We start from the raw sequence: 46,772 nt of genomic DNA, 5'->3' as shown, positions 1-46,772 counted from the left end.
CACATGAAACTGGTTCGCCGAAGCGCCAAGCGGTTGGGTTGGCGCGATGCTTCGGCGAACCCATCGTAAGGGGAAAACTGTTACCTATGTATCCGGTTCAAACTGTTACCCATCTATCGGCTGGACACCGGCAGGCAGGCGAGGGGCAGCGCCAACGCCGGTCATAACTAACCAAACTTTGTAACGGTTACATTTTTTCATTGGTGCGTCACATCTGTTTGCGGGCATCATGGAAAGACCCCTGTCCACTGGACCTTACATGACCGCCATAACCCCTCCCGGCATCGCCGACATCCACGCCGCCGCCGCGCGTCTCTCCGGCCTGATCGTTGAAACCCCGTTGATCGAATCGCAGGAGCTGAACAAGCGCTTCGGCGGCCGCATCCTGTTCAAGCCGGAGACGCTGCAGCGCACCGGCTCGTTCAAGTTCCGCGGCGCCTACAACAAGCTGTCATCGCTGAGCGAGGCTGAACGCAGCCGGGGCGTCGTTACCTTCTCGTCGGGCAATCATGCGCAGGGCGTCGCGGCGTCGGCGGCGATGTTCGGCGTCAAGGCGGTGATCGCCATGCCTTCGGACGCGCCGGCGATGAAGATCGCCAACGTCCGCAATATGGGGGCGGAGGTGGTGCCGTTCGACCGCTTTCGCGACGACCGCATGACCGTGGTTCGCCCTTACATGGAAAGAGGCATGGTGCTGGTGCCGCCTTTCGACGACCCGGCCATCATTGCCGGCCAGGGCACGATCGGCCTCGAATTGATGCGCCAGGCGAAAGCGCTTGGCGTCGACCTCGACGCGGTGATCGTCCCCTGTGGAGGCGGCGGCTTGTCGAGTGGCATCTCCGTTGCTGTCAAGGATGCCTCGCCGAACACGGCGGTCTGGGCGGTGGAGCCCGAGCATTTCGACGACACCCGCCGGTCGCTGGCCGCCGGTGCCAGGGTTTCGAACGAGCCCGGCCATAGCTCCATCTGCGACGCGCTGCTGACCGCCGAGCCCGGCCTGATCACCTTCGAGATCAACCGCAGGAACCTCACCGGTGGCATCGCCGTCTCGGACCAGGCGGCGGCGCAGGCGATGCGCGACGCCATGGCCTATCTCAAGCTGGTCGTCGAGCCCGGCGGCTGCGTGGCGTTGGCGGCACTGTCATCGGGCGAGATCGAACTGTCCGGCAAATGCATTGCAGTGGTGCTGTCCGGCGGCAATGTGGATTTCGGGACTTATGCCGGGATCATGGCGGCGGCTTGAAACGGCGATGTCCAAGGGGATCTGATATGGAGTATCTGGCGACACGTTCCGCCTTGGATCACTCCTCGCCCGGCGCCAAATCGTCGCCGCGCTGAGCATGGTTATCTACCGCCCGCTCACGCGTTCCGAGCTGCCCGACGATACGGCATCCCTTGCCCGCTACCTCGTTGGCAAACTCGTGGTGCGCGAACTGCCCGAAGGCATCGCCAGCGGCCGTATCGTCGAGACAGAGGCCTATGTCGTCGGTGATGCCGCCGGGCACGGCTACCGGGGTATGACCCCGCGCAACCGTTCGCTGTTTCTCGACGCTGGGCACGCCTATGTCTATCTCGCTTACGGCATCTCCTACATGCTCAATGTCTCGAGCGAGATGCCAGGGGTCGGAACCGGCGTGCTGATCAGGGCGCTTGAGCCGCTCGAGGGCATTGCGATCATGCGGCACAATCGCGGCATCGAGCGCCTGCGCGACCTGGCGCGAGGACCGGGAAGGCTGACCCAGGCGTTGCGGATCGATCGTTCGCTCGATGGGCTCGATCTTTGCCGCAAAGGCCCGCTATGGCTGGCAACCGATAGCCGCGAATCCGACGAAATGGGGGAGAGCGTCAGGATCGGCATTTCGAAAGATGCGGACCGCCTGCTGCGATTCTATGTCAAGGGAAGCGTGTTCGTCAGCGGTTCAAAATCACTGAACGGGTAGGCGGCTGATGGCTTCGGCCTAATCCAGCGTCCGCCTGAACCGCACCAATGCCACACCGGCAAACAAGGCCACGAACACCACCAGCCAGCCGATCTCGTCTGCCACTGCGGGCAGTTCAGCGCCCTTCAGCATCACGGCGCGGGTGATGCGCAGGAAATGCGTCAGCGGGAATATCTCGCCGAAGATTTGCGCCCAGTCCGGCATGCCGCGATAGGGGAACATAAAACCCGACAGCATGATCGACGGCAGGAAGAAGAAGAAGGTCAGCTGCAGGGCCTGCATCTGCGTGCGGGCGATGGTCGAAATCGTGTAGCCGAGCAGCACCAGCGCCAGCACGAAGATCAGCACGGCGGTCAACAGCAGCGACATCGACCCGGTGAAGGGGATGGCGAACAGCAGCTTCGCCGCCGCCAGCACCACCACCACCTGCACGCCGCCGACCGCCAGATAGGGCAGCACCTTGCCCATCATGATCTCGAGCGGGCTCGACGGCATCGCCAGAAGGTTTTCCATCGTGCCGCGTTCGGTCTCGCGGGTCAGCGCGATCGAGGTCATCATCACCATGGTCATCTGCAGGATGACGCCGAGCAGGCCGGGCACGATGTTGTATTGCGAGATGCCTTCGGGATTGTAGCGCCGGTGTACGACGACATCGAGCTGACCCTTGGCGGCCTCGGCGGCGGCTTCCTGCGTGCCTTGCGCCCTCAGCAGTGCCTGGCTGGCGACGGTGCCGAGCGTCGAGATGGCGCCGCTGGCCACCGCCGGGTCGGTGGCGTCCGCTTCGATAAGTATCTGCGGGTTGTTGCCGCTCTCCACCCTCCTGGCGAAATCGGCGGGGATGGTGACGACAAAGGCGACGTCGCCGCGCGATATCAGGAACTCGGCCTCGGCGGCACTTTGCGCGACATGGTCGAAACGATAGTAGCCGGTGGTCTGCAGCGCCGCGACAATGGCACGAGTGTAGGGATCGTTGCTCGTCGCCACGAGTGCCGCCGGCAGGCTTTTCGGGTCGTTGTTGATGGCGTAGCCGAAAAGCACCAATTGTATCAGCGGCACGCCCAGCATCATGGCGAAGGTGATGCGGTCGCGCCGCATCTGGATGAATTCCTTGGTCAGCAGCGCGCCAAGCCGGGCGAAGGAAAAGACGCTGTTCATGCCATGTTGTCCTTCGACCCGGACATGAACTGGATGAAGACGTCCTCGAGGCTGGTTTCGCCGGGCGAAACTTTCACGCCCTTATGCTCTTTCTCGACGTCGGCGAGTGCGGCTTCGAGCTTCTTCCTGTCCGAGCCGACGACATGCAGCGTCGCGCCGAACGGCGCCACCTGGTCGACGCCGGGGCGGCTCTGGAGCGCTTCGGCGACCTGGTCGAGCCGCGGACCCTGCAGCACAAACGTGGTCAGGCCGGCATTTTTCACCACCTCGGCGACCGTGCCGGTGGCCAGCATCTTGCCGTAGGAGATATAGCTGATGCGGTGGCAGCGCTCTGCCTCGTCCATGTAGTGGGTGGAGACCAGCACGGTCAGCCCGCCGCTGGCGAGGCGATGGATCTCGTCCCAGAACTCGCGCCGCGCCTTCGGGTCGACACCGGCCGTCGGTTCGTCGAGCAGCAGCAATTTCGGCTTGTGCATGATGCAGGCGGCCAGCGCCAGCCGCTGCTTCCAGCCGCCCGACAAGGTGCCGGCCAGCTGGTTGCGGCGCGACGCCAGGCCGAGGTCCTCCAATGTGCGCGCCACATGCTCCTCGACCGGCTTCAACCGGTAGAGCCGCGCCACGAATTCGAGATTCTCGCCGATCGTCAAATCCTCGTAGAACGAGAATTTCTGCGTCATGTAGCCGACTTCACGCTTGATGCGCAGGCTCTCGGTGCGGATGTTGAAGCCGAGCACCGTGCCTTCGCCTTCGTCCGGCGTCAGCAGGCCGCACATGATGCGGATGGTGGTGGTCTTGCCCGAACCGTTGGGCCCGAGAAAGCCGACGATCTCGCCCTCGGCGACCGACATCGTCACATGGTCGACGACGGTCTTGTCGCCAAAACGCTTGACCAAGCCATGGACGTCGATGGCGTTCATTTTGCACTGTCCGCGAGATCAACATCGACGATCTGGCCGGGCTGCAGCGGCCCGGCATCGCCCTCCGGCCGCGCTTCGACCAGATAGACCAGCTTCTGCCGGTTCTCGAGCGAATAGATCACCGGTGGCGTGAACTCGGGATCCGGCGAGACATAGCTGACGCGCGCCTTCACATCCGGGCCGCAGCCGTCGCAATGGACGCCGAGCAAGGTGCCGACCTTGACCGAGGAGAAAGCGTTCTCCGGGATGTAAACGCTGAGCTTGACCGCGCCGTCGGGCAGGATCGAGATGACAGGCGCCGTCGGACCTGATGTATCGCCCGGATTGCGGATGACATCGTTGACGCGGCCCGGCGAAGGCGCTGCCAGCACCCGCTTCGACAGCCGCCATTGCGCCTGCTCCAGGGCCGCCTGCGCCTGCTTGACCTGATTGTCGGCGGCCTTGATCGTTTCGGCCCGTGCCGGCAGGCCGCCGACGGCGAGATTGGCATTGGCCTGACCGACCTGCGCATTGGCCGTCTCGAGCGTGGCCGACGCGGTGTCGAAGTCGGCTTGCGTGCCGGCGCCGCGCTTGAACAGATCGGCGGCGCGGTCGTATTTGCGCTTGGCGTCGGCGGCCTGGGCGCTGGCCATGTCGACCTCGGCCTTCAGCACGGCGATCTCTTCCGGCCGCTTGCCGATCTGCAGGTCGGCCAATTGCGCCTGGGCCTGGGCAAGGCCGGCCTGCGCCTGCGCCACCGCGATTTTTGCGTCGGCACTTTCCAGCGTCACCACGGTCGTGCCGGGCACCACACGGTCGCCGCGCTTCACAGCGACGGTCTCGACCTGCGCCACCTCGATCGGTGCCAAAAGCACGTAGTCGCCTTCGACATAGCCGACGGCCAGCGGGGCTGCCGGGGCACAGGCACTGAAGAGCTGCGCGGCGAGCGGCAGCGAACACAGAAAGCTCATGGTCTTTGCCCCTTTGTCTTTGCACCTTTTCTGGCGGCCAATATGGCCTTGAGATTGCCCGAAGTGACCGCCACCACCTTGGCGGCCTCCGCGGCGCCGATATCGGTCCAGCCCATGCGGCGCATCACCGCCTCGCGGCCGATGCGGAAATAGATGACCTGGCCGATCAGCGTGAACACGGTGAGCCTTGTCGCCTCGCTTTCGGCCGGCTCGCCGGTCGCCTGTTCCCAGAGTTGGCACAGCCGGCGATGGCTCGGCTCGAAGACACCGTCATAGATACGATCGAGGGCTGCCGTTGGATGGGAAAGTTCGCGCAGGATGAACTGCACGATCTCGCCGGCTTGCGGACTGGCCACGACAAAGCCGACCATTCGCTCCAGCGCCGCGAAGAGCTGTGCTTGCGCCGCCTCCGGACCGCCTGGCATCGGCGCCTGCGCATTGCCGAGCGCCTGGCCGGCCACACCCTGGATGGTCTCGACGATAAAGTCTGCGGCAGCGGCACGAAGGCCCTCCTTGCCACCGAAATGATAGGCGATCGAGCCGATATTGGCTCGCGCCTCGGCGGCGATCTCGCGCGTCGAGGTGCCGTCGAAACCCTGACGCCCAAACAGTTTCAGCGCCGCGCGGACAAGCGCCGCACGCGTCATCTCGGCGGGAGATGCTTCGCGGCGAAGGATTTTGGCGTCAGGCTGCTTGATCATGTCGGGTATTTAATCAATCGATTGATTAAAGTCAATCCGTGAACGCCAAACTGTGTACGTCACCGTCTTGCCATGGGCGGCGGCAACCGCTTTAGTGCGCGGCCATGGGCAAGGAAGTCGAACGAAAATTCCTGGTCTCCAGCCCCGCGTGGCTAGAACTGGCCGAGGCGGATATCCGCATTCTCCAGTTCTATCTCGCTGCCGGCCCCGAGCGCACGGTGCGCATTCGCATCAGCGATGGCATTTCCGCCAGGCTGACGCTCAAATTCGGCAGCAAGGCGCGCGAACGCGACGAATTCGAATATTCGATTCCGCTGTCGGAGGCGGTGGAGATGCTGGACTTCGCCATCGGACGTGTCATCGAGAAGACACGTCACCATGTTAGGCACCGTGGCTATCTCTACGAAATCGATGTCTTTGGCGGTCCGCTTGCGGGACTTGTGATCGCCGAACTTGAGACGCCGGAGGACGTGCCGGACGAAATGCTGCCTGATTGGCTCGGCCGCGAAGTCACCGGCGAGTCAAAATTCTACAACGCGTCGCTCGCCCTTGGGGGGATACCGGAGATCGCCGCATGAGCTTTCGTATCGATCCGCGCCTGCCGCTGACCGGCGAGGTCAGGCGTATCCTTGCCGAGGAAATCGGCAAGGCGCTGCATCACCTTGACGCCGCACGGAGCCGGCCGGAACAGGCGCTGCACAAATGCCGCAAGCGGCTGAAGAGCACTCGTGCCTTGCTGCGGCTTGTTCGTTCCGGCAACGAAACGTTTTGCGAGACCGAGAACCAGTGCTATCGCAATGTGGCCGGCCTGCTTGCCGGTCCGCGCGAGGCGACTGCGCTGATCGAGACCATCGACCGGCTGGCGGCGAGCTTTCCCAAGGAGAGCGCCGACGATGGGCTTACTGCTGCGCGCGACAGGCTGATCGCGCGCCAGCATGAACTGCACGAAGGCAGCGGGCTCGAAGCGGCGATCGGCGCGGCGACCGCCGCTTGCGAGGATGGCCTCAAACGCATCGAAGCGCTGGCCTTGCCCGACCAGCCGGAACAGGCGGCCGACGTGCTTGCCGAAGGTGCCCGCGTCACGCTGCGCCGTGCCAGGAAGGCGCTCGACAAGGCCGGATCGCGGGGCGCGGCCGATGATTTCCACGATTTGCGCAAGGCGGCCAAGACCCACGGCATGCATCTGTCGCTGCTCGGCAGGCTGTGGCCGACACCGATCAAGGCCCGGCGCAAGGCGGTCGACGAACTGGGCGAGCGGCTGGGCGACCTGCACGATGTGCTGGTGATGCGCGCGCTGCTCGAGGCCGACGACCAGCCGCTCGGGCCGCCCGAGGACACGAAACTTCTGGGCAAGCTGTTGAAACGGTCGGAGAAGCAGCTGAAGAAGAGCTGCCTTGCCGAGGCGGCCGAACTGTTCGGCGACAGTCCCAAACGCTCGACACGCAAACTGGCCCGCAAGGCGCGCGACGATCTGGCTGCGCCGCCGGAAGAGGCCGCGGCGACGGCAAGTTGACTTGGCGCCTTTCCTCTCCCTCCGGAGGGGGGAGAGGTGGCGCTGCAAAGCAGCGACGGAGTGGGGGAAGCCATTCGTCAAACGCGCCGCCGCCTGCAAGACAGGCACAAACCCCGCGAGCAAGGTCGACCCCCACTCCGTCGAGCTTCGCTCGACACCTCTCCCCCGATCGACGGGGGAGAGGAAAAGCGCGCGTTCACCGGCTTCATTCCTCTGCCTTCAGCGGGGAGAAGGCGGCCGCAAAGCGGCCGGATGAGGGCCTGCGCCCTATCAGCAACCCTGTCGCTCCACCCGTGCGCTAGCCCTCATTACCCGCGGATGCTAATCGCCATGGAACATGACCGAGCCCGGCGACACGCTTCTGGATCGACTTGGCCGCTGGCTTGCCGGCCGGCTGCAGGAAGAATCGTCCGGCTACGAGCCCTACACACCGTCCGATGCCGAAACGCTGCGCCGCACGCTTGAGCCCGGCGACATCCTGCTGATCGAGGGCAACCAGAAGATCTCGGCGGCGATCAAATACCTGACCCAGTCGACCTGGTCGCATGCGGCCTTCCATGTCGGCGACGCCTTGCCAGAGCCGCAAGACGGCTCGGAGCGGCCGCGGCTGATCGAGGTCACGCTCGGCGAAGGCTGCGTCGCTGTGCCATTGTCGCGCTACCGCACCTACAACACCCGCATCTGCCGGGCGAGCGGGCTGGCGCCGGAGGATCGCGACAAGGTCGTCGCCTTCATGATCGGCAAGCTCGGCCTGAAATACGACCTCAAGAACATTTTCGACATGCTGCGTTTTTTCTTCCCGACACCGCCGGTGCCGGTGCGCTGGCGCCGCCGCATGCTGGCCTTCGGCTCCGGCGACCCGACACGGGCGATCTGCTCGACGCTGATCGCCGAGGCCTATAGCCAGATCCGCTATCCGATCCTGCCCGAGATCACCCGTGCGCCCGGCCGCGCCTCGGCGCAGTCGAATTACTCGCGCAAGGAAATCCTGCACATCCGCCACCACTCGCTCTACACGCCGCGCGATTTCGACCTGTCGCCCTATTTCCGCATCGTCAAACCGACGCTGGAATATGGTTTCGACTACCGGGCGGTGACCTGGGACGACAATCTTGCCGATCCCGGGACGAAGGCCGCCGAATAAACGCGATCAAATGAGTCCAACCGCGTGGACGGCCCGGGAGCGCGCCGGCCGGCGGCGCTTTGGCGTCAGTGCTTGCAAGCCGCGGCCCGCACGTCCGAGGGAGTAGCGTCATAACGCCGACGGAACGCCCGGTTGAAATAGGAAAGGTCGTTGAAGCCGGCCTCGTAGGCGATCGCGGTGATGCTGCGTCCGGCACGGCGTGGATCGCCGAGCATGCGATGGGCGCGCGCCAGCCGCTGGTTCATCATGAAATCAATTAAGGATGTGCCATCGCTCTCGAACAGCTTGCGGACGTAGCGGGCCGACAGTCCGTGGCGGGCGGCGACGTCCTGCGCCGACAGGTCGACATGGCCACCATGCGCGACGATATCGGCCTTGATGGCGCGCAAGCGGGCAACGCTGACGCCGCGGCCGCGCGCGATCTGGGCCGCATCCCTGGTCGCTCCCATGGCGAGTGCGGCAAGGTCGAAGACATGCGTCGCCGCAAGGTGGCAGGCCTCCGCGGTCAACTCGTCTCCGACCTCCTGGATCGAGCTGATATAGTCGAGCAACAGCCGCATCGCCCCGCTCTGGGTCGGCAAGGGCCGCATAAGGACCGCGGCCGGATCGCCGATCAGAGGCGAAAGCTGCTTGCGCGAAAAACTGAGATTGACGAAGCGGAACCCGCCGGCGCCGATCAGGTTGAGGCCAACCTCTTCACCGCTCATCATCAGCGCCTGGCCGTTGCCGACCGCCTCCTCGCGGCCGCGATGCTTCATCACACTGCCCCCGTCGAGGGCCGCCAGAAGAACGAAGTCGTCGTTGTCGATCAGCGACGACGTATGATGCACCCGGAATTCCGACGAGCTGCCGGTGGCGATGCCGAGGCCCGGCAACGCGCGCACCCGCATGTCGATCTGCGCCGGCGCCAGCGGATCGAGGTCCACCCTCAGAACGGTGCGGCCGTAAACCTCGCGCGTAATCTCGACGCGATCCCGCTCCGGAAACATCTCCGTCGCCAGCCTGAACGAAGCTGACGGCCCCATCGTCGCAGTCATCGACACCCCCATGCCCAAGAGCGCGGTCATATGCGCCGCGGCCTGCAAAACGTCAATCCCGGGCCGTTTTGGCCGCTTTCAGTGCCGTTCTGTCCAAGCTGACCCCCTTGGATGCCCCTAGTTTGCGGCGCGATTCCGAAACCGGAACCGCATTGGCGGCAATCCAAGGGGGCACGATGTTTCATTTGCAACTGTTCAAGACGCTGTCGGCACTGGCCGCGGCAGGCTTCAATCCGCGCGTCTATCTGCTGTCGATCGCCTTGGGCAACGCGGTGACCGATCATCGCGAGGCCAAGCTGCCGCCGCGCGCTGCCCGATGATGAGCAGCACCATGAAAAAGATCATTATCCTGGCCCTGACCATTGCCCTGGCGGGCTGCCAAACGGGCCAGGCCGACAACAAGCCGGCATCGATCGCGAGTGCGGCCGGCAGCAAGAAGGCCCAGAACGAACAGACGAAGGAAACGACCTGCGCCGATGCCGCCAAGAAGGCGGCGAAGGCGCAGACCAATGCGGCTCTGCTCGGCGGTGTCCTGTCGATGGCGGGGGGTCTTGGGGGTCTGGCTGGCAATGGTGGGGTCATTGCCGGCCAGGCCGCCTCGATCGGCGGCTCGGTTCTGCAGTCCCAGGCGACGAGCAGTGCCCGGGCCGGCATTGCGGAGGATTGTTATGGCTGAGCGGCGTTTCGCAGCCATGCGCCGGCTGGCCGGCGCGCTCGCACTTGCCGGCATGATCTTCGACAGCCCGCAGGCCTTGGCGCTGACAGCGCGGGATGCGTCGGCGGTCGTCGGCCTGATCGAGGCCTTGCAACCCGAATTCGGTCAGTTCGCCTATGACGAGGAGATCGTCGCCGACTGGTACGAGCGCGATGCCGCGGACAAGGGCTTGATTGACACAGCCGGTTTCACCGCCGACAGCTGGAAGATCGCGCTTGGCGAGACCATGCGCGGGTTCCTGGCGACGATGCCGGTCGCAGAACTCGATGCCATTTTCGCCAAGCTCAGGAATGCCATATCCGGCATGAAGGAGCTGACCGACGCACAGAAGACAGAGACCATCGCCGCCATCGACGAAGAGGTCGAAGGGTTGATGGCTTTGCGGGCCGAGGGCGACCCCTTCGCCGATGTCGTCAGGCCGCTGACGCCAAAAATCCGCAGCCTCATCCTCGGCCCGGCGATGGGGCGATAGGATGTTGGGCAACAGGAAACGAGTGGCGGGAAAAGCAACTCCGAGCGGCGGCATCGAGGCCGAACATCGCGGCATTTTTCCAACCACGGCACGTGTCAGGCGGGGCAGCCCGATCGCGATGCTTATCTGCCTGCTGGCGTCCAGCTGCAGCCAGACGGCCGCCAGCCCGCCGATCACGCCAGACCAGCATGCGCAATTGGCGGAGCTGGCGGCCGGCCCGGACTCGCCGGAGGGCCTTGGCGGGGCCCTGGCTGCAGTCGAGGCGACCAGGAAAATGCAGGACTGCAGGGCCAGCATGAACGAGACGGCCGGGCAGATGAAGACCATGGGCGCGGTCAATGGCGCGGTCGGCATCGCCGGCCGCATGGCAGGCCCAGGCGGCAAGACAGCGGCGAAAATGGTGGCGGTCGGCATCGCCAGGGCCGTGCGCGGCAAGCTCAGCCGCCAGATGCAATCGTGCTGAGACGATTGGCCGATCAGGCCGGCAGCGGCCGCCGTGTCTTGGCGGCCGGATCGGTTGCTCTCGCACCGGCATCGCGCGGATGCGGCCCGATCGGCATGATCGCCGGAAACGGCGTTGCACCAAAGGCAAACGTCCATTTGTAGCCGACCAGCCCGTCTTCCGGCGTCGTGTGCTGGTCGTGATGGGCCAGCAGTTTGGCGCGATCGGCGAGGTCCTGCGCCTCGCGTCGCACCATCTCCGCCGTCTCCGGCCGCATCCGCCTCGAGAAGCTGACGAAGGTCGCTTCGTTGTCGATATGGGTGATCGCCCAGCCGATGAAGTTCTTGTTGGTCATCTCGAACAGCGGCCTCAAGGGTCCTTCGAAATTCCATTGGATCGGTGTCTCGACAAGCAATCTCGCCGTGAGCCCGCGGCCGAGCGCGACCAGGCCGAGCTCCTCGAGATCGCGCAGATAGAGGAACATCGAGGCTTCGCTCAGGCCTTGCGAGCGCATGATGCCTTCGGGCGTGAATTTTTCCGACAGCATGACGAAAATGAACAACAGCGCCGGCCGGCCGGCGAGCTTGCGCTCGATCTCCGGCGCGATGTGGTTGACCGGACCTGGCCCCCGATTCATCGAGCCGAGCACGTTTTCCAGCTCGACGCCGGCGGCGGCGCAGATCTCCACCAGCCGGTCGAGCTTGCAGTTGCGCTCGTGGAAGATGCGCTTCACCGTCGGCTCGGAAACCCCCATGCGTTCGGCAAGCTCGCGATAGGTGACGCCCTTCGCCTTCAGCGTCCGCTTCAACGCGTCGAAGATAAGGCCGTTCATGGAATGCACCTCTTGCCGTGGGTTTCGTATCGACTTTCGATACTAGAGGTTATCGACCTTTCCGGAAAGTATCGAAAATCATAGCTCTCCGCCGTCATCACAGGAGAGCAGCCATGAACACCCTCGTCACATCAGCCTTTCTCGCCGTCATCGGCATCGCAGGCGCGCCTGCCGCCGAGGCTGGAGAACTCTGGCGCGCCACCGGCCTCGACAACCGGAATCGGCACTGTTCGACGCAGCCAACAATCGCCTTATCGTTTCCAATATCGTCGGCAATCCCGGCGACGCCGACGGCAACGGCTATCTCAGCGTGCTGTCCGTGGACGGCAGGACGGTCACCCGGCACTGGACCGACGGCATGGACGCGCCCAAGGGTATGGCGATAGCGGGCGGCAAGCTCTATGTCGCCGACATCACCAAGGTTCGCGTCGTCGACCTCGCCAGCGGCAAGCTCGTCGCCAGCATCACGGTACCGAACGCTGTTTTCCTGAACGACATGACATCCGACCAATCAGGCAACGTCTATGTCACGGACATGCTGGCCGACGCCATCTACCGCATCGACAGCGACCGGCCGGAACTGTTCGTCAGGGACCCGATGCTGGCTTCGCCCAACGGCGTCTTCGCCGATGGCGACAGGCTGATCGTCGCCTCCTGGGGCAAGGACATCAAGTCCGACTTCAGCACGGCGGAGCCGGGTGGGCTGCTGTCGGTCGACATCGCCAGCAAGGTGGTTTCGCCCTTGCCGGGCGCGCAGAAATTCGCCGATCTCGATGGCGTCATCGCCATCGGCGACACCATCTACGCCACCGCCTACATGACCGGCACGCTCCACCGCTATCAAGCCGGCGGCGCGCCGGAAGCGTTGGCGCACTTCAAACCGGGCAGCGCCGACATCGGCACCGACGGCAAGTCGATCCTCTATGTGCCGTTGATGAACGAAGGCGAGGTCGTGGCGCTGAAGCTCGACTGAGAGCCATGATCGGTGCCTCAGGGGCCGATCTCCGAGACGTTCGCCAACAGCCGATGGACTGTCGTTCATCGGCGAGGATTGCCAACTCGAACTCTTATTGTGGCTAGTAAACGACGTCGCCCGGATCGGCCCGCCAAGCGCCAATAGCGGACATTGCCGAGCAGATATTTTGATGTCGCCTTTGGGCCGGTAGCAGTCCGTCAGCTTTTAGTTGAGGCATCGAAAGCGGACATCGGGTTGCGGGCGTACCGACGGCTCAATTGGGGCCGGCAGCAGACTGGCTGGTATTGTCGGGCAGCCGACGGTGGCGACGAAGTAGGGAGGCCGGTGCGGGAGAGGGGAATCTGTGTTCTCAAACCAGCATCGACTGCTGGGCGGAGATACCCGCCGTCGCGCCTTGCGATATTGCCGTGGTGACCGAGGCCATGGCCGGGTTCGCAAGATCGCCGGCAGCATAGATGCCGGGCGTGCTGGTTTCGCGGCGCTCATCGACCTTGATGGCGATGCCGAGGGGCGTATTGACCGTGGCGAGGCCCACTAATTCATGCAGGCTTGCGGACGGCTTGTTGCGCGGATGCGCGAACAGGATGTCGACCGCGGCATTGCGGCCGCTCTCGAGATTAACGGTGGTGATATGGCCCCGATGATGGGCGATTTCGGCGATCCGGCCATCAACGACAGGTATGTTGCGGCGCGCCAGATCGGCCCGAACATCGGGTGAAATGTCGTGACCATCGGCGAAGACCGTCAACGTTTCGGTCCAGTCGTGGTACAGCCTGACATAATTGTGCGACGGCGGGCCGGACCAGACGAGACCCCAATGCTGGTCGGCGACTTCAAAGCCATCGCAATAGGGGCAGGGCACGATGGATGTGCCCCAGCTTTCGGCAAAGCCCGGAACATCAGGCATCTGGTCGGCGACGCCATAACTCAGGATCAGGCGGCGCGCCCCAAGGCGTTCGCCATCGCCAGTGAGGACGGAGAAATCGTCGATGGTGCCGGAGATGCTGTCGGCCCGGGCATTGACCAGCCTGATCGTGGGATAACGCGCCAGTTGCTGCCGCGCTTCGGCCAGGATGTCCAGCGGTGGCTTGTGATCGTGGCCGAGCAGACCATGCGAATGGCCGGCGAAGCGGTTGCGCGGCAGGCCGGTATCGAGAACGGTGACCTTGCGACGGGCACGTCCGAGCTGCAGGGCGGCGGCGAGACCGGCAAAGCTGCCGCCGATGATGATGACGTCATCCATGGTGATGGGCTCCGTGTGTGGATGAGGGGCTGGCTGGGCTTGGCTTGCACATTTTTGACACTGCGTGGTATCGTAATTCAAGAATTATGATACTGTCAAGGACTGGAATTGTCGTGACCGAAAACAGCCAGGGCCGGCGCGGCCGGCCCGCCAATGAGGCGCTTGGCCAAACGATAGTCGACGCCGCGTGCGAACTCTTTGAGGAATTGGGTTTTCATGCGACCACATTGGACAAGGTCGCCCAGAGAGCGAAGATATCCAAGCTCAGCATCTATCGGCACTTCGAGAACAAGGAGGCGCTGTTCAGCGCGGCCATCGCGGCCCGCTGCCATCAGTTTGCACCGCAGGCCCTTTTTGAAGGCGTCGACGGTTCGGCCGAAGATCAGCTGATGGCGGTGGGATCATCCCTGCTTCGCACGCTGTTGAACCCGGACGTCCGCAGTGTCGAAGCCATGATCATGGCCGACAAGACGAATCAAAAGTCGTTAAGCAAGCTCCATTACGAAGCCGGCCCCGCCCATGTCATCGCCCAAATCGAGGCCCTGTTGCGTCAGTTGCACGCGAAGGCGGTTCTGAACGTGACCGATCCTCTCCGGTCCGCCCGCCTGTTTGCCGCGCTTATCAAAGGATCCGATCTCCTGATTATCGCACGCTTCGATGAGGCGAGAGCAGAGGACGACAACGAAATCGAATCCTATTGCCGGTCGGCCGTCGCCATGTTCATCGCCGCGCACGGTGGCACGACCACCCGGGCGGATAGCCTAGGAGTACTTGCATGATATTTGGGGCTCGCATTGACATCAACGCGACTATTATCGTTGGGCAGCGGGCTGACCGGCGGCGTAACCTGCTACCACCCCATTCGAGGCCTTAGTGCTGGCTTAGCAGACCGTCAGCTTTCGGGAATCTGCAACGGTGGTCTGAATGGCGGAAACGAGGGCGCAAAGCGGCCGTTCACGTCGCGCCGTGCGTGAGTCAAACCAGGGCCAAAACGTTTGCGTTCAACCGGCGGACACCTGTGTGGCCCGCCGACCGGCAAATCCCGATTTCTACTCTGCCTCCAGCTTCCCTTTCAGCTGCGCCCGCGCATCCTTGATCGAGGCGGCATAGGTCACCAGCGGGCGCTTGACGCCGTGGTTGATCAGCATACGCCGGATCTGCGGCGCGGCACCTGATATGATGAAGCGGACGCCGGCGCGTTTCGCCTTGTGGGCGGCGCCCTCGATGACGTTGGCCGCCGTCGAATCGAAGAACGGTACGGCCGAGCAATCGAGGATGAAGTTTTTGCGCTGGTCGGCGATGCGGTCGAGCACGGTGCCGACGGTCGACGCGGCGCCGAAGAAGAAGGCGCCCGAGATGCGGTAGACGACGGTGTCGGCGTCGGTCGCCTCGCTGGCATCGTAGGCGTTGGTGCTGTCGGCGACATCCTCCTGCACCAGCGGCTGATCGGCCTCGACCGCAATCGACTTGGCCATGCGGTCGATGAACAGGATCGACCCCAGCACGAAGCCGACGACGATGCCTTCGGTGAGATCGCGGAAGATGACGAGCAGGAAGGTCGCCATCAGCACCAGCGCATCGCCGCGCGAGGCACGCAGCAAGGTGGCGAAGGCCTGTTTCTCGAACATGTTCCAGCACACGACGGCCAGCACGCCGGCAAGGGCGGCGAGCGGGATGTAGCTGGCGAGCGGCGCCGCCACCAGCATCAAAGCGAGCAGGATGGCTGAGTGGACGATGCCCGAAACCGGTCCGTGGGCGCCGGCCCGCACATTGGTCGCCGTGCGGGCGATGGTGCCTGTGGCGCAGATGCCGCCGAACAGGGCAGACGCGATGTTGGCGAAGCCTTGCGCCACCAGTTCGCAGTTGGAACGGTGACGCCGGCCCGTCATGCCGTCGGCGACCACGGCCGACAGCAGCGATTCGATGGCGCCCAGCAAGGCGAAGGCGATGGCATCCGGCAGCACGTCAATAATCCTGTCCAGGCTGACCGGTGGCAGAGCGGGCATTTGCAGGCTGCGCGGGATGCCGCCAAAGCGGGTGCCGATCGTCTCCGCCGGCAACGAGAGAAGCGCCACGACCAGCGATGCCAGCCCGATGGCGATGAGCATTGCGGGCCATGTCGGCCGCCAGCGCTTCAGGCCGGCGATGGTGACGATGGTCAACACCGCCACCAAGGTCGCCGCCGGGTTGATGGTGCCGGCCGCCTCGGCGACCGCGATCAGCTTCGGCACCAGCGGTCCGGGCTCCTTGCCGGCAAGCGTCAGCCCGAACAGTTCGACGATCTGTCCCGAAAAGATGATGACGGCGATGCCGGCGGTGAAGCCGACCGTCACCGGATAGGGAATGAACTTGATGTAGGTGCCGAGACGGAGATAGCCGATGGCGAGCAGGAAGACCCCTGCCATCATCGTTGCCAAAAGCAGCCCATCGATGCCGACACGGGCAACCGTCGCTGCCACCAGCACAATGAAGGCGCCGGCCGGACCGCCGATCTGGAAGCGGCTGCCGCCGAGCGCCGAAATGATGAAGCCGCCGACGATCGAGGTGTAGAGGCCGCGCTCGGGAGCCACGCCCGAGGCGATCGCGATCGCCATCGACAAGGGCAGCGCGACGATGGCGACCGTCAGCCCGGCAATGGCGTCTGCCTTGAAGTCGGCGACCGTGTAGCCCTCGCGCCAGACCGTCACCAGCTTCGGTGTGAACAATTCGGAAAATGTCGGCTTTACCGACCTGTGGGCCGGTTCATGCACTGCCCGCTGCGTCTGATCCATGGACTGCCTTTCGCACCCTGAAAGGCGGCGGGATCGTCGGCAGGGCTGTCGGCGGTCGCCGTCGCGACTTTATGCCGGCTCAGCCTTGGGACCCCGCGGCACGGCAGGCTTGAGGCGCACGCCCCGGCCGCCGCGCTCGCTGGTCTGGTTCTCGCCGATCAGCTCCACCCCGGCCTCGTCGAGAGCCTGGATGACCTTCATCAGCGTGTCGACCACGCCCCTGACCACGCCATCGCTCGCCTCCATGCGCTGGATGGTCGGAAGCGAAACGCCGGCGCGCTCGGCGAGCGTCTTCTGATCGATGCCGGCCAGCGCCCTTGCGGCACGCATCTGCGCGGCAGTGATCATCGGCTGGAATCCCCGTCTGAGTCTGCAAAAATGAGGTATAATATCATTATTGTGATGTTTCAAGCGTTAGTATGAACGTCTGGGGCGTAAGGCGCGGCGCATTGACTGACCATTTTTTCAGATACTTTCCCGGGCTGATCAGCCGGCTGATCTAGTCTCCAGTCTCGCCGTCCGGATGCTGCCCACGCCATCGCTGCCACGCCCGGGCAGCGAGCCAGCAAAGCATCGCCCAGACGAAGCCCGCGCACCAGCCGGCAAGCACGTCCGATGGCCAGTGGACGCCAAGATAGATGCGGCTGATGCCAACCAGCAGCGTCGTCAGCACCGCCAGCGACAGCACATAGATCTTCGTCGTTCGACCGGGCAGGAAGCGTGCCGCCAGCGCGCCGAGCGTCAGATAGGTCACCGCCGACAGCATGGCGTGGCCGCTCGGAAAAGACAGCGTCGTTTCGTTGACGAGATGCGAGACGAGTTCGGGGCGCGGCCGGTCGATGCCGGCTTTCAGCAGGCTCGACAGCACCTGACCGCCGGCCACCGCCACGAAGATGAAAAGGGCGGTCGCCGGCCTGCGGATAAGCAGGAGATAGACGATTACCGCCGTCACGATCAGCACCAGCACGCTGCCGCTGCCAAGGCTGGTGATGTCGCGCATCGCCCCTTGCAGCCACAGCGGGCCGATCGGGCTGTCAGGGCGGCCCGCCTGGCGGAAGGCGAGCAGGATCTCGGTGTCGAAGCTATGTGGCGTGGCGGCGCGCGCCACCTCCATCAGCTCCTCGAATCCCCACAGGCCGGCGGCGATGACCAGGCCGGCCAGCAGCACCGGGAATTCAACCCGGTTGAGCAAAGCGTTCGCGGCGTTCTTCATCGGCAATTCGCCCGTTACAGCCGGCCTTGCAGATAGGGTCCGAGCGTGATCAGCGCCACTGCGGCGATCGCCAGCATGATGCCGGTCGCCTGCAGCGCATTGACGCGCTCGCCGAAGAAGACCAGCGCCACGACGTTCACCGAGACCAGCTGGATGACGGCAGACAGGCTGAACGATACCGACATGCCGAATTCGCGGATCAGCCGCAGCATGATCAGATTGCCCAGCGAATAGAGCGCCAGCGTCAGCGCGATCTTGCCAAGGCTCGGCGCCAGGCCCCATTGCTTGGCGGCTGTCGCCGCCAGCAGGAAAATGACCGTCGAAAAGCCGAGCTGCAGCAATCCCGAAAAACTCAACGTTTCGTCCCCTCTCGAAGCGGCTCCCGCCGCGTGTGTCGCGGACGTTGTTTCCCAAGCGCGCCGGGACGTCAAGCGACCTTGACCAAACGAAGCTCTTGGCAATGGCAAGCCGGAAGCTCAAAGTACTACCATCGCCCAATCTGTCGGTTCGAAGGGCGGTCAGGGGCTCATGATTCGCAGTTTTCAAAACCTGGTGCGGCGCTGGAGCGAGCTTTCCCTTGCCCTGCAATTCGTCGTTGCCGGCGGCTTTGGCCTGCTGGCCGTCATGTTGGTGGTCGGCACCTGGGTGACGGCGCAGATCCGGGACGGCGTCATCCGCAATTCGGCCGCCACGACGGCGCTCTATGTCGACAGCGTGATCGCGCCGCTGCTTCCCGACTTGCGCAAGGAGCAGGAGCTCAGCGAATCCGTCAAGCAGGCGCTGGACGAGACGCTTGGCCAGGGCGCGCTTGGCAAGCGCCTCGAATCGTTCGTGCTCTGGCGCCGCGACGGGACGGTTCTCTATGCCAAGGAGACGGCCCTGATCGGCCGCCGCTTCGGTCCGAGCGACAATCTGCGTTCCGCCTTCGAAGGCAACGTCGTCGCTGAATTCAATACATTCGATGTTGATGAACGCGAGGAGAAGGCTACCGGCTTGCCATTGCTGGAGATCTACAATCCCGTGCGCGAGCCCTGGTCGGGCGAGGTGGTGGCGGTCACCGAGTTCTATGAGATCGCCGATGATTTCCAGGCCACCCTGGCGTCCGCTCTGTGGTCGAGCTGGCTGATCGTGGCTGGCGCGACCCTGGCGGCATTCCTGCTCCTGTCGGGCATCGTCCTGCGCGGCAGCCGCACCATCGACGATCAGCGTGGGGCGCTGCGCCGCCAGGTGTCGGAGCTGCAGGGTCTGGTGGCGCAAAACAGTGCCTTGCGACTGCGCGTGCAGCGGGCCTCTCGCCGCGCCACCGCGCTCAACGAAAGATATCTGCGCCGCATCGGCGCCGACCTCCACGACGGCCCGGCCCAACTCGTGGCCCTGGCGGCGCTGCGCATGGACAGCCCGATATTTTCCAGCGATGGCCATTCGGGCGAAAGCCGTTCGACCGAGGTCGCGATGATCCGCAAGACGCTGGAGGATGCGATGCGCGAAATACGCGGCATCTGCACCGGCCTTGTCCTGCCGCAGATCGAGACGGCTGCCGCAACCGACATTTTGCGGCTGGCCGTCAAGGAACACGAGCAGAGGACGGGAACGTCGGTGAAGCTGACGCTGGCCGGACAGTTGCCGGAACCGGGCGCCTCCGAGAAGATCAGCATCTATCGTTTCGTTCAGGAAGGGCTGAACAACGCCTATCGCCACGGATTGGGCAAGGATCAGGCGGTGAGTGCCGGGATGAAAGGTGGCAGGCTTTTCGTCGAAGTGTCGGACGGCGGGCCGGGTTTCGATCCGGCGGCACGGGTCGAGGGCCTCGGGCTCGCCGGCCTCAGGGAGCGGGTCGAAAGCATTGGCGGACAATTCGAAACCTTGACCGGGCCGCAAGGTACGCGTTTGGTGATCCGCCTGTCGGTCGAGGAGCAAGCATGACTGGGACCATCCGCATCGCCATTGTCGACGATCATCCCCTCTTTCGCGAAGGTGTGACGCGCAGCCTGTCGGAAATCGGGGGCTTCGAGATGGTTGGCGAGGGCGCCACGGCGCAGGATGCCGAACGCCTCGCCGCGACGGTGCGGCCCGACATCTTGCTGCTCGATATCTCCATGCCGGGCGGCGGGCTGACCGCGGTCGCAAGCATCCTCGCCAGCCATCCCGCCCAGAAGATCGTCATGCTGACCGTTTCAGAGGCCAATGCCGATGTGACCAAGGCGCTGAACGCAGGGGTGAATGGCTATGTCCTCAAAGGCGTCGGGTCGCGCGGGCTCGCCGACATCCTGCGCAATGTCGCAGCCGGCGAAAGCTATCTGTCGCCGACGCTGTCAGCCCGGCTGCTTTCGGATCTCCAGTCCCAGCAGCCGACCGACGGCATGGCGGAACGGCTGCGGCAGCTCACCGATCGGCAAACGGAGATCCTGCGGCTGGTGGCGGAGGGGCTGAGCAACAAGGAAGTCGCCTTGCGGCTTGAGCTGCAGGAGAAGACCGTCAAGCATCACATGACCGGGGTGCTGTCGAAGCTCAATGTGCGAAACCGCACCGAAGCGGCCTTGATGATGCGTGAGTTGCGCGACCGCGACAGGCCTTCCTAAAGCATTTCACCGTTTCACGGAAACGGCGAGCTGCTCTAACTCTTTGTTTTCACGCAATTCTAGACGGAAACCGCTTCACATTTTTCCTAGAATTGCTCTAGGCCAGGTACGGGGAAAATGCGCAGCGGTTTCCCGTCCTGGATTGCGCAAAAGCGCGTCGCGCCTCGCGACTGCAATCATTGCGGTGCCGAAAACCGGGATGACGCCGGCCGAAAACGAGGTCACCTCCGCCGGGGGGCGGCGGAGGTGACGTGCAAAGCTGACCGTTGCCTGTTGGCCAGCTTCACAAGCCCTTGAGACGATTGGCGTCGGCCGGGGTAGCCTGGCGGTCGATGATCGTGCGACCGAGCGCGTCCTTCATGCTGAAACGTCCGTTCTCGAGCTTTTCCGTTATGCCGTCGGGATGCCGGACCGTGATCTTGTTGCCGGTCACGTCGACCTTGTCACCGGTCTTTGCATTGACATGGCTTCCGCTCTTACCCTGATTGGATCCCGATTTGCCGTTATTGCCGTTATTGCCGCTGTTGCCATTCCCATTGCCGTTGCCGTTGCCGCTATTACCGCCATTGCCCCCGCCGGAATTGCCGCCGTTGCCGCCACCGCCACCACCACCACTGTTACCGCCACTCTTGGCGTAAGCGCTGGCGGTCTGGATGCCGGAAACGGAGCCGTCCAGGACAATTTGGTAGGGAGCAATCGTCAACGCCAGCGCCGCTGCCGATTTGAGCGCCAGCCGGCAACAACGGGTCGTGACCGATCTGTGCATTTTGATCTCCGACGACTGAGCCCGGCGCGCCCCACCCCAACGCTGCAGTGCAACAACATTGCCGAAAGACGCAGCGCCCGGAAGCGACCTCCGACCGTTGCGGTTGTCAACTAGGACCTTTGCAAGCGCAAGATTGGACTGAAGTCCCAAGCGTATGCTACATTAGCTTTGCATGAACGGCGCCGCGACCGCCATCGCTAAACGGGAGACTCGCTTTCCCGACGCCTGACGACGGCAGACGCCGAACATCAAGTCACCTCCGCCGGGGGCGGCGGAGGTGACTTGTCGAGCCGGCTTTGTCCGTTGATCCGTTGGCAACGACTGACGTCATGCGCCATTGCAGGATGCGCGCGAAACATGCCGCCGAAGGTCTCCTTCCTCTCGAAAAGACGATTCCGGAGCGGCTCACGGCCTTCGGGAATGCTGAGCCAGCGCTGCGCGCAATGCCTGTCGCATCTGAAAGGTCTCCCGATGTCACGAAAATGTGACCCGGCGATTATAAGGGGGTCAACAGGTACCCCACGCTCCAGCCAACCCGACAGCCAGAGGCAAGCCACGATGACTGACCTTCGCTCCCCCGACACCCGATTCCGCACCAGCCTGCTCGAGGAAAACGACGGCCCGGCGATCAACGCCTCCGACAACCGCACCATGGGCGAGATCATCGCCGCGCGGTTCTCGCGCCGCGGCTTCCTCAAGGGCTCGCTGGCCGTCTCGGCCATCGCCGCCACCGTCAGCCCGCTGGCGCTGATCAGCGCCGACGAGGCCAGGGCAGCGGGAGGCTCGGCCTTCGCGTTCGACGAACTCGAGGCCGGCATCGACGACAAGCACCATGTCGCGTCGGGTTACGATGCCGATGTCCTGCTGCGCTGGGGCGATCCGTTGTTTGCCGATTCGCCCGACTTCGACCCGACGAAACAGTCGGCCGAGGCCCAGGCGAAACAGTTCGGCTACAACAATGACTATGTCGGCTACATCCCGATCGACGGCTCGGCCGAACATGGCCTGCTGGTAGTCAACCACGAATACACCAATCCGCATCTGATGTTCCCGGGCATCGTGAAGATCGTCGAAAAGGACGGCAAGAAGTCGGCCGAAGTCGCACCCCTCTCGAAGGAGCAGGTCGATGTCGAGATGGCCGCCCATGGCGGCACCATCGTCGAGATCCGCAAGGACGGTGGCAAATGGCAGGTGGTGCGCGACGGCAAGCTCAACCGCCGCATCACCTCCAACACCGAAATGGCGCTGTCCGGCCCGGTTGCCGGCCATGACCGCGTCAAGACCAATGCCGATCCGTCCGGCACCAAGGTGTTCGGCACGTTCAACAATTGCGCCGGCGGCGTCACGCCCTGGGGCACCTATGTGATGGCCGAGGAGAACATCCATGGCTATTTTTCCGGCGAGCTGCCGGAAGGCCACAAGGAAGCCGCGAACTACAAGCGTCTCGGCATTCCCGAAGGCGCCTATGAATGGGCGGCGCACTACGAGCGTTTCGACCTCGCCAAGGAACCCAATGAGGCCAACCGCTTCGGCTGGATCGTCGAGGTCGATGTCAGCGACCCGACCTCGACGCCGAGGAAGCGCACCGCCATGGGCCGCTTCAAGCATGAGGGCGCCGAATCGATCGTCGCCAGGGACGGCCGCGTCGTCTTCTATCTCGGTGACGACGAGCGCTTCGACTATGTCTACAAGTTCGTGACCAGGGCCACGTTCAATCCGAACGACCGTGCCGCCAACAAGGACCTGCTCGACGATGGCACGCTGCATGTCGCCAAGTTCGCCGAAGACGGCACGGTCGAATGGCTGCCGATCGTCTTCGGCCAGGGGCCGCTGACGGCTGAAAACGGTTTTGCCGGCCAGGCCGACGTGCTGATCGAGACGCGCCGCGCCGCCGACCTGCTCGGCGCCACCAAGATGGACCGCCCGGAAGACGTCCAGCCCAATGGCGTCAACGGCAAGGTCTATGTCATGCTGACCAACAATTCGAAGCGCAAGGCCGAACAGGTCGACGCTGCCAACCCGCGCTCCGAAAACGCCTTCGGCCACATCATCGAAATCGCCGAGGACGGCGGCGATTTCACCGCCGCCAAGGGCAAGTGGGAAGTGCTGCTGAAATGCGGTGATCCGGCGGTTGCCGATGTCGGCGCCACCTTCTCGACAGCAACGACGGCCAATGGCTGGTTCGGCATGCCCGACAATTGCGCGGTCGATTCGGCCGGGCGTCTCTGGGTCGCGACCGACGGACAGGGGCCGAAGGCCACCGGCCGCACCGATGGCCTGTGGGCAGTGGACATCGAGGGCGCGGCGCGGGCGACCTCGAAACTGTTCTTCCGCGTGCCGATCGGCGCCGAAATGTGCGGTCCGCTGTTTGCGCCCGACGACCAGACCGCCTTCGTCGCCGTCCAGCATCCGGGCGACGGCGGAGAGGACTGGGAAGCGTTCGGACGCCCCTCTTACTATGAGGACCTGTCGACGCGCTGGCCCGACTTCAAGCCCGACATGCCGGTGCGGCCGTCGGTGGTCGCCATCACCAGACAGGGCGGCGGCAAGATCGCGGTCTGATTGCCCACTCGCATGGGCAGCAGCGGAGCAGAATTTGCACCGCTGCTGCGCCTTGAAGCCGCGGCATGTATCCCTTGGGCTGCGGAGCAGCTCCAGGGGTCTGCGCCGCGTCGCTTCGCTCCTTGCTCCGCCCCAGGATGACGAGGCGACGGGTGAAGTCGGTCAAGCCTCGGGAAAGATTGGCAATTTAAACGTGGCGCTCTAGGTCTTTATCAGGAGATCGCCATGTCGAAGTCCGTCTATGACCGTGGCTTGCTCAAGCCAGCCGATATCGCCAAGCTGCAGCGCGTGTTCGACGAGGCCTGCCGGCGGCGCGAGGCACATCCCGATTCCGCCGACGCGCGGGAAATCGCGCTTAACCTGCTCGCCCTGCACAATGCCGGCATGGTGGAAGAAGACATGCTGATGGAAGCCGTCGGTTTCCGGCGGCTGGAACCGAAATCAGCGTGATGCGCTGGATTGGTGCGGGGCCGACCTTGCAATTCGTTTGGCGATCGCCTTGGCCAGGATGCCGGCATTGGCGAAGCAGCCGCGAATGCTTGGCCGCATGCCGGTGAACCACAGACCGGGCAATTTTGGATCGGCTTCGCCACCGTTGAAGAGCGGAACGCCCTTGGCGTCGAGCACGCCGAGCTTGCCGACCATGGGCTCCAGCCCGGTGCGGTAGCCTGTCGCGGCAATGACGATGTCGGGATAGATCAGGCTGCCATTGGCCAGGATCACGCCGTCACGGGTGAATTCCCGTATGCCCGGCACGACGGTGATCTTGCCGGCCTTGATGGCGCTGACGGCGCCGTCATCGGCGGCGATCGCGGTATAGTCCGAGGTCAGGCGGCTGGCGCCGCCCGCAGGCGCGGGCGGCAGGCCGAATTTGGTCAAGTCGCCGAAAACCAGCCGCTGGGTTGCCGCCATCACCGCATCGGCGAGCCGCAAAGGCAGGCGCGCCATGAACGGCGAAAGCCGGTGCACGGCGATCTTGGCAATCCGCTTGGGCAGCAAAGCGGGGCCGCTGCGGGCCGACAGCCAGATGGCGGCCGTGTCTATGCCGGCCAGATGATTGAGCGCATCGAAGCCCGAATTGCCGGCGCCGACGACCAGCACTCTTTGGCCCGCATAGGCTTGCGCGTCACCGAAATCCGCCGAATGGATGATGCGCCCGACGAAATCCTTCATGCCTTTCCATTCGGGGGTGAATGGCTGCCTGTCGCGGCCGGTGGCGATGACGACATTGCGGGCGAAGCGCAGTCCGGCGCTGGTGCGCAATGCCCAGTGATCGCCCTTGAAGGTGATCTCTTCGACCGCGACGCCAAACTGCACCGGCAGCCGGTTCTCCTTCTGGAAATCGTTCATGTGGCGGATGACGACCATCCTTTGCGGAAAGGCGGGCGTGCCAGGGGGAAAGGCGAGACCAGGCAGCGAAGAAAGATCGCGATGGGTGTTGAGATGCAATTGCTGGTGGCGCCGGTGCCAGGGCTCGGCCAGCCGGCTTTCCTTTTCCAGGATCGCCGTCGGCACGCCGGCGTTCATCAAGGCATGCGCGGCGGCCAGCCCGGCAGCACCGGCGCCGACGACTATTGCCGGCTCGACCATGGCCGGCAGATCCGCAACCGATCTGATTGTCGTATCCGTCATTCACTCGAATCCCATTGGACGTCCCGCCGCAAGGCTCGCAGGACGCTGTAACCGTTTGATCGCGCGCAGGATCCCTGCAGCAAACCGCGGCCGAATTTCGAGCGATGCGATTTAGAGCCACACGCCGGCCGCGGTTGCGCTCTATATGGCATATGCGCGATATCAACGGTAATCAGGTCGCGGCAATGTGATTGATTCGAGGCCTTGGGTGGCTGGCGGGTCTCGGTTATCCCCCACGCGCATGTCCGAAAATCGAGTCCGATTTTCGAGTCATGCGCAGAATCAAAGTGTTACAGCACCTTGGCGCGTCCTGGACGGCCGGCGCTGTAGGCGGCACGCGGAATCTCGACCATGCCCTCCTTGCGGTTCTATTTCGACAAGATCCTTGAGGCTGCCGCGCCCGAGGTCGAGCGGCAGGCGCTGACCCATGTCGAACGCCTGGCACTGGTGCGCCGCTATGGCGACTTCTCGCTCGCCTATTCCACCGCCGTGCAAGGCAAGCTTTCCTATTTCGGCGACGCCGACGGCTACATAGCCTTCGGTACCAAGATGAAGCACCATTTCGCGCTCGGCGACCCGGTGGCGGCTCCGGCGCGTCGGGCCGATTACATCAAGCGCTTCGTCGAGACCGCCGGCAGCCCATGGTTCGTGCAGGTGGGCGAGGATACCGCACGCGTGCTGGCCGGCCTTGGCTACAAGGTCAATCGCCTCGGCATCGACACCCGCCTCGCCCTGCCCGAGCATGATTTTTCCGGGAAGCGCAACGAGACCGTGCGCTACTCCGAGCGCTGGCTGCTGAAGAAAGGCTTTTCGTTCGAAGAGGACAAGCGCACCATCTACCTCGACGAGATCGCCCGGCTTTCGGAAAACTGGCGCGGCGACCGCATCGTCAAGCGCTGGGAGATGGGCTTTCTCAACCGCCATTTCGCCGACCATCTCGGCACCGACATGCGCCGTTTCGTCCTGCACGGTCCCGATGGCGAACTGGTCGCTTTGCTCGACTTCGACCCATTGTTTGCCGACGGCAAGGTCATCGGCTACACCACCGCCTTCAAGCGCAAGCATCTCGACGCCTCACCGCATGCCGAGGTCGGCCTGACCAAATTCGCCGTCGACCGTTTTCGCGAAGAGGGCATCTCGGTGGTCACGCTCGGCCTGTCGCCGCTCGTCGATGTGGGTCCGAGCGGATTTGCCGAAAGCGATTTCTGGCGCAATGCCTTCCAGCGCGCCTATTCTTCGCCCTGGGTCAACCGCCGCAGGTTCAACCTGCAGGGCCAGGCGGCCTTCAAGCGCCGCTTCCACGGCGTCGAAGAGCCGGTCTATATCGCCTTCCGCAAGGGAACGTATGTCGAGATGCTGGGGTTGCTGCGGCTGGTCAAGGCGATCTAGGCTGGCGGTGCTTCAAGATGCTTTCTGCGGTCAGTTCCTGAGGCGATAGCCAGTCCTGAAGATCCAGGCGACGATGGTTATGCAGACCAGCAGGAAGACAACGGTCATGCCGAGGCTGACGCCGACCGAAACGTCGGACTTGCCGTAGAAGCTCCAGCGGAAGCCGCTGATCAAATAGACGACCGGATTGAACAGCGTCACCGTGCGCCAGATCTCGGGCAGCATGTTGATCGAATAGAAGCTGCCGCCGAGGAAGGTCAGCGGCGTGATGATCAACAGCGGCACCAGCTGCAGCTGCTCGAAACTCTTCGCCCAGATGCCGATGATGAAGCCGAACAGGCTAAAGGTCACCGCCGTCAGCACCAGGAAGGCGAGCATCCAGAACGGATGCAGGATGGTCAGCGGCACGAACAGCGAGGCGGTGGCCAGGATGATCAGGCCGAGGAGGATCGACTTGGTCGCGGCACCGCCGACATAGGCGATGACGATCTCCAGATAGGAGACCGGCGCCGACAGAAGCTCGTAGATCGAGCCGACGAATTTCGGGAAATAGATGGCAAAGGAGGCGTTGGAGATCGACTGCGTCAACAGCGACAGCATGATCAGACCCGGCACGATGAAGGCGCCGTAGCTGATGCCGTCGATCTCGGTGATGCGCGAGCCGATGGCCGAGCCGAAGACGACGAAATACAGCGATGTCGAGATGACCGGCGAGACGATGCTCTGCAGCACGGTGCGGAAAGCACGCGCCATTTCCATCCGGTAGATCGCCCATACTGCGCGAAGGTTCATGGCTCCCTCCTCACCAGATTGACGAAGATCTCCTCGAGCGAAGAGTTTTGCGTGTCGATATCGCGGAACTGGATGCCGCCGGCCTCGAGGTCGCGCATCAACGAGGCGACGCCGGGCCGCTCGGCCTGATTGTCATAGGTGTAGGTCAGCTGCCCGCCATCCGGCGACAATTCCAGCGCATAGCGCGAGAACGCCTCGGGAATGGCCGTCAGCGGATTGCGCAATTCCAGCACCAGCCGCTTGCGGCCGAGCTTGCGCATCAGTTCGGCCTTGTTCTCGACCAGGATGATCTCGCCGCGATTGATGACGCCGACGCGGTCGGCCATCGCCTCGGCTTCCTCGATATAGTGCGTGGTGAGGATGATGGTGACGCCGTCCTCGCGCAGCCGGCGCACCATCGCCCACATGTCCTGGCGCAGCTCGACGTCGACGCCGGCGGTCGGCTCGTCGAGGAACAGGATGCGCGGCTCATGCGACAGCGCCTTGGCGATCATCAGCCGGCGCTTCATGCCGCCCGACAGGGTGATCGCCTTGGCGTCCCTCTTGTCCCACAGCGACAGGTCGCGCAGCACCTTCTCGACAAAGCCGGGGTTGGCCGGCTTGCCGAACAGGCCACGGCTGTAATTGACCGTCGCCCAGACGCTCTCGAAGGCGTCGATGGTCAGTTCCTGCGGCACCAGCCCGATCAGACCGCGCGCGGCGCGATAATCCTTGTTGATGTCGTGGCCGTCGACGGTGACCGTGCCCGACGAACGGTTGACGATGCCGCAGACGATCGAGATCAGCGTCGTCTTGCCGGCGCCATTGGGTCCAAGCAGCGCGAAGATCTCGCCGCGCTGAATGTCGAGATTGACTTCCTTGAGCGCGGTGAAACCGGTGGCGTAGGTCTTGGAGACCCCGGAAATGGACAGGATGGAAGGCATGGATGAAAACGGCTGCTTGAAAGAGGTCCCCTGATATAGGCCGAATGTCGGTGCTTGCAACCGCAAGTCAATGCCCTGCTGACAGTTCTCGACAATCGTGCCGGCCGGCTGTTGCAGGTGCGGCGCACAGGCCCGGAGTTGCGCGGCACGCAACCGGCAAAATTGTCCTGTGGCGTTCAGCCTCGCGGCAGGACGCCGCTTTGACCTGAACTCGCTTCGGGCCTATCCTTCGCGAGTATTTGCAGCAGCCGGAGCCCATCATGGACCCGCTCATACTTTCGCGTATTCAGTTCGGCACAAATATTTCATTCCATATTCTATTTCCGACGATCACCATTGCGCTGGGTTGGGTGCTGCTGTTCTTCAAGCTGCGCTACAACGCGACCAACGATTCCGCCTGGATGCGCGCCTATTTCACCTGGGTGAAGGTTTTCGCGCTGTCCTTTGCCATGGGCGTGGTTTCGGGCGTCACCATGAGCTTCCAGTTCGGCACCAACTGGCCGGGCTACATGGAAAAGGTCGGCAACATCGCCGGGCCGCTGCTGGCCTACGAAATCCTCACCGCCTTCTTCCTCGAAGCGGCCTTCCTCGGCATCATGCTGTTCGGCTTCCGTCGCGTCTCCAACCGCATCCACACGCTGGCGACGGTGCTGGTCGCCGGCGGCACCACCGTCTCGGCATTCTGGATCATCGCGCTCAATTCCTGGATGCAGACGCCGGCCGGCTTCGAGATGCTTGACGGCGTGGCGCACGCCGTCGACTGGTGGGCGATCGTCTTCAACCCGTCGATGCCTTACAGGTTGACCCACATGCTGCTGGCGTCCGGCCTGACGGTGTCGTTCCTGATCGCTGGCCTGTCGGCGCTGCGCTATCTCACCGGCGACCGCTCGGAATCGATGTGGAAGGCGCTGCGCACCGGTGTCTTCACGGCGGCGATCCTGATCCCGATCCAGATCTTCGCCGGCGACCAGCACGGGCTCAACACGCTGGAGCATCAGCCGCAGAAGATCGCCGCCATGGAGGCCAACTGGAACACCGGCCCCAACGTGCCGCTGGTGCTCTTCGCGCTCCCCGACGAGGCGGCCCGCGAAAACAAATTCGAGATCGCCATTCCCGACGGCGCCAGCCTGGTGCTGCGGCACTCGACCAGCGGGGTGGTGCCGGGGCTGAACGACTATCCCGGCAACCATCCGCCGGTCTTTCCGGTGTTCTGGGGTTTCCGAATCATGGTCGGCACGGGCATATTGATGCTGCTCGTCTCATGGTCGGCGGCCTTCTCCCTCAAGCGCCGGCACAGCCTGCCTAAGCCGCTGGCCATGCTGATGGTGCCGATGGCGCTGTCGGGCTGGCTGGCGACGCTGGCCGGCTGGTACACCACCGAAATCGGCCGCCAGCCCTGGCTGGTGACCGGCGTGCTGAAAACCGCCGACGCGGTCGGCCCGGTGGCCGGCAGCCATGTCGCTCTGACGCTCGCCATATACCTCGTTCTCTATGTGCTGTTGCTGATCGCCTATCTCGGCGTGCTGGTGCACCTGGCGCTGAAGGCGGCGAAGGACGGCGATTCATCACCGCTGCCGGGCGTCATGAACGCCGCCATGTCGCAGCCGGCGGCTGGCGAGTAGGAGAAGAAAATGAGCTTCGACTGGCCAACCGCGCTCCCCTTGATCTTCGCCGGCCTGATGGGCCTCGCCATCCTGATCTACGTCATTCTCGACGGTTTCGATCTCGGCATCGGCATCCTGTTCGCCGCCGCTGAAGACGCCGAACAGGATACGATGATTGCCGCGATCGGCCCGTTCTGGGACGCCAACGAAACCTGGCTGGTGCTGGCCGTCGGCCTGCTGCTGGTCGCCTTCCCGCTGGCGCATGGCGTCATCCTGACGGCGCTCTACATTCCGGTCTTCGTGCTTTTGCTCGGGCTGATCCTGCGCGGCGTCGCCTTCGATTTCCGCGCCAAGGTGCCAGCTGGCCGCAAGCACCGCTGGAACCGTATTTTCTTCCTCGGTTCGCTCATCGCCTCGCTGGCGCAGGGCTATATGCTGGGCGTCTATGTGCTCGGGCTCGACGTCGGCCTCGGCGGCATGGCGTTCGGCGTGCTGGTGGCGTTCTGCCTTGCCGCCGCCTACGCGGCGATGGGCGCGGCCTGGGTGATCTACAAGACTGAAGGCGAATTGCAGAAGAAAGCGGTGCGCTGGCTGCGCACCGCGCTGGTGCTGACCGCGCTCGGCATGGCGGCGGTGTCGCTGGCGACGCCCTTCGCCAGCCCGCGTATCTTCGACAAATGGTTCGTCTGGCCGGAAATGCTTTATCTGTCGCCGCTGCCGATCCTGTCGGCGCTTTTGTTCCTGTGGCTGTGGCGGCAGACCTTCCATCTGCCGAAGCCCGACGACCGCCATTCGTTGATGCCGTTCCTGACGCTGGCCGCCATCTTCGCGCTCGGCTTTGCCGGCCTCGCCTGGTCGTTCTACCCGTTCGTGGTGCCGGATCGCCTGACCATCTGGCAGGCGGCTTCCGCGCCGGAGAGCCTGGCTATCATTCTGGCCGGCACCGTGGTCGTGCTGCCGGTCATCATCTTCTATTCGTTCTATGCCTACCGGGTGTTCGGCGGCAAGGCGACGGATCTGACGTATGATTGATCGGGTCAGTGGGGGGTGAAGGTGGCAGCGGCTACCGTGCCTTTGTCATCCTAGGGCGGAGCAAGGAGCGAAGCGACGCAGCGCAGACCCTAGGATCCATGCCGTAACGGTGGTGCAGTGATCCGACGGTGCAAGAAACGGTGCGCCTACCACCCCGTCCCGCGAAAAAGCTCGAACCACTCCGGATTCGCTTTTTCGATCAGGTCGATCTTCCATTGGCGAGGCCAGCGCTTCAGTGATTTCTCGCGCTGGATGGCATCAGTGATGTCGAAAAATCCTCATACCAGACCAGCCGCTGCACGCCGTAGCGGCTGGTGAACCCTGCGCCTTGGCCGGATTTGTGTTCCGGCATGCGGCGGCCGAGGTCATTGGTGACACCGATGTAGATCGTGCCACGCTTTTGGCTAGCGGTCATGTAAACGTAGCCTGTCATCGCGCGAAGATAGCTGGCGATCTGCCGGGCAGCCATCCCGCCCCGTTGCATTCTACGCCCAACGTCGCGGCATGGATCCTAGGGTCTGCGCTGCGTCGCTTCGCTCCTTGCTCCGCCCTAGGATGACGACGGAAAGGAGGGCGTCGCCGCCCTTCGCACACCCGCCCCCGCTTCTCGCGCTCGACTCAATTGCTCGCCGACAGCACCAGCACGGGCTTTTCGCTGTAGAGCGTCGGGAACAGTGCCTTCAAGTTCGCCACCTTGGGCAGGTCGTTGTAGACGATATAGGGATAGGTCGGGTTCAGCGTCAGGAAATCCTGATGGTAATTCTCGGCCGGATAGAAGGTCTTGCCGGTTTCCAGCGTGGTGACGATCGGCTCCGGGAACACCTTGGCCTGGTCGAGCTGGGCGATGTAGCTCTGCGCGATCTTCTTCTGTGCATCGTTTTCGGCGAAGATCGTCGAGCGGTATTGCGTGCCGGAGTCCGGACCCTGGAAATTCAGCTGGGTCGGGTTGTGGGCGACCGAAAAATACACCTGCAGCAGCTGGCCATATGTGATCTCAGACGGATCGTAGGTGATCTCGACGGATTCGGCATGCCCGGTGCGGCCTGAGCCGACCGTCTCGTAGACGGCGGTGCCCTTGTCGCCGCCGGTGTAGCCGGAGACGGCCTTGGTGACGCCCTTGACGTGCTGGAAGACGCCCTGCACGCCCCAGAAGCAGCCGCCGGCGAAGATTGCCTTTTCAGTGCCGGTGGCCGCCTTCTCGTCGATTGCCGGCGGCGGGATCTTCACCGCATCCTCGGCCGAAACCGCCGGCGTCAGCCAGAAGGCGGCGCCAGCGGCGGCAAGTGCCAGGGCGGCGAGCGCGCCCTTGATATACCCGAACGAACTCTTGTGCTTGATGTCGGTCATGGCTGCTCTCCTGTGGCTTCCATTGGGATCAGTCTATTGGATCAGTTACGATGGCGCGATGCGTGAGTTGCGGGACGGGCTCACATTCGCGTGCGCCGAATGCGAAATCTTACCGTCAGCGCTGCCCCTCACTGTCCTGCCGGACATCTCTCCCCGTAGAACGGGGAGAGAGCAACTGGCCGCGACGCTGGCGTTTCCACCTGCAACTCCGATGATTGGCGACACCGTCGATGAGCGCCCCTCTCCCCGTCACTATACGGGGAGAGGATGCCGGCAGGCTGGTGAGGGGCAGCGCCAAGGGCGGCCATTGTGAATGGACGGCTGAGACGCAGTAGAATTAGTTTGCTGGCTTCATCGCATCCGTTGCCGGCTTCATGGCGTCGGCGGCCGGCTTCATGGAATTGGTGGCCATCGGATCGGCCGGCTTCATCGCATCGGTTGCAGGCTTCATCGCATCCGCGGCCGGTTTCATCGCATTTGCAGCCGGCTTCATCGCGTTGGTCGCGTCGTCGGCACGGGCGATGCCGCCGGAAAACAGCGCCGTCGAGCACAAAGCGAGAGCGAGCGCCGGCAGCGTCAGGCGGGAAATGGTCATGATGATCTCCTTGGGGTTGGTCGTGAAGGCGCGCCCTCTTGGCGGCCGTGCTATGCGGCGCCGCTCCATGCGGCGTTGCGCAATCTCTTGTCGAAGCGCGATCTAGTCGGTCGCGGCAGCCAGGATCGGTCCGCCACCGGGCGACTGCACGAGCACGGCGGTGCTCAGGCCGCCGGATGCGGCGGGCAGCGGATACGTCGCGGCCGCGCCGGTCCAGTTGCCGAGGTTTTTGAGCGCATGCACGACATTGGCGTGCGGCAAGGTGCGGCCGGTATTTTTCGCCGCGCGCCACCGGCACCTCGACGACGCCCCTGAGATAGCGCACCAGCCAGACATCGGCGTGGCCGCCAGGTGCGGCGCCGGCGCCGATGCTGATCTTGCCGCCATCGAGCGACAATGCCGGGCCGCCCGTCCGGCCGCTCGCCGAGATCAGCTTTTCGATCTCGCCGGGGGCGGTGCCGACGACATCGGCATGGCCGTTGACCACCACTTGCGGCGTGAACGGCCCGTCACGGCCGAGCGCCGGCTCGTAACTGACCTGGCGCCGGGTGAATTCCTGTTTTCCGAAAATATCCTTCCAGCCGAGATAGTCCCAGTAGGTGACGTTGAACGACAGCGCCAGCACGCCGGGCTGGTCCTTGACCTTGATCAGATTGGCATTGGCCGGCGGGCAGGACGAGCAGCCCTGGCTGGTGAACAGCTCGACCACGGTGAGCGGCTGGGCCGCCGCCGCACCGAGCGACGCCGCCAGCGCGAGCGCTGAGAGGCTGGACACTGTGACGAACTTGCGGGACATCGGCTTCCTCCGTGGGCGGCGGCGCCTGGAAGCACCGCTCATCTCCCCACTTCGCCGCTGCTTGCTGCTTCGTTACAGCGCTCACCGGTTTGTGATGAAGGTTCGGGAGATCGCAGGGAAAGCCGGAGGGACAGCACCCCCCTCTGGCCTGCCGGCCATCTCCCCCGCAAGGAGGGAGATCGACCCTCATCACGGCTTTCGCCTATCACTAGCTTCGCAACAGGAGCGCGGCCGACGAAGCTGCCAATCTCCCCCCTTGCGGGGGAGATGTCCGGCAGGACAGAGGGGTGTGTGAAGGATCGCCAAGCCTCACAAGCCCATAGGGCGTTTAGCCTGGGGCAGCGTCTACTGCGTCAGCACCGTGTTGGAGGGCCGCTTGTTGAAGTCGCACTTGCCGGTCACGCTGTAGAAGAAGTCGGCGTTCGTGACGTCTGGCAGTGGAGGATTGTTGCCGCCGTCTTCCCATGCCTGGTCGCTGGTCTGGCTGCAAGGCACCACTTTGAAGATGTCGACGTCCGTGTTGCTGGCAACCTCGACGGGGAGGTATTTGGAAGGGTCCAGTGCCTTTTGTGCCGCGGTGCTGTACCCGGCGCCGAGGTAGAGCCGGTTCGACGTGTCTGTATTGTTCGACTTGAGCGGGTTGACCGGTCCGGACGGCACATCCATCTGCAGATAGAGCTTGTCCACCGTGCTCACGTTGACTGTTGCGCCACTGCTGTTTCCGGCGGAATTCGTGGTCGCGCACGTCGTCTTGAAATAGATGGTGGCGCTCGTCTTTCCGCTTTTTGCCACCGCGGTGCTTTTGTAAACTCCCGCAGTGGCAGTGAAATCGGTTGCCGATCCTACTGTCGTGCACACTTGGGTCTGAACCAGCGTATTGGTTGGTCCCGTGGTAATAGTTGTCGTGCCGTAACCTTTCGGCTCGGTAGCCGTATAGGTCTTACCCCCGCTCGTATAGGAATAATTGTACGCCTTGTATTTATAGTCGGCCTTCATCATGGCCGTCGGTGTGGTCGTGGAGGTCCAACCGTAGGGAAGGCCGTACAAGGTCATGGTCTTGTTCCAGTAGCCTGAAACGTGATCGACGTTGAATGTGGCCTCCACCAGTGCGGGCGTCTTGCTCACCGCCGACGAGACACCGACCGCCACCGTCGGGATCCTGGCGATTTGCATGAACACGGTCGGCATGGCGTAGCTTGCCGAGGCCCGCGCTGTGGCGGTGCCGTTGGCGCTGACGTCGAAGCTGTTCAGCGTCGCTGTGCCCTGTCCGCCGTTTTCTCTGTAGGTATCCTGGAGCACCACCTGGCGCTGCGGCTTCGTCGAGGCCGTTTCCATCGTGGTGATCGACAGGATCGCGGCGTCGAGTGCCGCCTGCTCGGTCGACCTGGTCTGGACTGCGGAGGTGTAGTCGACGGAAAAGCCGATCGCGGTGATCAGCGGAATCATGGCGAGAACAAGTATCGGTGCGAACGAGCCACTCCGCGACTCGATAAAATTGCCTGCAAGCCCCCGCATGCCTTCGTCCTTACATCAGATATTTCCCCCCGCTAACATGCCGATCACAAATTATGCTCTAATGGGCTTGGTTAAAATTTATCGATTTTTCGCGAAAAGCGCGAAAAAAGCGACAGGCGCCCGCGCTGCCTGCTCCGGCAAAGGCGCACAGCTTGCTCGGGCAAGCCACCCCTGCTAAACGCGCGCCATGAGCACGCCCCTCGACCACATCCGCAATTTCTCCATCGTCGCCCATATCGACCATGGCAAATCCACGCTTGCCGACCGGCTGATCCAGCTGACCGGCGGGCTGGAGCTGCGCGACATGAAGGAGCAGGTGCTGGACTCGATGGATATCGAGCGCGAGCGCGGCATCACCATCAAGGCGCAGACGGTGCGGCTGAAGTACCACGCCAACAATGGCGAGGACTATATCCTCAACCTGATCGACACGCCCGGACACGTCGACTTCGCCTATGAAGTGTCGCGATCGCTCGCCGCCTGCGAGGGTTCGCTGCTGGTGGTCGACGCCAGCCAAGGCGTCGAGGCGCAGACGCTGGCCAATGTCTACCAGGCGATCGACAACAACCACGAGATCGTCGTGGTGCTGAACAAGGTCGACCTGCCGGCCGCCGAGCCCGAGCGCATCCGCGAGCAGGTCGAGGAGGTGATCGGCATCGACGCTTCCAACGCCGTGCTGATCTCGGCCAAGACCGGGCTCGGCATTCCCGACGTGCTCGAAGCCATCGTCCACCAATTGCCGCCGCCGCGCGAAGGCGACGCGACCGCGCCCCTGAAGGCGATGCTGGTCGACAGCTGGTACGACGCCTATCTCGGCGTCATCGTTCTGGTGCGCGTCATCGACGGCGTTTTGAAAAAGGGCCAGACCATCCGCATGATGGGCACCGGCGCCAAGCACCTGGTCGAGCGCACCGGCGTGTTCACCCCGGCCCGCATCAATGTCGACGAGCTCGGCCCCGGCGAGTTCGGCTTCTTCACGGGCTCGATCAAGGAAGTGGCCGACACCCGCGTCGGCGACACCATCACCGAGGACAAGCGCACAACGGCCAAGGCGCTGCCCGGCTTCAAGCCGGCGCAGCCGGTGGTGTTCTGCGGCCTGTTCCCGGTCGACGCCGCCGATTTCGAGGATCTGCGCGCCGCGGTCGGCAAGCTGCGCCTCAACGACGCCAGCTTCTCCTTTGAAATGGAAACCAGCGCCGCACTCGGCTTCGGCTACCGCTGCGGCTTCCTTGGCCTGCTGCATCTCGAAATCATCCAGGAGCGGCTGGAGCGCGAGTTCAACCTCGACCTGATCGCCACGGCACCGAGCGTCGTCTACCGGCTGGCTCTGACCGACGGCTCGATGAAGGAATTGCACAACCCGGCCGACATGCCGGATGTGGTGAAAATCTCGGCCATCGAGGAGCCGTGGATCCGCGCCACCATCCTGACCCCCGACGATTATCTCGGCGGCATCCTGAAGCTCTGCCAGGACCGGCGCGGCATCCAGGCCGACCTGTCCTATGTCGGCAAGCGCGCCATGCTGATCTACGATCTGCCGCTCAACGAAGTCGTCTTCGATTTCTACGACCGGCTGAAGTCGATCTCCAAGGGTTACGCCTCCTTCGACTATCACCTCACCGACTACCGGGAAGGCGACCTCGTGAAGATGTCGATCCTGGTGAATGAGGAGCCGGTGGATGCGCTTTCCATGCTGGTGCACCGCACGGCGGCGGAAAAGCGCGGTAGGCAGATGTGCGAGAAGCTGAAAGAGCTGATCCCCAACCATCTGTTCAAGATCCCGATCCAGGCCGCCATCGGCGGCAAGGTCATCGCCCGCGAAACCATCTCGGCGCTGCGCAAGGACGTCACCGCCAAATGCTACGGCGGCGACGTGAGCCGGAAGCGCAAGCTGTTGGACAAGCAGAAAGAGGGCAAGAAGCGGATGAGGCAGTTTGGGAAGGTGGATATTCCGCAGGAGGCGTTTATCCAGGCGCTTAAGATGGGCGATTGAGAAGCCGGTTGGCGCGCAAAGCGCGCCAAGTCATCGATCCGGTGGATCGATGACAGGCTTCGAAAGCGGGGGAGCTGCCGGAGGCAGCGGGCCCCCCGCCAGCGTGGCGCTGGGGCTGCGCGGTGGAGATTATTCTCCGGGAGGCGGCGGCGCTGAACGGTCGTCGGGATCGGGTAAAGGGTCAGCAGCTAGAAGATCGCCCCAGCTGGCGGCTCGATGTTCGGCCATTGATAAGCGATAGCGCCGCAAGCCGCCTTCATCTCATTGTAGAGATAGACGGCGTTCGTCGGAGCTACATAGACCTTCCCGTTGAAGCAATCCAGAGTCTGGCAAAGATCGCGCTCGGCCGTCGCCTGGGGTTCAAACGGCTCGTCGCGAAACACGCCAAACATCAATGCCGACTGATAGCCTGCGGTTTTCTCTGGCAGCTTGGCCGATTTACTGTATCGGAAATTGATAGCGCCTATCTTGCGGTTATTCTTTTGGTTTTTCCTAGCGACAAGCAAATCCGGGAAAAATGATATCTCCGTGCCGTTGAAGTCCAGCTTCGTCGACGTTTTGCAACGGTCGAAGTCCGTTCCCTTAATTGGCTGACACCCCATCGTTAACACACAATTAACGTAATCGATATTGTGCTGCTTAACCTCTGCTTCAAAGTCGGTGTCTGTAATCTTACCGCCATATAGATCAAGTTTTTGCGTTAATACATCATGGTTAATCTTGCCATTAACCATTGATTCTGCTACCATTTTCTTAGCATCGTGATGCTGGATAACAGCCGCTTTCGGCTGATATTTGCAACTGCGTAATATACTCCGTCGGGCTTGTTCTGAAGCATTCATGTAGTCGGCAAGTTTATTGTCGGAAAGGCGTGGGTTCTTGACTTCCCTATGAGTCTTGACGGACATGGAAGGAGCCTCAGGTGTCGGATTATTTCTTTAGTGGCGAATCAAGGACCGGCGAAAAGCTATTTATCGCCCCGATCACTTCGGACGTTGCTGCGGCGCACAATATTGCCGACTCAGAATCGATCGGTTACTTCCTTTATCAGAAACCTGCAAATTCTCATAATTCAGACGTGTGCATACTCGCGAAGCTTCCGTCTGAAGATGCTGCGTTTGAGCTCGGTCGATTGCTGGGTTTGAGCTAGCTCGACTTTTCGTCTTCGCGCTAGCCGTCCTTCGGAGGCGGCGATTTAACCACCTTCTTCAACACGCGGCTCCGACGTGACGTATCGTTGCGACGGCTTGGGGAGACATCACATTCCGTTCCACTTCGGACACCGTTGCCGCGACCGGCCTCGCCATCGGCGGCGCCTGTGGCCTGGCCGGCACCTTCGTCGCCAGCGCTGAACTCCGCGAAACACTCTGGACGATCGACGGCGCGGCACTGGTGGTGGCCACCGCTCTGCTGACCATGAAATACCAGCGGCTGGGCAATGACTGTGTCGCGGCCGGCTTCCTGACCTTCCTCGCCGGCGAAAGCCTGCTGCTGGCCGGCAATGCGGCGGGACTTGAGGCCAGCGTGCCCTCCTATCTCGGCGGCATCTCGCTGTGGGCGCGGTCATGGTCGGCGCCCTTCGCCCTGTAGATGCGGCTCCCTCGTGGCCGCCGGGCTGTTTGTCGTCTCGGCTTGCATGATCCTCCGGGGCGCGCCCTTACCGCCGACCCCCTGGCCGCTGCCCGTCGCCGGGTATCCGTTCCTGGTGCTGACCTTTGTCGGCTGGATTTGAACTTTGGTGAAGCCGGCCCGGTGAGCTGGTCAGGACGCACCCGCAACGGGGCGGGTTCATACAGTCCGCACCAACCCTGAGTTGGTTGATCGCGGAGATTCGGAGCTGTAGAAAACTCGGGCGGCGGACATTAATCAGTTCGCCAGTGGCCGGCGCGGGCTCAGGCAACTGCCTCACCGGCATTCGCGCCGGCCATTTCCCAGTCGCATACGGCCAGCGTTGGCGCTGCCCCTCATCTGGCTGCCGCCATCTTCTCCCCGTAAACGGGGCGAAGGACGCTGTCGTCTCGGCTTTCGCCAATCCAAACGGTGCGGAAAAGGCGTCGGCGTTGCGGCCAGCGTCTTTCTCCCCGTCACTATACGGGGAGAAATGCCCGGCAGGGCAATGAGGGGCGGCGCTGGCTTGCAATAGGCGCACGCTAGCCGGGCCTCTATCCTCAATCCTGACCCAGTTTTGACTTTGCGAATGGCATCCCCCACTCCGTCGCTGCTTCGCAGCGCCACCTCTCCCCCCTCCGGAGGGAGAGGAAGGGCGCCAAGGTGGGCGAACTCGCGCCTTTCCTCTCCCCCGTCGATCGGGGGAGAGGTGTCGAGCGAAGCTCGACGGAGTGGGGGTCGATCTTTCTGATTGCCGCTTTGCCTGAGTTTTCGCTCTCGGCGGCTTGTGCTTATTTTTCGGCGACTGCGCGTTTCATGAAGGGCGTCCCCCGCTCCGTCCCGGCTTCGCCGGCCCACCTCTCCCCCACTCCCGTGGGGGCGAGGAACCCAAGGATGGAAAGCCTCAACTCTCAATCCAAACCTTCTCAAAATGCTGCTCGAGCGCCTGGTGCTGTTCGCAGCCTTCGACGCCTTTGCGATACGTCCGGTAGACCGAGCGCCAGTAGGGTTGGATGATGATGCCTGAGTCGCGCAGGTTCTGTTCGATCTTGCCCATGATCTCCTTGCGCGCCTTGGCGTCCGGTGTTGCCAGCGCCTTGTCGAGCAGCTCGTCGAACTCCTTGCTGGCGTAGGCGCTCTCGTTCCAGGCGGCGCCCGATTTATACGCCAGCGCCAGCACCTGGACGCCGAGCGGGCGGCCGAGCCATTCGGTGCAGGAGAAGGGGTATTTGCTCCAGTCGTTCCAGAAGGTGGCGGCCGGCAGCACGGTGCGCTTGATCTTCAGGCCGGCCTCGCGCATCTGCGCGCCGATGGCGTCGCCGGTGCTCTTTTGCCATTCGACATCGACGGAGATGAGCTCGAACTCGTGGTCGGCCTTGCCGGCCTCGGCCAGCAGCTTCTTCGACTGCTCGACGTCACGCCTGGCCGGGCCGATATCGGCATATTCGGGATGCATGGGGCCGACATGGTGGTTGTCGGCGGGCTTGCCGCGGCCGCCGAGGCCGAGTGCCAGCACGGCGGAATTGTCGACGGCGAGCTGGGCGGCGCGGCGCACCTTGACGTCGTCATAGGGCGCGTTGGCGACATTGAAGCGGGCGACGATGGTGGAGCCGGTGGCGATCTCGGAGTTCATCAGCCCCATCTGCTCGGTCTGCGAGACAGCGTCGGAAGCGGTTTCGTGATCGGTATCGATCTCGCCGGACTCGAAGGCCGACAGCATGGCGTTGGGATCTGAGCCGTAGTCGACCCATTTGATGCCGTCGAGGTGGAATTCGCCTTTCCACCAGGGCTTGTCCTTGCGCTTCACCTCGGCGCCGGTCTCGGCATCCCAGCTGACCAGCTCGCAGGGGCCGGTGGTGATGGCAAGCGCCTTCATGGGATCGCCGTCGCCCTCATAGGAGCGGTGCATGATCAGCGCGGGATAGTCGGCCATGCCGGCGATCAGCGAAATGTCGGGTTTCGGCAGATTGAGCTTGATGGTGAAGTCGTCGACCTTGGCGATGCCGCCATCGACGACCTTCTTGGTGTCGGCGTTGACCAGCGCGCCCATGCGCGCGGCGACCGAATTGCCCGGCACCGAAGCATCGCACCAGCGGGTGAGGTTGTGGATGACATCGTCGGCGTTGAAGGCATCGCCATTCGACCAGGAGATGCCCTTGCGCACATGCAGGGTGAGGGTCCTGGCGTCGTCGCTGGCTTCCCAGCTTTCGAGCAGCCAGGGCTCGAAGGAGAAGTCGGTGTTCCAGCGCACCAGATATTCGTTGCAGTGGCGGGCGACATTCGACATTTCCACGCCGTCGAAGGTGCGCGGGTCCTTGAAGCCCTTGACGTTCATGGCGACGCGCAAGACGCCACCCTTCTTGGGCTCCGCCGCGCGGGCAGGGGTGGGAGCGAGGCCGCCCAGCGCCAGCGCGCCGGCGGCGCTGACGCCGAGGCCGGCCATCAGCGCCAGGTATTCGCGACGGTTGATGCCGCCGGTCCTGAAATCGTCGGCGACGGGCTTGGCTTGCGGGTGGAGTTTGCGGTCGGTCAGCATGAATTTCATCGTCGTTCCCCTGTTGTTGATGCATGCCGCCCAAAAGTGCCCAGCGGTTTTGGGACAACGGCATGCACAGAAAAATCGCCCCGGCCGATCGACAGACGCGGGGGCGGACGCGACCGCCGGGGCGCCATGCCTGTGGGGAATGATAGAGCGGGGTGACGCTGGGGAGTGTTCGGTTTTCCGCAGTGATTGTGCGGGGTTCCGCAGGGGTTCCAGCTTGGATTCCTCGCCCCACGAAAGTGGGGAGAGGTGGCTCGGCGAAGCCGAGACGGAGAGGGGACCGCCCTACGAAGGCCCCCTCTCCGTCCGCTTCGCGGCCACCTCTCCCCCGCGTTGCGGGGGCGAGGAACCCAGGTCTTGAAAGGCGACGCTCCGCCGCTGGCCTTCGCTCAATACGGCCACCCACCCCGGCCCAGCGCGGCAACCGCACTGACAATCCGCGCAAACACCTCCGCCGCCGCCGGCACGGTCGTTCGGGCGCGCAGGAAGCTGTGCACCAGCCTCGGCTCCTCGTGCCACCAGGCCTTGCCGCCGGCGGCCACAATGCGGTCGCGATAGGTCTCGCCATCCGACGACAGCGGGTCGCACTCGGCTGACACGATCACCGTCGGCGGCAGCCCGGTGAAATCCGTGTCGCGCAGCGGCGAGAAGGTCGGATCATCCGGTGATTGCCGCCTGGTTGAGCGGACGTCGCGGTAGAAGACGACGTCGGCCACTGACAGCAGCGGCGCCTCGGCGTGCTCGACATAGGAGCCGGCGCTCTCGTCGCCGCCGAGTTCGGGATAGATCAGCACCTGGCCGATGGCCGCACTGGCGTGCCGGCGCGTCGCCTGCGCCACTCCAGCTGCGAGGTTGCCGCCCGCGCTTTCGCCGCACAGCACCAGCGGCAGGCCTGTTGTCTCCGCCGCCCACTCGAAGGCGGTGACGGCATCGTCGAAGGCGGCGGGGTGCATGTATTCCGGGGCCAGCCGGTAGTCGACCGACAGCACGTCGAAACCGGTGCCGGCGCAGAGTTCGGCGCAGATGTCGTCATGGCTTTCCAGCCCGCCGAGGATGAAGCCGCCGCCGTGGTAGTAGATCACCATCGCCTGGGCGGCCTTGCCGGCAAGCCGGTAACGGCGGATCGGGATGTCGCGGCCGGTGGCGGCGATCAGGCCGTCGCTGGCCTTGACGCCCGCGGGGCGGCCCTGGTGGAAAGCCCGGCTCATACGGTCATAGACGGCGCGCTGCTTGTCGATCGGCAGGCCGATGATTTCGGGCGGATACCAGGCGTTGACCGCCTCGATATAGGCCCAGAGCTCTGGGTCGAGGCGGGTTTCGTAGGGGCCCCTGGTCATGCTTTCGACAGTCATAGATCGGCGTAAAGCGCGGCCGCATTGTCGAAGCTGAAGCGCAGCGGCACCGAACCTTCGACCTGCCAGGCTGTGACGGTTTCGCCCGCCAGCAGCCGGCAGGCGCCGTCGGTGTCGGTGACGGCGCCGCCATAGAGCCGGTTGGCGAGGTTGAGTATGCCGGTCTGGTGCATGGCCGCACTGCCGCTGCCGCAGGCATCCTTGACCAGCAGCACGCGAAAGCCCTTGGCCACCGCGTCTTTCACCGAGGCGTCGATACAGGCCTCGGTCCAGACGCCTGATACGACCAGCCATTCGATGCCCGAAGACTTGATGTCGCGGGCCGCCGGCCCGGACCGAAAGGCGCTGGCCTCGGCCTTGATCAGCAGCGCCTCGCCATTGGCCGGCGCCACCTCATGGCAGATCTCGGTCAGCGGATCGCTCTTGTCGGAGAAGGCCGACTTGCCGTCCTCACCGACCGGGTGGAACGGCCGGTCCTGGCTGTCGAGATCGACGATATAGGCCCAATGGTAGAGCGGCACATGGTTGCCCCGCGCCGCCGCCTGCAGGCGCTGGACGTTGGCGAGGATGCTGCTGAAGCCCTCGACGAGGTAACGATGGTCCTGCCGGTGCTCTTCCTGCAGGTCGATGAAGATCGCGGCCACCGTGCCGCGCTTGATGGCGATGGGGGTTTTCATGCGGCGCCTGCGTTCCGGGCAGCCGGCGCGGCTTTTACAGCGAGGTGGCGCAAGCGGTGGTGACTGGCCGAAGCGCCCCCGACTTCGTCATCCACGGGCGGAGCGGGAGCGAAGCGGACGCGCAGACCCGAGGATCCATGCCGTGACGTTGGCCGTAGCGCGCAGCGGAGCAGATTCCGCACCGTGGCGACGCGTTGGAGTCGCGGCATGGATCCTAGGGTCTGCGCCGCGTCGCTGCGCTCCTTGCTCCGCCCTAGGATGACGAAGTGATTGGAGGCTGCGACAGCAGTCAAGGAGCGCGGAACCTGCATCAAACCTGCGTCTCCAGAAACTCATCCTCATACGGAAAGCGCGACAGGAGTTCGGTGCCGGTGTCGGTGATCAGGATCTCGTCCTCCAGCTTGACGCCCTCGCGGCCGCCCTTTTCGCCGATATAGCTTTCGACGCTCACCACCATGCCTGGCAAGATATGGCCGTCGCGGCCATAGGTCTCGTAATCCATGGAATGCGCGATGAACGGCGTTTCGCCATGCATGCCGACGCCGTGCATGACCGAGGTGTAGCGCTGGTCGATGAAACGGTCGGGGATTTTCCACGCCTTCTCGGCGATCTCGCGGAACGCCATGCCGGGTTTGACGATCGAGATGTTATGCTGAACCTGATCGTGCGCCATGCGGTAGAGCGATTTCTGGTAGGGTGTCGGCTTGCCCGGCCCGCAGCGGAAGGTGCGCGAGAAATCCGAATAATAGCCGTAGCAGCCGATCGTGTCGGTATCGAGCGCCAGCAGTTCGCCGGGGCGGATCTTCCGGCCGCTGGCCTCGTTGAACCAGGGATTGGTGCGCTGGCCGGAGGTGAGCAGCCGGGTCTCGATGAACTCGCCGCCCTGGCGGATGACCTCGCCATACATGATGGCGAACAGGTCGTTTTCGGACACGCCGGGCTTGATCGCCTCGCGCACCGCATAGACGGCGGCCTCGGCGCCGGCCATCGACACCTGCAGGCATTTGACTTCCTCCGGCGTCTTCACGGCGCGCACCGCCAGGATCTCGCCCTGGCAATCGCGAACCTCGCAGCCGCGCTTTTCCAGCGCCAGCGCCTGCAGATGGCTGCAGCGGTCGAGGCCGAGCTTCATCGAGCCGCCGCCATGCTGCTTCAGAAGCTCGGCGATCTCGTCGGCGAAGGGACCGGCGGTCTCGTCGTCGCGGCCCGACACCGACGACCAGACCAGCTTGGAAGGACGCGCCTCGTCGATCGTGTCGAGCACAATCGAGACATGGTAGCTCTGCGGATATTCGAACAGCACGATCGGCCCGTCGGTCGGAATGAAGAAATAGCGGGTCGAGTTGCGCAGGAAATAGCCGAACATGTTGCGCGAGCCGGTGGCATAGCGCTGGTTGTAGGGGTCGAACAACACGACGCCGCCATAGCCGGCCTCGCGCATCCAGCCGCGCAGTTTCGCCAGCCGGCCCTTGCGCAGCGCATCGGCATCGATGAAGGACGGCTCGGTATCCGACAGCCACATGCCGCCGGCCGGATCCGCGGCGGCCGGATGGCGCATGCGGTCCTTGAAGTCCACATCCTCGGTGCTGTCGGGGTCGAATACGACGATGCTCATGGGGGTACCTTGGCTGGGTTGCGAGGCCGGAGCATGGCGCAGGAGGGGCGGAGGGATTGTGCTGAAAACCGCAGGTGTTGTGCGGGATGCCGCTGATGCCTTATGCGCAACGCTGGCGGGACAGAGGGGGGTGTGACGGAACTTGTCGCGGCGCGATTAGCAAGTCCCCTAATGCCGCCGCCCCAACTTCGGCGGATGCCCGTGCTCCTCGCGAAACGCCCGGGCAAAGCTCGACATCGATGCAAACCCACACGCCAGCGCCACGTCGCGCACGGCGAGCGTCGAATGCGCCAAAAGGTCGGCGGCGCGCTTCAGCCGCAGGCGCCGATAATAGCCATTGGGCGAGATGGCGAGTTCGGAGCGGAAACTGCGCTCGAGCTTGTCGGAGGAGACGCCGAGCTTCGCGGTCAGCTCGACCATGCCGAGCCGCTCCTCGACCGCATCCTCCATGATGGCGATGGCCGACAGCACCAGCTCGTTCTGGACGCCGGTGCGCAGCCGCAGCGGCATCATCTTGCGGTCGATGCTGGAGCGAAGCTGGCTGTGCACGAACCATTCGGCGACGCCGGCGGCAAGCTCGGCGCCATAGTCGCGGGTGATGATCTCCAGCATCATGTCGAGGCTGCCGACGCCGCCGGCCGAGGTGAAGCGCTTGCGGTCGATGACATAGAGGTCGCGCCTGAGCTCAATGTTGGGAAAGGCCTCGGTGAAGGCGGCCTGGCTGGTCCAGTGCAAGGTGCAGGCATGGCCGTCGAGCAGGCCGGCGCGCGCCAGGAAGAACGCGGCATCCGCCACCGCACCGATATGGGCGCCGTTGCGCAGGCTCTTGCGGATCCAGTGTGCTGCGTCCTCGGCGACGAGATGATCGGCATCGCCGCCCGAGCAGACAACGATGCGGTCGACCTTGGGCGCGTCCTCGGCGTAAAAACCCGGCTGGATGACGACGCCATTCGACGCCTCGACCGCGCCTTTCGTGCCGCCGACAATGATCCAGCGATAGCACTGCCGCTTGGCCAGCACGTTCGCCGCACGCAGCGGCTCGATGACCGAACTGAACGCCATCATCGGAAAGCCGGGGAAGACCAGCACCGCGAAGGTGAGCGGGGTGTCGGTGGGTTTTGGGGGTTCGCGCGTGGCCATGGGGCGCTACATTTCGGGCAGATGGGGCGCGGGGTCAATTGGGCTGATGCTTGAACCTGGAACGTCAGCGCCGCCCCTCACCTGCCTGCCGGCATCCTCTCCCCGTAAACGGGGCGAGGGACGCTGTTATCGGCGCTTACGCCAATCACCGGCGGCCGCGGTTAGTGTCCAGCCGATAGATGGGTAACAGTTTGAACCGGATACATAGGTAACAGTTTTCCCCTTACGATGGGTTCGCCGAAGCATCGCGCCAACCCAACCGCTTGGCGCTTCGGCGAACCAGTTTCATGTG

General features: G+C 63.7%; 45 protein-coding genes and 2 pseudogenes. 21 read left to right on the top strand and 26 right to left on the bottom strand.

Going from position 1 to position 46,772, the window contains the following annotated elements:
• The first annotated feature begins 259 nt into the window (after positions 1-259).
• Both EOA13_RS29130 and EOA13_RS29125 read left to right on the top strand, forming a co-directional pair.
• Entirely contained in the window at positions 260-1,243 is a 984-nt protein-coding gene (locus EOA13_RS29130) for a threonine/serine dehydratase (protein ID WP_127296945.1), read from the top strand.
• 97 nt (positions 1,244-1,340) lie between these two features.
• On the top strand, positions 1,341-1,940 hold the full coding sequence (locus EOA13_RS29125; protein ID WP_127296944.1) for a DNA-3-methyladenine glycosylase: 600 nt from the start codon (positions 1,341-1,343) through the stop codon (positions 1,938-1,940).
• An 18-nt stretch (positions 1,941-1,958) separates the two neighbouring features.
• On the opposite strand, the gene EOA13_RS29120 is transcribed toward EOA13_RS29125, so the two are convergent.
• From EOA13_RS29120 to EOA13_RS29105, 4 genes are read right to left on the bottom strand one after another with little or no spacing between them, the layout of a single operon-like run.
• Entirely contained in the window at positions 1,959-3,095 is a 1,137-nt protein-coding gene (locus EOA13_RS29120; RefSeq protein WP_127296943.1) for an ABC transporter permease, read from the bottom strand.
• A complete protein-coding gene (locus EOA13_RS29115; protein WP_127296942.1) occupies positions 3,092-4,012 on the bottom strand; it encodes an ABC transporter ATP-binding protein in 921 nt (306 codons plus the stop codon). Before EOA13_RS29115 ends, EOA13_RS29120 begins: the two co-directional genes overlap by 4 nt.
• The gene (locus EOA13_RS29110; protein ID WP_127296941.1) at positions 4,009-4,962 is read right to left on the bottom strand and encodes an HlyD family efflux transporter periplasmic adaptor subunit; all 954 of its coding nucleotides are present in this window, start codon (positions 4,960-4,962) and stop codon (positions 4,009-4,011) included. The genes EOA13_RS29115 and EOA13_RS29110 overlap by 4 nt, the downstream gene beginning before the upstream one ends.
• The gene (locus tag EOA13_RS29105; RefSeq protein WP_127296940.1) at positions 4,959-5,663 is read right to left on the bottom strand and encodes a CerR family C-terminal domain-containing protein; all 705 of its coding nucleotides are present in this window, start codon (positions 5,661-5,663) and stop codon (positions 4,959-4,961) included. The genes EOA13_RS29110 and EOA13_RS29105 overlap by 4 nt, the downstream gene beginning before the upstream one ends.
• A gap of 104 nt (positions 5,664-5,767) precedes the next feature.
• On the opposite strand from EOA13_RS29105, the gene EOA13_RS29100 reads away from it, so the two are divergent.
• From EOA13_RS29100 to EOA13_RS29085, 3 genes are all read left to right on the top strand, one after another.
• Positions 5,768-6,241 (top strand): CYTH domain-containing protein, encoded by a 474-nt coding sequence (locus EOA13_RS29100; RefSeq protein WP_127296939.1) that lies wholly within the window; start codon positions 5,768-5,770, stop codon positions 6,239-6,241.
• Positions 6,238-7,176 (top strand): CHAD domain-containing protein, encoded by a 939-nt coding sequence (locus tag EOA13_RS29095; RefSeq protein WP_127296938.1) that lies wholly within the window; start codon positions 6,238-6,240, stop codon positions 7,174-7,176. Before EOA13_RS29100 ends, EOA13_RS29095 begins: the two co-directional genes overlap by 4 nt.
• A gap of 337 nt (positions 7,177-7,513) precedes the next feature.
• On the top strand, positions 7,514-8,320 hold the full coding sequence (locus EOA13_RS29085) for a lipo-like protein (protein ID WP_127296937.1): 807 nt from the start codon (positions 7,514-7,516) through the stop codon (positions 8,318-8,320).
• 65 nt (positions 8,321-8,385) lie between these two features.
• Here the strand turns inward: EOA13_RS29085 and EOA13_RS29080 are convergent, their stop codons facing one another.
• On the bottom strand, positions 8,386-9,387 hold the full coding sequence (locus EOA13_RS29080) for an AraC family transcriptional regulator (RefSeq protein ID WP_245490521.1): 1,002 nt from the start codon (positions 9,385-9,387) through the stop codon (positions 8,386-8,388).
• A gap of 146 nt (positions 9,388-9,533) precedes the next feature.
• On the opposite strand from EOA13_RS29080, the gene EOA13_RS29075 reads away from it, so the two are divergent.
• Genes EOA13_RS29075 through EOA13_RS29060 form a run of 4 tightly spaced genes read left to right on the top strand, consistent with a single transcriptional unit; the run spans position 9,534 to position 11,007 of the window.
• A complete protein-coding gene (locus EOA13_RS29075; RefSeq protein ID WP_023813481.1) occupies positions 9,534-9,677 on the top strand; it encodes a hypothetical protein in 144 nt (47 codons plus the stop codon).
• An 11-nt stretch (positions 9,678-9,688) separates the two neighbouring features.
• Positions 9,689-10,033 (top strand): hypothetical protein, encoded by a 345-nt coding sequence (locus EOA13_RS29070; RefSeq protein WP_127296936.1) that lies wholly within the window; start codon positions 9,689-9,691, stop codon positions 10,031-10,033.
• Positions 10,026-10,544: a hypothetical protein gene (locus EOA13_RS29065; protein WP_127296935.1), complete on the top strand. Its 519-nt coding sequence runs from the start codon at positions 10,026-10,028 to the stop codon at positions 10,542-10,544. The genes EOA13_RS29070 and EOA13_RS29065 overlap by 8 nt, the downstream gene beginning before the upstream one ends.
• Before the next feature lie 22 nt (positions 10,545-10,566).
• On the top strand, positions 10,567-11,007 hold the full coding sequence (locus EOA13_RS29060; RefSeq protein ID WP_164780398.1) for a hypothetical protein: 441 nt from the start codon (positions 10,567-10,569) through the stop codon (positions 11,005-11,007).
• A gap of 13 nt (positions 11,008-11,020) precedes the next feature.
• Here the strand turns inward: EOA13_RS29060 and EOA13_RS29055 are convergent, their stop codons facing one another.
• Complete coding sequence (locus tag EOA13_RS29055) at positions 11,021-11,818, bottom strand: helix-turn-helix transcriptional regulator (RefSeq protein ID WP_127296933.1); 798 nt, start codon at positions 11,816-11,818, stop codon at positions 11,021-11,023.
• A 310-nt stretch (positions 11,819-12,128) separates the two neighbouring features.
• Here EOA13_RS29055 and EOA13_RS29050 point away from each other — a divergent pair, with 310 nt between their 5' ends.
• A complete protein-coding gene (locus EOA13_RS29050) occupies positions 12,129-12,791 on the top strand; it encodes an ATP/GTP-binding protein (protein WP_245490520.1) in 663 nt (220 codons plus the stop codon).
• 352 nt (positions 12,792-13,143) lie between these two features.
• On the opposite strand, the gene EOA13_RS29045 is transcribed toward EOA13_RS29050, so the two are convergent.
• A complete protein-coding gene (locus tag EOA13_RS29045; RefSeq protein WP_127296932.1) occupies positions 13,144-14,037 on the bottom strand; it encodes an NAD(P)/FAD-dependent oxidoreductase in 894 nt (297 codons plus the stop codon).
• Positions 14,038-14,150: 113 nt separating this feature from the next.
• On the opposite strand from EOA13_RS29045, the gene EOA13_RS29040 reads away from it, so the two are divergent.
• Complete coding sequence (locus EOA13_RS29040; protein WP_127296931.1) at positions 14,151-14,816, top strand: TetR/AcrR family transcriptional regulator; 666 nt, start codon at positions 14,151-14,153, stop codon at positions 14,814-14,816.
• A gap of 270 nt (positions 14,817-15,086) precedes the next feature.
• Here EOA13_RS29040 and EOA13_RS29035 read toward each other — a convergent pair whose 3' ends face one another.
• From EOA13_RS29035 to EOA13_RS29020, 4 genes are all read right to left on the bottom strand, one after another.
• A complete protein-coding gene (locus EOA13_RS29035) occupies positions 15,087-16,808 on the bottom strand; it encodes a SulP family inorganic anion transporter (RefSeq protein ID WP_127296930.1) in 1,722 nt (573 codons plus the stop codon).
• A 69-nt stretch (positions 16,809-16,877) separates the two neighbouring features.
• A complete protein-coding gene (locus tag EOA13_RS29030) occupies positions 16,878-17,156 on the bottom strand; it encodes a helix-turn-helix transcriptional regulator (RefSeq protein WP_023813472.1) in 279 nt (92 codons plus the stop codon).
• A gap of 151 nt (positions 17,157-17,307) precedes the next feature.
• Positions 17,308-18,021 carry a phosphatase PAP2 family protein gene (locus tag EOA13_RS29025; protein ID WP_127296929.1) on the bottom strand — a complete coding sequence of 238 codons (714 nt, stop codon included), beginning with the start codon at positions 18,019-18,021 and terminating at the stop codon, positions 17,308-17,310.
• A gap of 14 nt (positions 18,022-18,035) precedes the next feature.
• Complete coding sequence (locus tag EOA13_RS29020; RefSeq protein WP_013528672.1) at positions 18,036-18,377, bottom strand: hypothetical protein; 342 nt, start codon at positions 18,375-18,377, stop codon at positions 18,036-18,038.
• 172 nt (positions 18,378-18,549) lie between these two features.
• Between EOA13_RS29020 and EOA13_RS29015 the strand changes: the two genes are divergently transcribed.
• On the top strand, positions 18,550-19,944 hold the full coding sequence (locus EOA13_RS29015; RefSeq protein ID WP_127296928.1) for a sensor histidine kinase: 1,395 nt from the start codon (positions 18,550-18,552) through the stop codon (positions 19,942-19,944).
• Entirely contained in the window at positions 19,941-20,600 is a 660-nt protein-coding gene (locus EOA13_RS29010; protein ID WP_127296927.1) for a response regulator transcription factor, read from the top strand. Before EOA13_RS29015 ends, EOA13_RS29010 begins: the two co-directional genes overlap by 4 nt.
• 283 nt (positions 20,601-20,883) lie before the next feature.
• On the opposite strand, the gene EOA13_RS29005 is transcribed toward EOA13_RS29010, so the two are convergent.
• Positions 20,884-21,366, bottom strand: coding sequence for a hypothetical protein (locus EOA13_RS29005; RefSeq protein WP_127296926.1), 483 nt, complete (start codon positions 21,364-21,366; stop codon positions 20,884-20,886).
• A gap of 558 nt (positions 21,367-21,924) precedes the next feature.
• Between EOA13_RS29005 and EOA13_RS29000 the strand changes: the two genes are divergently transcribed.
• Together EOA13_RS29000 and EOA13_RS28995 are read left to right on the top strand one after the other, a co-directional pair.
• Complete coding sequence (locus tag EOA13_RS29000) at positions 21,925-23,928, top strand: PhoX family phosphatase (RefSeq protein ID WP_127296925.1); 2,004 nt, start codon at positions 21,925-21,927, stop codon at positions 23,926-23,928.
• 225 nt (positions 23,929-24,153) lie between these two features.
• Positions 24,154-24,378: a hypothetical protein gene (locus EOA13_RS28995; protein WP_013528677.1), complete on the top strand. Its 225-nt coding sequence runs from the start codon at positions 24,154-24,156 to the stop codon at positions 24,376-24,378.
• On the opposite strand, the gene EOA13_RS28990 is transcribed toward EOA13_RS28995, so the two are convergent.
• A complete protein-coding gene (locus EOA13_RS28990) occupies positions 24,370-25,560 on the bottom strand; it encodes an NAD(P)/FAD-dependent oxidoreductase (RefSeq protein ID WP_127296924.1) in 1,191 nt (396 codons plus the stop codon). The two genes, EOA13_RS28995 and EOA13_RS28990, sit on opposite strands and share 9 nt — an antisense overlap.
• Before the next feature lie 351 nt (positions 25,561-25,911).
• Here EOA13_RS28990 and EOA13_RS28985 point away from each other — a divergent pair, with 351 nt between their 5' ends.
• Positions 25,912-26,949, top strand: a complete 1,038-nt coding sequence (locus tag EOA13_RS28985; protein ID WP_127296923.1) for a phosphatidylglycerol lysyltransferase domain-containing protein — start codon at positions 25,912-25,914, stop codon at positions 26,947-26,949.
• 30 nt (positions 26,950-26,979) lie between these two features.
• Here EOA13_RS28985 and EOA13_RS28980 read toward each other — a convergent pair whose 3' ends face one another.
• Both EOA13_RS28980 and EOA13_RS28975 read right to left on the bottom strand, forming a co-directional pair.
• The gene (locus tag EOA13_RS28980; RefSeq protein WP_127296922.1) at positions 26,980-27,741 is read right to left on the bottom strand and encodes an ABC transporter permease; all 762 of its coding nucleotides are present in this window, start codon (positions 27,739-27,741) and stop codon (positions 26,980-26,982) included.
• A complete protein-coding gene (locus EOA13_RS28975; protein ID WP_127296921.1) occupies positions 27,738-28,664 on the bottom strand; it encodes an ABC transporter ATP-binding protein in 927 nt (308 codons plus the stop codon). The genes EOA13_RS28980 and EOA13_RS28975 overlap by 4 nt, the downstream gene beginning before the upstream one ends.
• 260 nt (positions 28,665-28,924) lie before the next feature.
• Here EOA13_RS28975 and EOA13_RS28970 point away from each other — a divergent pair, with 260 nt between their 5' ends.
• Together EOA13_RS28970 and EOA13_RS28965 are read left to right on the top strand one after the other, a co-directional pair.
• The gene (locus EOA13_RS28970) at positions 28,925-30,286 is read left to right on the top strand and encodes a cytochrome ubiquinol oxidase subunit I (protein ID WP_127296920.1); all 1,362 of its coding nucleotides are present in this window, start codon (positions 28,925-28,927) and stop codon (positions 30,284-30,286) included.
• 9 nt (positions 30,287-30,295) lie between these two features.
• A complete protein-coding gene (locus EOA13_RS28965; RefSeq protein ID WP_127296919.1) occupies positions 30,296-31,300 on the top strand; it encodes a cytochrome d ubiquinol oxidase subunit II in 1,005 nt (334 codons plus the stop codon).
• A gap of 146 nt (positions 31,301-31,446) precedes the next feature.
• Here EOA13_RS28965 and EOA13_RS28960 read toward each other — a convergent pair.
• From EOA13_RS28960 to EOA13_RS28935, 5 genes and pseudogenes are all read right to left on the bottom strand, one after another.
• Positions 31,447-31,733, bottom strand: a pseudogene (locus EOA13_RS28960) (GIY-YIG nuclease family protein).
• A gap of 185 nt (positions 31,734-31,918) precedes the next feature.
• A complete protein-coding gene (gene msrA, locus EOA13_RS28955; RefSeq protein ID WP_127296918.1) occupies positions 31,919-32,647 on the bottom strand; it encodes a peptide-methionine (S)-S-oxide reductase MsrA in 729 nt (242 codons plus the stop codon).
• Positions 32,648-32,984: 337 nt separating this feature from the next.
• Positions 32,985-33,242 (bottom strand): hypothetical protein, encoded by a 258-nt coding sequence (locus tag EOA13_RS28950; protein ID WP_127296917.1) that lies wholly within the window; start codon positions 33,240-33,242, stop codon positions 32,985-32,987.
• A 102-nt stretch (positions 33,243-33,344) separates the two neighbouring features.
• Positions 33,345-34,038 (bottom strand): annotated as a pseudogene (locus EOA13_RS28945) (DUF1223 domain-containing protein).
• Between the two features lie 345 nt (positions 34,039-34,383).
• Complete coding sequence (locus EOA13_RS28935; RefSeq protein ID WP_127296916.1) at positions 34,384-35,553, bottom strand: pilus assembly protein TadG-related protein; 1,170 nt, start codon at positions 35,551-35,553, stop codon at positions 34,384-34,386.
• Positions 35,554-35,740: 187 nt separating this feature from the next.
• On the opposite strand from EOA13_RS28935, the gene lepA reads away from it, so the two are divergent.
• Positions 35,741-37,546, top strand: coding sequence for a translation elongation factor 4 (gene lepA, locus EOA13_RS28930; protein WP_127296915.1), 1,806 nt, complete (start codon positions 35,741-35,743; stop codon positions 37,544-37,546).
• Between the two features lie 188 nt (positions 37,547-37,734).
• Here the strand turns inward: lepA and EOA13_RS28925 are convergent, their stop codons facing one another.
• Positions 37,735-38,454, bottom strand: coding sequence for a hypothetical protein (locus tag EOA13_RS28925; protein ID WP_127296914.1), 720 nt, complete (start codon positions 38,452-38,454; stop codon positions 37,735-37,737).
• 14 nt (positions 38,455-38,468) lie between these two features.
• On the opposite strand from EOA13_RS28925, the gene EOA13_RS28920 reads away from it, so the two are divergent.
• Positions 38,469-38,696 carry a hypothetical protein gene (locus EOA13_RS28920; protein ID WP_127296913.1) on the top strand — a complete coding sequence of 76 codons (228 nt, stop codon included), beginning with the start codon at positions 38,469-38,471 and terminating at the stop codon, positions 38,694-38,696.
• Between the two features lie 245 nt (positions 38,697-38,941).
• Positions 38,942-39,136 carry a hypothetical protein gene (locus EOA13_RS39010; protein ID WP_245490519.1) on the top strand — a complete coding sequence of 65 codons (195 nt, stop codon included), beginning with the start codon at positions 38,942-38,944 and terminating at the stop codon, positions 39,134-39,136.
• A 922-nt stretch (positions 39,137-40,058) separates the two neighbouring features.
• On the opposite strand, the gene EOA13_RS28895 is transcribed toward EOA13_RS39010, so the two are convergent.
• The 5 genes from EOA13_RS28895 to EOA13_RS28870 form a co-directional block, all read right to left on the bottom strand.
• Entirely contained in the window at positions 40,059-41,699 is a 1,641-nt protein-coding gene (locus tag EOA13_RS28895) for an ABC transporter substrate-binding protein (protein ID WP_127296912.1), read from the bottom strand.
• Between the two features lie 386 nt (positions 41,700-42,085).
• Complete coding sequence (locus tag EOA13_RS28890; RefSeq protein WP_127296911.1) at positions 42,086-43,033, bottom strand: alpha/beta hydrolase; 948 nt, start codon at positions 43,031-43,033, stop codon at positions 42,086-42,088.
• A gap of 11 nt (positions 43,034-43,044) precedes the next feature.
• Entirely contained in the window at positions 43,045-43,725 is a 681-nt protein-coding gene (locus EOA13_RS28885) for an isochorismatase family protein (protein ID WP_127296910.1), read from the bottom strand.
• Positions 43,726-44,035: 310 nt separating this feature from the next.
• Complete coding sequence (locus EOA13_RS28875; RefSeq protein ID WP_127296909.1) at positions 44,036-45,340, bottom strand: Xaa-Pro peptidase family protein; 1,305 nt, start codon at positions 45,338-45,340, stop codon at positions 44,036-44,038.
• Between the two features lie 168 nt (positions 45,341-45,508).
• On the bottom strand, positions 45,509-46,480 hold the full coding sequence (locus EOA13_RS28870; protein ID WP_127296908.1) for a GlxA family transcriptional regulator: 972 nt from the start codon (positions 46,478-46,480) through the stop codon (positions 45,509-45,511).
• Positions 46,481-46,772 lie beyond the last annotated feature (292 nt).

The organism is Mesorhizobium sp. M7A.F.Ca.US.011.01.1.1 (assembly GCF_003998295.1).
Taxonomy (GTDB): domain Bacteria; phylum Pseudomonadota; class Alphaproteobacteria; order Rhizobiales; family Rhizobiaceae; genus Mesorhizobium.
The sequence above is the reverse complement of the archived record's forward strand: the minus strand, read 5'-3'. Positions and strand labels throughout refer to the sequence as shown.

Bases quoted from the DNA above. Each gene is read 5' to 3' on its own strand.
- EOA13_RS29130 (WP_127296945.1), top strand. From the start codon at position 260: ATGACCGCCATAACCCCTCCCGGCATCGCCGACATCCACGCCGCCGCC.
- EOA13_RS29125 (WP_127296944.1), top strand. From the start codon at position 1,341: ATGGTTATCTACCGCCCGCTCACGCGTTCCGAGCTGCCCGACGATACG.
- EOA13_RS29120 (WP_127296943.1), bottom strand. From the start codon at position 3,095: ATGAACAGCGTCTTTTCCTTCGCCCGGCTTGGCGCGCTGCTGACCAAG.
- EOA13_RS29115 (WP_127296942.1), bottom strand. From the start codon at position 4,012: ATGAACGCCATCGACGTCCATGGCTTGGTCAAGCGTTTTGGCGACAAG.
- EOA13_RS29110 (WP_127296941.1), bottom strand. From the start codon at position 4,962: ATGAGCTTTCTGTGTTCGCTGCCGCTCGCCGCGCAGCTCTTCAGTGCC.
- EOA13_RS29105 (WP_127296940.1), bottom strand. From the start codon at position 5,663: ATGATCAAGCAGCCTGACGCCAAAATCCTTCGCCGCGAAGCATCTCCC.
- EOA13_RS29100 (WP_127296939.1), top strand. From the start codon at position 5,768: ATGGGCAAGGAAGTCGAACGAAAATTCCTGGTCTCCAGCCCCGCGTGG.
- EOA13_RS29095 (WP_127296938.1), top strand. From the start codon at position 6,238: ATGAGCTTTCGTATCGATCCGCGCCTGCCGCTGACCGGCGAGGTCAGG.
- EOA13_RS29085 (WP_127296937.1), top strand. From the start codon at position 7,514: ATGACCGAGCCCGGCGACACGCTTCTGGATCGACTTGGCCGCTGGCTT.
- EOA13_RS29080 (WP_245490521.1), bottom strand. From the start codon at position 9,387: ATGACCGCGCTCTTGGGCATGGGGGTGTCGATGACTGCGACGATGGGG.
- EOA13_RS29075 (WP_023813481.1), top strand. From the start codon at position 9,534: ATGTTTCATTTGCAACTGTTCAAGACGCTGTCGGCACTGGCCGCGGCA.
- EOA13_RS29070 (WP_127296936.1), top strand. From the start codon at position 9,689: ATGAAAAAGATCATTATCCTGGCCCTGACCATTGCCCTGGCGGGCTGC.
- EOA13_RS29065 (WP_127296935.1), top strand. From the start codon at position 10,026: ATGGCTGAGCGGCGTTTCGCAGCCATGCGCCGGCTGGCCGGCGCGCTC.
- EOA13_RS29055 (WP_127296933.1), bottom strand. From the start codon at position 11,818: ATGAACGGCCTTATCTTCGACGCGTTGAAGCGGACGCTGAAGGCGAAG.
- EOA13_RS29045 (WP_127296932.1), bottom strand. From the start codon at position 14,037: ATGGATGACGTCATCATCATCGGCGGCAGCTTTGCCGGTCTCGCCGCC.
- EOA13_RS29035 (WP_127296930.1), bottom strand. From the start codon at position 16,808: ATGGATCAGACGCAGCGGGCAGTGCATGAACCGGCCCACAGGTCGGTA.
- EOA13_RS29030 (WP_023813472.1), bottom strand. From the start codon at position 17,156: ATGATCACTGCCGCGCAGATGCGTGCCGCAAGGGCGCTGGCCGGCATC.
- EOA13_RS29025 (WP_127296929.1), bottom strand. From the start codon at position 18,021: ATGAAGAACGCCGCGAACGCTTTGCTCAACCGGGTTGAATTCCCGGTG.
- EOA13_RS29015 (WP_127296928.1), top strand. From the start codon at position 18,550: ATGATTCGCAGTTTTCAAAACCTGGTGCGGCGCTGGAGCGAGCTTTCC.
- EOA13_RS29010 (WP_127296927.1), top strand. From the start codon at position 19,941: ATGACTGGGACCATCCGCATCGCCATTGTCGACGATCATCCCCTCTTT.
- EOA13_RS29005 (WP_127296926.1), bottom strand. From the start codon at position 21,366: ATGCACAGATCGGTCACGACCCGTTGTTGCCGGCTGGCGCTCAAATCG.
- EOA13_RS29000 (WP_127296925.1), top strand. From the start codon at position 21,925: ATGACTGACCTTCGCTCCCCCGACACCCGATTCCGCACCAGCCTGCTC.
- EOA13_RS28995 (WP_013528677.1), top strand. From the start codon at position 24,154: ATGTCGAAGTCCGTCTATGACCGTGGCTTGCTCAAGCCAGCCGATATC.
- EOA13_RS28990 (WP_127296924.1), bottom strand. From the start codon at position 25,560: ATGACGGATACGACAATCAGATCGGTTGCGGATCTGCCGGCCATGGTC.
- EOA13_RS28985 (WP_127296923.1), top strand. From the start codon at position 25,912: ATGCCCTCCTTGCGGTTCTATTTCGACAAGATCCTTGAGGCTGCCGCG.
- EOA13_RS28980 (WP_127296922.1), bottom strand. From the start codon at position 27,741: ATGAACCTTCGCGCAGTATGGGCGATCTACCGGATGGAAATGGCGCGT.
- EOA13_RS28975 (WP_127296921.1), bottom strand. From the start codon at position 28,664: ATGCCTTCCATCCTGTCCATTTCCGGGGTCTCCAAGACCTACGCCACC.
- EOA13_RS28970 (WP_127296920.1), top strand. From the start codon at position 28,925: ATGGACCCGCTCATACTTTCGCGTATTCAGTTCGGCACAAATATTTCA.
- EOA13_RS28965 (WP_127296919.1), top strand. From the start codon at position 30,296: ATGAGCTTCGACTGGCCAACCGCGCTCCCCTTGATCTTCGCCGGCCTG.
- msrA (WP_127296918.1), bottom strand. From the start codon at position 32,647: ATGACCGACATCAAGCACAAGAGTTCGTTCGGGTATATCAAGGGCGCG.
- EOA13_RS28950 (WP_127296917.1), bottom strand. From the start codon at position 33,242: ATGACCATTTCCCGCCTGACGCTGCCGGCGCTCGCTCTCGCTTTGTGC.
- EOA13_RS28935 (WP_127296916.1), bottom strand. From the start codon at position 35,553: ATGCGGGGGCTTGCAGGCAATTTTATCGAGTCGCGGAGTGGCTCGTTC.
- lepA (WP_127296915.1), top strand. From the start codon at position 35,741: ATGAGCACGCCCCTCGACCACATCCGCAATTTCTCCATCGTCGCCCAT.
- EOA13_RS28925 (WP_127296914.1), bottom strand. From the start codon at position 38,454: ATGTCCGTCAAGACTCATAGGGAAGTCAAGAACCCACGCCTTTCCGAC.
- EOA13_RS28895 (WP_127296912.1), bottom strand. From the start codon at position 41,699: ATGAAATTCATGCTGACCGACCGCAAACTCCACCCGCAAGCCAAGCCC.
- EOA13_RS28890 (WP_127296911.1), bottom strand. From the start codon at position 43,033: ATGACCAGGGGCCCCTACGAAACCCGCCTCGACCCAGAGCTCTGGGCC.
- EOA13_RS28885 (WP_127296910.1), bottom strand. From the start codon at position 43,725: ATGAAAACCCCCATCGCCATCAAGCGCGGCACGGTGGCCGCGATCTTC.
- EOA13_RS28875 (WP_127296909.1), bottom strand. From the start codon at position 45,340: ATGAGCATCGTCGTATTCGACCCCGACAGCACCGAGGATGTGGACTTC.
- EOA13_RS28870 (WP_127296908.1), bottom strand. From the start codon at position 46,480: ATGGCCACGCGCGAACCCCCAAAACCCACCGACACCCCGCTCACCTTC.